We start from the raw sequence: 57,339 nt of genomic DNA, 5'->3' as shown, positions 1-57,339 counted from the left end.
CGCATGGACGACACCGCGGGGGTCTCGCCGGTCCGGCACTGCCGCCAACGCCGTGACCAGGCTCGACCGGCGTTGGACCGGCAACGACTCATCCAGGTGGTCCGCGTGCACGGCCAACACATCAATCAGCGATGATGATCCCAACGGGCGTGGTCCTCTTTGATCTTCCCAGACTCGACACCTGGATGATTATCGAAAGGCCGCGCCCGTCTCTATACCACCATGATCCGGAGCGTCCCCACCCAACCGGCCACAACGGTCATATCGCTACCTTGCCGGAGCCCTGGAGGCAGGCAGTCGCCGAGGAGGACGATCGTGTCCCTAACCGCGAGGCGCAACCCATGACCCACTTACCGGCCTCGACTCCAGGCGAAGAACTGGTGATCGGTCCCGCCGCCTCGGTGCAGTCCGCGCGACAACCGGGCTTCGTGTTCCGGATGATCTCGGTGTGCCCGCAGCCCACCTACCCCGGTTGGGGTGTGGCTCACTGGCTACCAGCTTGACGGCCAGGGCCACGCGGGCGGTTGCCCGGCGGGAGATCTACGTCCGGCTCGCCGGCCTGCGCCATGTTCCTCGCTTTGACGCGCGGCTGAGGTCGCAGTCAGCTTTCGTGTCACGAGCCCGGCACCAGCCGGACGCCGCCACCGCGGCGCCGTTGACCTAAACCCGCAACCCACGGCGGACTCGGCCCCCGGGAGGGCTTACCCGGTCCACGACGGCCACCCCTCCCCCTCCCAGATGCCAGGTCTTGACCCAACCCCAACCGCAGTTCCCGCCCGGCACAGGGAGCCGTCTGCCCACGCACGGCGGACAGCGCCCCCTGCCGAGCTTCTTGCCTCGGGCTCGCTGGCGCGGCATGTCCAGGGCTGTACCTCGACGGTGCCCTCCAGCGTCGTAGTGCCGAGTTCTGGCCAATCGCCGAGTGCGGTCCACGGTGCCGAGTTGTACGTGTGCGTCTGGACGGTCGGCTGCTGTAGGTGTTGTGGTACGCCGCGTGCGCCGGGACGTGACCGGCCTCCAGGCCGCACGCGCGGCCCCGGCGCTGACGTGGCGGCGCTTCTGGGGAGTTGGCCGCGCACTGGCGTCGGACGCTTCGCCACCTGGTTGTTTCAGCCGGCCGTGACTGGCTGGCATCCGACGAAGGGGCACCTGAAGGTTCGGCCCGTTCCGGTGCTCGGGGAGCCGTGGCCAGGCATACCGGTTCGGGGACGCAACGCGGCGGGCCGCGCTGATGCGTGCTGGCTACCGATCGCTCCGGGGCTGACCCCGCACGGGCTACGGCACACGCACAAGACGCTCATGGAGGAGCTGGGCACGCCCGCGAAGTTGGCGGATGAACGGATGGGCCACGCGGACGGCTCCGTTCAGGCCCGCTACACGCATGTCACGGCGGTGATGCGAGCCCGGCTGCTCGACGGCCTGACGCAACTGTGGGAGGCGGCAGTAGCCGAGCGGCGAGCAATGGCACCCCGGTCCCCCGTGGCCGTCCTGAACCGACTGCTGACCGAGGAAACTGAGTCGGCCGTAGAGATCGTCTCCCAGACTTCTCCCAAGCACCGATGAGAGAAACGAAAGAGGCCAGCTCCCCGATTCGGGATCTGGCCTCTAACCTGTAAATATTCAACGTGGGCGATACTGGGATCGAACCAGTGACCTCTTCGGTGTGAACTCTCGGCGAGGCGGTCGCATCGGGTGTCATGCGAGGTCAACCGGCCTGCTGGGGTCGCTCGGGGTCGGGTTCGTTGGGTGGGGTTGCTGTACTTCGCTGCTGTACCGCTCGTCGGTGAGGAACCGCCCGAAGTGGGCGCGCATCCGTAGCCAGTGCTGGCGGTCGTCGCAGGGATGGAGCCGGCCGCAGCGGCACAGGCTCAGGGCCGACTCGGCGTGCTTGATCAGCAGGATGTCCGCGTAGGCCACCTGCGCCTTGGCGTACTCCCGGAAGGCTGTCGAGATGTAGAGGGCTCCCACTGGTCACCGCCCTGTCCTGCGGGCGTGGCGGTGGTGCCAGAGGGCTTCGGCGACGGCGTCCACGGGGTCGATGTCCCCGGCCGCTAGGCGCTCGCGGGTGACGGCGATCCAGGGTGGCGAGGCTGGGGTGGCTTCGCCACAGGCGGTTCGCATCCCCTCCTGGGCGAGTTGGGCCAGCCGACAGGGGTCGTGTTGATTCGTGTGCCAGCCTCCGGCGACCACGCAGAAGCCGGCGCTGTCGGGCCGGTGGGCCTCCCAGAGAGCACGGGCAAGTCGCCACAGCAGGCGGTGCTGGCAGTCGGCGGGCGGTTCCACGGGCGGGTTCTCGACATCGAAGGACATGCGCCGACCATCCCGCCCGGCGGCGGGCCGCTCCATGGCCAGCGGTCATGTCACGGTGACATGGGAGGGCTCGACCAGCACGAATGGTCGCCCTAGGCTGTCGACCTGAACACCTTGAGTAGTCGGAACGCGACGCTGGGAGCTGCCGTGCTGCTCGATCCACTGCGGATTCCGGAGGACACGTGGTCGCACGGCGAGGTGCTGACCGCCCTGGCCGCCCGCGACATCGGCGGGCTGTTCCGCTGGATCACCAGTCTCACCGGGGCGAGTCAGAGCCGGATCGGGGCCGCCGTAGGGCTGGAACAGGGCTACGTCAGCCGGATCATGGCCGGACGCAGGGTCACCTCGATCGACGTCTTGGAGCGGATCGCCGACGGCTGCCGGATGCCCGACCAGGCGCGAATCACGATGGGCCTGGCACCCCGTCAGGCCGTGTCGCCTGCCGACCTCGGCCGGCTCATCCCCGGTCGGGCCAGCGAGCCGCCGGCCATCCGGACCTGGCAGGAGGACGTACGCAGTGCCGCAGAGCTTTGGCGAGGTGACGTGAACCGTCGAGACGTACTCCGGCAGATGGCCTTCAGCTCCGCCGGCTACACCCTGCCGGCGCTGCGCTGGTTCACCGCCCCTGACCCGGTCCCGGTCACCCAACCCGGCCGCAGCGCGGTCGGTCAACCGGAGATTGACACCATCCGCGCGATGACTGCGACCTACCGCCAGTTGGACAACCAGTATGGCGGCGGGCACGCCCGCGACACTGTCGCCCGCTACCTCCACCAGGAGGTGACCCCGCTGCTCACCGACGGCCGTTACGACCACACCACCGGCCAACGGCTACTCAGCGCCGCCGCCGAACTGGCCCAACTTGCCGGATGGCAGGCGTACGACATGGCCGAGCACGGCATCGCCCAACGGTATCTCACCCTCGCCCTGGCCTTCGCCCACGCCGCCGGAGACGACGGCCTCGGCGCGGAGATCCTCGCAGCGATGAGCCACCAGGCCACCTACCTCGGCCACACCGCCACCGGCCTCGACCTGGCCCGTGCCGCCGGTCAGACCGCCCGCCGGGCCGCGATCCCCGTCCTGGCCGCCGAAGCCCACGTCATGGAAGCCCACGCCCTGGCCAAAGCCAACGACGAACGGGCCTGCGCCGCCGCCCTGCACCAGGCAGAACAAGCCCTCGACCGGGCCGACCGCAGCACCGAGCCGCAATGGCTCAGCTACTTCGACGAGGCGTACCTGTCGGCCAAGTTCGGCCACTGCTTCCACGCCCTCGGCCGTAACACCCACGCCGAACGCTTCGCCGCCCGATCCCTGCGCATGGACAACCGCTACGTACGCGGCAGAGCCTTCAACCTCGCCCTGCTCGCCAACGTCCACGCTCAACAGGGCGAACCTGACCGGGCCTGCACCATCGGCGCGGAAGCTCTGACCCTGACCACCCAGCTCCGATCTGCCAGAGCCGTCCGCTACCTCCGCGACCTACAAACCCAACTCGCCCCGCACCGGCGACTTCCCGCCGTGCGGCACTTCACCGGCCGTATCGACGCCACCCTCGGTCCTCGACGCTGACCGTCACAGCTCTCCCCGGGCCTTGCGCGCGACTAGCTCCAGCACCGCGATCACCGTGCCGGCACCGACGATCTCACCCCGGGACACCAGCCCGTACGCCTCGTCGAGCGGAATCCACGCGACCTGCTCCGCCTCGTTCACGTCCACGGGCGCGCCGATGTGCTCAGCCTGCCGGGCCAGGAAGAGAAGGTTCTCGGCGTCAGCAGTGCCGACCCACGGTTGGAAGGAAAGCAACGGCTCGACCCCCTGGGGCTGCCAGCCGGTCTCCTCCTCGACCTCCCGTACCGCGCACTGCGCCGGGTGCTCCTCGTCATCGACGTAGCCACCGGGCAGCTCCCACACCCACCGGTCGAACACGAACCGGTGCCGTCGCATCAACAGCAGGCGCTCCTGATCATCGAGAACGGCGACCATGGCCGACCGGGGAGCCCGGATCACGTACTGCTCAAAGCGAACCCCGTCGGGCAGCTCCACCTCGGCGATGCTCAGCCGCGCTCGCCGAGTGTCGTCCACGACCCGCTCGCCGTGGATCGTCCACCGGGTCAACTCCGTCGCCTGCTTCTCCACCACCCCGCCAGTATCCGCGCCGAACCCTCACCACGCGCCGCAGGCAACGCCACCGGGCGCACTGCTCGGGCCGCCGCCCAGCCGACGAGCACCCCTCACCGACCCCCGTCGGGGGGGAAAGTGACCTGACGTAGCAGCGAGTGTGATCAAGTGCCGTACCGCTGGTCAGACGCATCGGTCGTGCCGTCGTACATGATCGAGTCAGACCACGTGGTAAGGCGTTCGCTGACGATCTGCTGACTCCGGATGAAGCGCTGCGGGCGCACGAGGACGGCCGGAGGCCGCCCGCAGGGCAGTCTGCGAGCGGTGGACAGCTTCCGAACCTGTGCCTTGCAAAGATCAAGACTTGTGTCGGCCAGCGTCGGTGACTGCCGCTGACCTGCTCGTGCTGTCGGCCACCGCTGACCGATGGCTGTGTCAGTCAGCCGGTTTGGCTGTACGGGTGGCTGTACCAGCCGGCTTGGTCAATCGACGCAGGACTTGTTAGTCAGACTGTCCGCATGCAGGCCACTACACCCCTGTGGGTTCCTATCATCGTCGCCGCTCTCGGAGTCGCGGGAGCTGTCACCGCTGCGCTGCTTACTCAAGTTCTCAGCAAGAGACGTGAAGACGAGCGGTGGCAGCGGGATCGCGAGGAAGACAGAGTTCGTTGGCAAAGGGAAAGTGAGCCGACTGAGGGAACTCCGCATCAGGTTATACGTCGATATCTCCGAATACGCCGAGCGAGTTGAGGCATTCTTCGAGGCAGTCACGAGTGATTACGACTTTTATCGCGGCGCACCTTCTTATTCGCCACTCCACCACGAAAAGTTGACCGGTCAGGTCAAACTGCTCGCACCGCAATATCTTCAGGATGCTTGGCGGGAATTCAGGGTTTCGGAGGACATGATTACATTTGAGCTCATGGAAGGGGACCCGAGCCATAACCCCTCTGGTCGAGCGTATCTTGATACGGACGCTCCTTATGTGGTCCTCGCCAGAGCCAAACTTGTCAAGCTGGAAGACGCGCTACGCATTGCTATCAACGACCTCGGAGCAGAAGGCCAATATGTCTAACAGGGCGGGTCTGCGACGATGGGGCAAGCAAACTTGCCCCATCGTCCGTGTCGCTCTCGACTGTTATACCACTGTTCGCAACGGGATCTAAGACAAGCCCGCCGCGAGCATCGGTCGCCAAGAGAACCTACTCGACATCGATGACAACCCCCCGGTGCGGTAGCGGTGTAACGGCTGCTCCTGCTGTCGGTCCCCCGTCGTATAAGCCGCACGGCTCCCCGGTAGTCCTTGTTTGTCCTGCTAGAGGACTCGGATTGCAGCAGCGCAGATGCTACCCAACCCTGTCGGACCCCTGTGGTGAAAGCCGCTCGACCCCTCGTTGGAAGCGCTGCCTGGCCTGCTAAAGGCGTTGTCCACAGCCGCAGCACCCATTCCCTGCATAGATAACTGCGTCATTCGGCAAATCCAATTCACCGATATCGCGTTTTCCACAGGTGCTATAGCTATCTGCGTGCGGAACCCGGAAGTTATCCACAGCCTAAGGGCCTCTGCCCGGACTACCAGTTGTCATCCCGTCTGCCGCCGGCCCGCACACCGTGGGGCGGGCCAGGGCCAGGGCGACAAGGTGGAGCGCCCTACCGGACGTACGACCTTGTCGCCCTGGCCCTGGTCTGCTCGGCTTGCCTGGGTCGGGGGTGGACGGGATGGCATCCCTCAACCACTACCACCCACGGCCGCAAACCGTTCGGCAACTCATCCTGGAGTCGTCTGGCCCCCGCCGGAGGCACAAGCCCTAACCCCAACCCCTGTCCCACCCTCCGCCCTTTCCCACCCTCACCTCTTCCCCACCTCGGACCCGTGAGCGATCGGCGTAATTCCGTTCGGCAACTGGCCCGGCCCGGCCGTCGACCGGTCTGCGGTTCCCGTCGTGAGGCTGGATGCGTGACGTGAGGTAGGACGTTGTCGTCCTGGTCCCGGTCGTCCTCCGGGACTCGTCACCGGTTCCCTTCACGGAACCAGTGGGTGACGCGCGGGGCGGGCGTGGCTTTCGGGCCGGCGACTTACCGCCCCGCCGCCGAAGGCGGGCGGGGCGGCGGCTCCGTCAGGAGCCGGTTACCGCGCCCGGCCCGCGCCGCGCGGAGCGCGCTTGATCCTATTGAGAGTGATTCGGCAGTGGTGACAGGCCGTCCTGCCCGGAAACATGACAGCCCGGACGCCTACCTCGCGTCGCTTGCGCCTCACCGCCGGGCCCGCCGGACATCTCGCTACAAGTTCTGGACGCTCCGTCCGGCAGGGTCCGTCCATGTCCGCGACCTCGGGCAACGGTCCGCGCTCCGCTGTCGGCGGTCGCCCCTGTCCGGGCTGGTTGCTGTCACCGTTGCTGTCGACAGCAACTAGGGACGCCACGAACGAGCCACCCAGCCGCTAGGCGAGCAGTAGACCCAGGGGATGCTTGAGCTTCTCGGGTACGTTTCGCTTGTGCTTGACGCTGCTCTATGGGACCGGCTCCTTCCAGTGATCACGTTACTTATCGGAGCGGGTTTGTCACGTTTCGGCAGGCGCGGCGACTCACGCCGGGCTGCTGCGGAGCAGCTCGCGGAGCTGGATCGGCTCGTGTGGGCCAAGGGCGGTGAGAACGACTGGTTAGACCTACAGGTCTACTTGGGTCGCCTTCAGGTCGCACTCCGTACTGCCGGAGTGCCGTGGCGGCTGGTCAAGCGCCTTCGGAACGCGGCCGTGGGGCACTGGAGAGCCGTCGAGCATTCAGGTGACCCGGAGGTGGGCTGGATCGCGTTGGGCTCAGAGCCGGATAAGTTCGCTGCGGCCAAGGACGCGGTGCTGGACTGGCTGGACCGGCCGTGGCACTTCTGGCGCAAACTGCGGGCGTGGCGGGCATCCAATGAGGCGACGACCACCCGTAAGGTTGCCTCTTTGGGTGGCTGACTGGTTGGCGCGAGCGTGAACCGCTCAAAGTGGAACGGCTACCACGCTTCGTAGCCTCAGACGTTGAAGTGGAACATACAGCCCTTCTCCCCTGACCTGCGGCGCTCAACAGTCGGCATGTACGAGGCCGCCAAGCAACGAGGGGAGCTTTCTCCGCCTGGTCTACGCGGCTCGGGTGTCAACGTTCACAAGCCGTAGGTGCCCGGATGGCCCCAGGCGGGCGGGCCACCCTGCCAGGAATGCAACCAGATCGACCCGCGAGGCTAATCCCGTCAGCGCCCCTAAGCCTCGCTCGCACCTTGAACAACCTCAAGTTGCCTCCGGCGCTCCAGCAACTCGGCCAGTTGCCTCCGCGCTTGTGGGTCACCCGCCGCGACTCCATCGCGCCACACCAGTTCGATCTCCGCCTCCCGATCCAACTTCCGAAGCAAGTGAGCCAAACCTCTTCGGGCTCCGGGCACCCCGTTCGCAATTGCATCCCGCCATACCTGTTCAGCCTCTACATAGCGCTTCTTCCGGTACAGCAGGTTTGCGAGCGGTCCAACTGATCCAGGAAGGTCTGCGTCTACGGCCACCCGCCGCACGTGTTCAATCTCAGCGTCCCGACCTTGGTGACGCAGCAAGGCGATTAGATGCTGAACAGCGCCTACGATTCCGGCGTTCAGCGCATCCCACAATAGCGACTCCGCCTCCGCGTGCCGGGCTTGCTTTTCTAGCAGCTCGGTCAAAGTGTGGAGCGCCCCTTTATCGCCGCACCTGGCAGCCTCACGCCATACCTGTTCCGCCTCCGCATGCCGGCCTTGCCTGTACAACAACCCGGCTAGATGCCGCCGGGCATTCGCATCGCCAGCGTTAGCACCTTGCCGCCACACCTCCTCAATCTCGTCGTCGCGGCCCTGCTTCTTCAGGAGGCTCGCCAAAGTCTTACGAGCACCCGGGTCACCAGCTGCGGCACATTCGCGCCATAAACCCTCGACTTCGTCGCCACGGCCTTGCATTTCGAGGGAGTAGACCAACATGCGGCATGCGCGGTAATCGCCGGCAGCGACCGCAGACCTCAAGACCTCATCCGCTTCCGCATGCCGACCTTCAGAGCGGAGAATAGTGGCGAGCGCCCGGTGGGTCCGGACATCGCCAGCAGTGAGACAGCCCCGTAGAAGTCGCTCAGCTTCTGCATAACGCTCCTGCTGTTGCAATAAATCACCCAATATTCGGCGGATACCCGGTTCTCCGCCTGCCACTTCTCGCAACAATTCCTCCGCTTCGCCGTGTCTGCTCGCTCTTCGAAGCAGCGCGGTCAAGGTTTGGTAGACAGCCGGGCTGTTTTCTGCGATATCCCGCATTAATTGGTCAGATTCCGGATGCCATGCCGGCCGCCTAAGCGCATCGGCCAATGCTCGACACGAACGCACATCGCCGAGGGCAACTCCTTGTCGCCAGACGTCTTCCGTCTCAACTCGTCGACCTTGCCGCGAAAGCAGGTTGGCCAATACTCCGCAGATTCGCGCGTCGCCGCCGGCCAATCCTTCGCGACATACCTGCTCCGCCTCGACGTCCCGGCCCTCCGCCGCAAGCAGAATGCCTAAACGCCGAAGCGAGCTCGCGTCGCCAGCACGGGCCCCTTCGCGCCATAGCTCCTCAATCTCAGCGTCTCGGCCCAAGTCCTTAAGTAGGCGGACGAGGCTAGCCGAGGGCGTTCCGTCGCCCAAACTGGCGGCTCGCCTATACAAGACTTCGGCAATCTCTGGCAGATCGCGATGAAAAGCGGCGTTTCCCACCCAATGCAACTCGTTCCCAGAATCAATGTGCTCGGCAAGGACATGCCAAGCCAGGGCGGGAATTGGGGAAGGATGTAGGCGGCGCTGGCGAAGCATATGCTGAAGTAGATAATCGGCGATCTCGAAACCGACCGTTTTGCGGTTGTCAGGATCTGCGATCGGAAGGAGCGCCGCCGTATCTGCCTCGTACGGATCCCGGGCGGTAGCGTAGGCCAGGGCGGGGGCAAACCACTCATCGGCGCGTTCCGGTGCAGGCAAGTAGGCGCGGGCTAAGTCTCGTAGCAACGACTCGCTCAACGGTCCGCGCACCCCCAGCCAACGCGCATCGATAGCAGCGCTAAGCAGGGCATGTGAATATGGACGGGGCGCATTGTCAAAACGACGGATCAGCCAGTCGCCACCAGCAAGCACCTGGGTGGTTCCATAGTTCGGATCCTTGCTCGCTCGTACGATTCGGGGATCTCGTTCCGCAGCGTTAGCTAGGCTGCGGCGCTCAGAATCGGTAGTGAATGGTCGGTCAGGAAGGCTGCGATGGAAGGTCGCTAGGCCGAGGACCTCGTGAGCCTCTGGGTAGCGCGGCCGGAGCACGTGTGACGACTCTTCTTTCTCTTTGCTGCGTAGCTCCTGAAAGCGCTCATGCCACGTGGTGGAAATTAGAATGATAGGCGTGTCGAGATTGAGCAGCCGCCGAAGAATTTCAGGGTCCAGGGCGTCATCACGCGGATTGAGGTAGGGTCCCTGCACAAAGTTCTGCAGTTCGTCTAACCAGAGAACCAAACCCGGCGTCGGCATTTCCAGCGCCGGATCCCCCAGACGATTCACCGTGGCGGCTCTTCCAATGCGCAGTAGGTGCCAGTCTGGCATCACCGCAGAGATCGCCTCATACACGGAACGCGTCTTTCCTACCGATGATCCACCTGTGACGAGTGCGAATCCGCCGGTAAGTTGCGCCTTGTAGAGCCAACTTCGCAGGTCGGAATCGAGATCCCGCTCGACGTAGACGGGAAGGCGAGGGTCCAGCTGGGCCGACAGGGACGGAGGCAACGAGGCAGGCAGTGGGAGTGCCTCATGCACTCCAAGCGTTAGCGGATCGCACTCGCGAACGCGGCGGAGCTGGTCCCACCAACCACGTCTGCGACCGATCTCCGCAACGGCCACCTCCTCCTGTTCGCGCCGTGCGATTGCTTCAGCCGTTTCCCGCTCCGCCCGCTCACGGCGGCGCTGCTGTAACCGTTCGGCCACTGGAGTCGCGAGGGCGGCCACCCCACTCACTGCGCCGATGATCCAGCCCACGCGCTCGATCCAAGTCCACCATTGGCTGGCTCGTGAGGTGACTGCGTTCGGCAAGCCCCAAGCAACCAAGGCTGCCACAGCAAGTGCTAGCGCACTCAGCCAGAGAAGAGGTATCCACCATGGTTGTCGGGGTCGCACCATCCCTCCATCACAACATTGTGGAGCAATGCCGTCCGCGCGAGGGGCTAGGCGGCGACCATCCCAACAAGCCCGCATACTCCCTGCCATCCCGTCTGCCATCGGCCCGCCCTCTGGGGAGCGGGCCGCCGCCCGGCCCGCCATGTCAGGCGGACCTTGACGCAGGTTCGGACGCTGGCGGGTCGGGCGGCGGTCTGCTCGGCTTGCCCGGGTCGATGGCAGGCGGGATGGCCTACCGCAACCACCCACGGACCGTGACCCGCCGACGCAGCCCCGGCCATCCTGGAGCCGGAGCGCCCCCGCCGGAGGCGCTCTAACCGCAACTCCGCGACCACCGTCAGCTCGCCAGCCCGGCCGGCGTGCCCTCCCCTACGCCGCGCGGGCTCGTGGCCGCGCGGCCCGGCCGGCTGCCGGCCCACCCCTCACCGGTCAAACCGTCTGTCGTTCTGCGGCGGCCCATCGGGCTCCCCGCTCTCCGCGCCAGCCGCCGGGCGTCAGGCGTGACGGCCGCAGAGCGACAGCGGCAGCGGCCGGCGCGCGCCCAGGCGGCGGGCGTCAGGCGTGACGGCCGCAGAGCGACGCCTTCCAGGTCGTCCGCACCGGCCTGACTGGCGGCAAGACCGTCCCCGCCACCGTCGCACGGCATCCGGTCGTGTTCGCCACGTTCACCGCACCTTCCTTCGGCGCAGTCCATCACCGGCACGTTCCCCAGCACACCTGCGCCGCCCGCCAGCGTTGCGACTGCCGGCCCGCGCCCTGCCGCGCCCGCCGTGACGCCGGCACCTGCGAGCACGGGCAGCCCGCGGCCTGCTTCGCCCGCCACGACACCGACGATCCGCAGCTCGGGCTGCCACTCTGTCCGGACTGCTACGACCACGACCACCACGCCGTGTGGAACGGCTTCTCCGGCGAGCTGTGGCGGCGCACCAAGCAGGCCATCGAACGCCAGCTTGCCGCTCTCTGCCGCCGACGAGGCATCGGCCACGTCCAGGTCGTCACCGACTCCGGCCGGGTGCGTCGGGTGCCGCCGGTTCAGGTGTCACATGGCAAGGTCGCCGAGATGCAACACCGGGGAGCCGTGCACTTCCACCTCCTGCTGCGCCTCGACGGCGTCGACCCCGGCGACTCCGGTGCTCTGACGCCGCCGCCGGCCGGGATCACCGCCGACGACCTGGACAACGCCGTGCACGCGGCAGCCCGGCAGATCACCGTCACCACCCCACCACACCCCGACCGCCTCGACGGCTGGCCGGTGGCATGGGGCGAGCAGATCGACATGCGCCGCGTCGGCAGCGGCGATGGTGCCGTGACCGACGCGAAGGTCGCCGCCTACCTCGCCAAGTACGCGACCAAGGCCACCGAAGTCACCGGTCACGCCTCGACCCGGCTCACCTCCGCGACCATCGGCACCTACGCCAACCCCGACGGCGACCATACCGCCCGCCTCATCGACGCCTGCTGGCGACTCGGACGCCCCACCGCCACCCGTACCACCGGCAGCGCCGGACAGGGCTGCGACCGTCAAGGCCGCCTTGACACCACAGCGAACCCCTACGCCGGACTCCGCCGCTGGGCACACATGCTCGGCTTCGGCGGCCACTTCCTCACCAAAGCCCGCCGCTACTCGGTCACCTCCGCCCTGCTCCGCGACACCCGCGCGACCTACCGCCGCACCGAAGACAACGGAACCGAAACCCTCACCGTCGGCACGCTCACCTACCTCAGGGCCGGCTGGCGCACCGACGGTGACGCCCTACTCGCCAACACTGCCGCCCGACAGCGACGCGAGAGCAGACGCATCGGCCGGGAAGAAGTCGCCCATGATGCCTGGCTTACCGGGGCCGCCGCATGAACCACGACCTTCACCCCCGCTGGTACTCACCTGCCGAGGTCGCCGTCCTGCTCGGCTTCGGAATCTCCAAGGTCAAGATGAAGATTGCCACCGGTGAGCTGCGCTCCATCAAGGACGGCAAGTATCGCCGTGTCCTCCCCGAGTGGGTCGATAAGTACATCCGCGAGCAGGTAGAACGGCAGGAGGCCGCCTGATGCCCGGACGTGCCCGTGTCAACGGCGAGGGGTCGATCTTCCCGTACCGCACCGGCTTCGCCGCATACGTTTGGGTCACCAAGCCCGATGGGAAGCGGACACGCAAGTACGTCTACGGCAAGACACGGGACGCCGTGCACGACAAGTGGATCAAACTGCACCAGCAGGCCAAGGCGGGACCGGTGGCGACCAGTGTCCCGACCCGTCGGTTGCTTCCTCGCCTACTGGCTGACCGAGATCATCGAACCGAACCGGGCGCCGCTCACCTTCGCCACCTACGAGACGTTCGTCCGCCGCTACCTCTCCCCTGGCCTCGGGTCCAAGCGCCTCGACCGGCTCCAGGCGCGGGACGTACAGACCTGGCTCAATCAGGTGGCCCGTACCTGCCAGTGCTGCGCCCAGGGCAAGGACGCCGCCCGTCGTCAAGAGAAACGCCGCTGTTGCGCGGTCGGGCGGTCCTGCCAGGCGGTCCCGTCGACGCGCACGGTCAGCGACATCCGGGCCGCGCTGCGGGCCGCCCTCACCCACGCCCAGGCCGAAGACCTCATCAGCAAGAATCCTGCCGTGCCGGTCACTCTGGCCACCGTCCGCCGTCGACGCGGAAGGTCCTGGTCCAGCGACGAGGCGCGAAAGTTCCTAGAATCGGCCCGCACCGACGAGGACCCGCTCTACGCCGCCTATGCCCTGGTCCTCGTCACCGGCCTCCGTAAAGGCGAGGCGTTGGGACTGGCATGGGAGGACCTCGACCTCGATGCCGGCGAGCTGACCATCGGCCGGCAACTGCAACGCGTACGCGGGAAGCTTCTCCACCGCGACACCAAGACCCAGGCGTCCGACGCCGCCCTCCCCCTGCCCGACATCTGCGTGGCCGCACTCAGGTTGCGGAATAGCCAACGCGACGAGGCACGAGCAGCCGCCGGAAAAACGTGGCACGAGAACGACCTCGTATTCACCACCCGCTATGGCACACCCATCGAGCCGCGCAACTTTCAACGCTCCTGGCAGACGAGATGCGACCGAGCAGGAGTCAGGCCGATCACCGTCCACGACGCCCGTCGGACCTGCGCCACCCTCCTGGCCGATCTCGACGTCCATCCGCGAGTCGCCATGCAGATCCTTCGGCACGCCCGCTTCTCCGTGACGATGGAGATCTACACCCAGGTCTCATCAAAGGCGACCAGGGACGCCCTCAAACGTCTCGGCGATTCACTCGGACAATGACGGGCTGCTGTACTTCGCTGCTGTACGGGCAGCAGAAAGGCCACCTCCCACGCGGGGAAGTGGCCTTTGAGCTGGGTGGGCGATACTGGGATCGAACCAGTGACCTCTTCGGTGTGAACGAAGCGCTCTCCCGCTGAGCTAATCGCCCGTTGGCTCGGATGACTCTACCTGATCGCCAATGCCGAACCCAAACCGAGGCTCAGCTCGCCGCCAGGCGGTCCAGTACCCAGGCCACCACGTCGAAGCCGACGCTGTACTTGAGCGACAGCCACACGACGGTCGACACGAAGACGAGACCGACCGCGCCGATAACGAACCGCACTGAGAGTGACTGTCGAGTAACCCAGTTGGTCCAGCCGTAGACGTGCCGGCGGGTAAAGGTGAGCAACCGCCGCGCCCAGTGAAACTCCACCGCCCAGATCCCGAGGCCGGCGATCACCAGCAACCAGCCGGGGCCCGGCAGCGGGATCAGCGCGATTCCGACCGTGACGACGATGGCACCGGTGATCGCGACAAAGACCTTCAGGGCAAGTCGGCCGGTGGGGTTGGCCCGAATCAACGCGAGGGTGGTCGAGATTCGCTGGCGCCACCGCGGCCGTTCTCCCCGGGTGTCGACCAGCGCCGCCCCCGCTGCCGGTGCACCCATGTCCGAGCCGGATCGGCCCGGTCTACTCCGCTGTTCGTTCGACACCCGGAACCCCCGCCGTTCAGCCGTCTGGGTCGCGATGATCGGTCGACCCGACGGCGTGACACGATCCACTGAGGATCACCCTGTCACATTTCCTTCCCCCAGTGTGGCGCGCGCCCGTCACTGCGACCGTGGACTGGACGTTACCGGAGTAAGTCGACGACTGAAGCACCTGATGCCAAGCGGCACCGCGGACGGGTGGAACCGGAAATCCTACAGGAACTTTCACATTCTGGGGGACACTCCGAAGGCCTTCCCACCACTGGGTGAAGTCAGCGTATGGCGGAGCGTAGCTAGGGGCAGCACCTGAGTATGGGAAAAGCGGGACACGCGCGTTCCGCAGCGGTGCCGGGGGGAGAACGTCCATGAGTGTCATCCGACCGACGACCGTAGAGGTCGAGACGTCGCTAAGGCTCGTCGCACCTGACGCCACGGCCTTGCCGGTGCGTGCCAGTCTGCGCTACGACCCTGCTGATCCGTATGCGGTCCACGTCCTGTTCCATGCGGAATCGGCCGGTGGCGAGGCGGTCAGCTGGTCGTTCGCACGGGAACTGCTGGTGACCGGCCTCGATGAGCCGGCTGGCATCGGCGATGTGCGGGTCTGGCCCTGGGCCACCCCGCGCGGGGACTTCGTCGCCCTGGCGTTGTCGTCCCCGGACGGCAACGCCCTGTTTGAGGTGCCGCGGAGCGTCTTGGTGCGCTTCCTGCGGCGGACCTATGTCGTCGTCGCGCGCGGCCGCGAGGCCGAGCACCTGGACGTCGACACGGCGGTGAACCGGCTACTCGCCGGACGCTGAGATCGAGAGGCCGGAATCTGGATCGAAAGGACCGCAATCTGGTGACCGGTCAACCGGGGCCGCGCGGAGCTGCCGAGTCCGCGCGACCCCGGCCACCCCGGTCGGTATGCGAAAGCAACAACCGCCGGCTACGCCGGCTCAGCCGTGGGTGGTGATGCCGCCGTCAACCGGGATGACCGCGCCGGTCAGGTAGGCGCCGGCCCGCGACGACAGGTAGATCGCGGTGCCCGCCATGTCCTCCGGTCGGCCGATACGGCCCAGCGGCACCTGCTTCTCGATGGCAACCCGAGAAGCGGGATCGTCCAGGGCAAACGCCATCATCTTGCTCTCGAAGGGGCCCGGGGCGATCGCGTTGACGGTGACGTGTTCGGCGGCGAGTTGGTGGGCGAGGCTGCGGGTCAGCATGTGCACGGCCGCCTTCGTGGCGGAGTACGCGTACACCTCCATCCACGGGACCCGGATCCCGTCCACCGAGCCGATGTTGATAACCCGGGCGGGATCGTCTGCGGTGCCTGCGGCACGCAGTACGGGCAGCAGCGCGGTGGTGAGCCGGAAGACGGCCTTGACGTTAACCGCCCAGAGCTTGTCGAATGCGCTCTCCGGGTACGCCTCAAGTGGTGCGCCCCAGGTGGCGCCCGCGTTGTTGACCAGTACGTCGAGTCGGTCGTGCCGCTCTCGTACGCTGGCGGCGAGCGCCTCGGCGCCAGCGGCGCTGCTGAGGTCGACCGGGACCGCCGTGCACTCGCCCAGCGTTGACAGTTCGGCGGCGACCGCCGCGCAGACGTCCGCCTTCCGGGCAGCGATGATCACTTTGGCGCCGGCCCGTACGAAACCTTCGGCGATCATCCGGCCGATCCCGCGCGAGCCGCCGGTGACCAGGACGGTCTTGCCGGTAACCGAGAAAAGATCCGTCATGCCCGTCCCTTCGCCATCCACCCCTACCGCTCGGTAACGTAACCGCCTCGCTCAGTCCCCACAACCCTGCCGCCGGCACAACGGATTCGAGGCGGAGTCGGGGCGGAGTCGGGGCGACGGAATCGGAGCAGCCCCTTTTCGGGCCCGTTGGTGCTGGTTCGCCGCGTGCATGGACCGCGCGGCGAGGACGGTGATGCGGGAATCGGCGTACGGGGCTACCGTCGCGGGTGATGTTCTCTGCTGTTCATCGCACCCCGGACGCCGCCGTGAGCGCGGCGCTCGGCTTCGGTGGCGTGGTGACCGATCCGGCGTGGCAGCGTCCGATCCTGCTGACGGAGGACCTGCTCATCCTGGTCATCGCCGGACATGGCGGCGCTGAGGTGGACTTCCACCCCCTCCCCTGCCACCCGGGCACACTGCTGCGGGTCCGGGCGGGCCAGGTGCTTCGGTGCGGGCCACCCCTGGGTGCGATCGTGGTGCGCTGGGCCTCGGCGGCGCTGCACGGCTTCGACATTGACCCCGAGGCGGCCCCGACCCGGCTTGAGCTGACCGGTGCGGATGGAGTGGCCATCAGTACCGGGGTCCGTCAGCTCGCGACGGACTGCGAACAGCATCGCGGAAAGTCCGCCGCTCTGCTCCGCCACCAGCTGGCGGCGCTGCTGCTTCGGCTGGCCCTGCTGTCCGACTCCGATGGGGGGCCGCAGCCCGCGTCGCGGTCGGCGTCGCGCACCGAGACCGGTACCTTCCGACTGCTCTGCCGCGAGTTGGAGCAGGGCTACCAGCGCAGCCGCCGGGTGGAGGACTACGCCGACCGGCTGGGTTGCTCGGTTCGTACCCTGACCCGCGCCTGCCTGGCGGTCACCGGGCGCAGCGCGAAGCAGGTGGTGGACGAGCGGGTGGCGTTGCAGGCCCGCCGCCTACTCGCGGCGACCGACGAACCGGTGGCGCGAATCGGCCAACGGCTCGGCTTCGCCGAGCCGACCAACTTCGGCCGGTTCTTCACCCGAGAGGTCGGGGTCAGCCCGGGGTCGTTCCGCGCCGCCCGGGGCGTTGCGCCCCTGGTACGCCCGCGCCCGCCCGCCGAGGCCGGCGGCGCTCAGCTACGGGTGCCGGGTCACCGCGATGACCACGTCACCGCCGAGTCGACCGTGCTCGGGGTCGCGCACGGCGGCGCCGCACCGCAGCAGCCCGGTGAGCGCCCGCTGCACGTCGACTGACCGATACGCGGTCGCGGTCAGCGCGTGTCGGCGCAGCTCGGTGACGGTACGGGGGCCGGAGCGGGCCAGCTCGGCGAGGAGTTCCTGGCCCAGCAACTCGGGGGCGCGGGCGATGTCGAGCGGTTGCCCACTCGGGTCGGCGGGGTCCCGATAGCGAACCGCGGTGTCGTCCTCCACCGCCCACAGGTGTTCCTTGAACGCCTCCAGGCTCCGGTCGTGGCCGGCGCCGAGGGCGAGCCGCCGCGCGAGTGACCCGTCCACCGCCACCAGGTCGACCTGGGTGGTGAGTGGGAAACCGGCACCGGCGAGACCGGCCCGCACCAAGCCGGCAGGGTCAGCAGATGCAGCCGCGGAGCCGGCAGGGTCAGCAGGGCCAGCAGCCACGGGCTTCGCCTCGGTGACCAGCAGGAGCTCGGCGGGGCGGCCGGCGGCACTGGCGGCCAGCACACCGGGGTCGGTGGCGCCAGCCCCATCCAGGTACGACAGCAGCGGCGCCCCCGTGGCGCCGGCTGCCTTCACCGCCACGGGCAGCCGGGCGGGCCCGCCGGGCACCAGGTGTACGGCTATCTCGGCCGGCAGGCTCGCCTCGATCGCGCCCAGCCGGGCGGGGAGTTCCGCACCTCCGTCGGCGAGCACCAGCACGGTGAGCTGCCGCCCGCGAAGCTGGCCGGCATGCTCGGCGAGCACGCCGAGTACCGCTTCGGCGGAGTCAGTGGCCGCGAGCAGGGCCCCGGGCCCGTACGCGAGCGCCACGACGCTGGGCCTCCCCCGCGCGACTGCTCGGGGCAACCACGCTTCGAGCTGCCGGCCGAGCAGTTCCCGTACCACCCCGTCCATCACGCCATCGGTTCTACCGTACCCGGATGGGCCGGAGGCGGCGGGGCCAGCAAAAGCAGCACGGCGGGAAACCCAACCGGCGCGGGACTTGTACATCCCGTCGCTGGTTAAGCACGATGGGGCGTGCCTTCTGGCTTCGGTGATCTGACTGACCACGTGCTTCATCTGGTGGCTACCGGCGATCTCGCCGGCGCCCAGCGGCTCCTCTCCGACGCGTTGGCCGACGCCGACCCACGGCCAGCCAACGCCAACGCCGAGTTGGCCGAGTTGGCGAGCCTGCAGGCGCGGGTGCTGGTGGGGCTCGGCGAACCGCGGGCCGCGCGGGGTTGGGCCGCCTACGCGTACGCGGCCAGCAACCGCCTGCACGGTCGTTCGGACGAACGGACTGTCGCGGCTGCCGCCACCCTGGCCGCGGTGCTACACCGGGTCGGTAGTTGGTCCCGCGCGGCCCGGACCTACCAAGAGGTGATCATCGAGCTGACGGCCCTGGATGGACCGGAGTCGCTTCGCGTTCTCGCCGCGCACGCCGATCTGGCCACGCTGGAGTACGCTCGCGGCCAGTGCCAGGTGGCTCGCGACCGGCTCGCGGACGCGTGGGAGCTGCACCGCGAGGTGTACGGCGATGGGCATCCCAGCGGCATCAAAATGCTCGCCCGGCTCGGTGCCATGCAGCGCGACTGCGGGTTGGCCGGTTTGGCACAGGAGAGCCTGGTGCTGGCCGAGGAGCTATGCCGCCAGCATCTGGCCGTCGCGGACCCGCTGGCGGTGCAGGTGGCCGCGCTGGGCCGGGCGGACGCCGATCCGGAGCACCGCTGCCCATCCCACGGGCGGGGGGCCCCGATCGTGCCGGCCGCTCGGATGCCCCCGCCGGGAGACGGGCCGCTCGGGCCGCTGCCCGAGGAGCGGCCACTCCCTGGAGACTCTCCGCTACCCGACGACAGAGCGCTACCCGACGACCGGTCCTTCCCCGACGACGGGTCGCTCGCCGAGGACGGGCTGTTCCCCGACTACGGGCTGCTACCCGACGGGCGACCCGATGCGGACCGGCCACAGCATCCAGCGCAGCCCGGATATCGCCCGACCGACCTGTATTTTCCGCCGGAGCCGGAGCCGGAGCCGGAGCCGGAGCCGGAGCCGGACCGGTCAGTGGCCGAGAAGCATCCGGCAGCTGGGTATTCGCCGCCACCCGCGGTCCCGACGCCCCGGCTGCCGCCGGAGGGTACCGCGTTCCCCGAGCGACCCGAGCTCTTCCCACCGGATCTACCGGCGGACGAGCACGAACCGTGGTGGCGCGAGTCGTCAACCGCACAGTGGGGTGGCGCCGTACCCCCTGCGGTGTTGCCCCTCACCCACCTGGAGGAGGCCGACGGGGTCCGCCGAGTCGAGCCCCACGGGGCGTCCGATGGGCCGACAGACCAGCCGTCGCGGCTGTTGCCGGTGCCGGTGCCACGCGCCACAACGCCGCCCCGGCACCGGCTGCCGCTCGTGGTGGGTGCGGTGGTGGTGCTGCTGGGGACGGCCGCGGTGATCGCCGGGGTGTCCCGATTCGACGGGTCGGCACCGCCGCCGCCGACGACGGACCCGGCAACCGAGGCTCCGGCGGCCTCGCCCAGCACTCCGCCCGGTGCGGTGACCCTGACCGACAACCAGGACAACGTCGCCCTGCGCTGGACGTACCCGGAGGGCGGAGCGGGCCCGGTGGTGGTCTCGGGGGGCCAGCCCGGTGAGTCGCAGACCATTTTCGCCAACCTGCCCGCCGGCAGCACCGAATACGTCGTGTACGGGCTCAATGGTGGCGTTAACTACTGCTTCGCGGTGGCGGTGGTGTGGTCAACGGAGACGATCGCCCGGTCCGAGGAGGTCTGCACCAATCGCGGTTGACGCCGCGTCCGCTAGTCGGGGGGCAGCGCGGGCAGCGTCACCCGGACGCGCAGGCCCGGCGGCGGGTCGGCGTCGGTGAGCTCGACCCGACCGCCGGCCCGCCGCACCAGTTCGCGCACGATGGCGAGCCCCAGGCCAGCGCCGCCGGCGTCCCGGTCGCGGGCGGCGTCCAGCCGGGTGAACCGGCCGAAGACCCGTTCCCGGTCCGCCACCGGGATGCCGGGCCCGTCGTCGGTCACCGTCACCCGGTGGTACGCGGGCCCGTCCGGCTCGCCGCCGAGCAGCACCCGGGAGCGGGCGTGCCGTACCGCGTTGTCGACCAGGTTGACCAGCACCCGGCGCAGTTCCTCCGGGTCCCCGACTACCCAGAGCGGCGATGCCGCCGGTGCCCGGTGGACACTCTGGGCCGGGTAGCGAGCGGCCACCTCGGCCAGCAGGGCACCCAGGTCGACCGGCCCGGTGCCACGGGCGGGCGGGGCCTCGTCGAGACGGGCGAGAAGCAACAGGTCATCGACGAGCCGGCCGAGCCGTTCGGTGTCGGCCAGCAGGTCCACCGAAACCGCGGGCCAGTCGGTCCGCTCCCCCAGCCGCTGCGCGACCTCGAGTTCGGTCCGCAGGTTGGTCAGCGGGCTGCGCAGTTCGTGCGCGGCGTCGGCGACGAACGCCCGCTCCCGGTCCCGGCTGGCGCGCAGCCGATCCAGCATGTCGTTGAGGGTCACCGCGAGCCGGTGGATCTCGTCCTGCGACGCCGGTACGGGTAGCCGGCCGCGCCCGTCCCGACCGGTGATCTCCTCGGCGCCCCGACGCAGCGCCTCCACCGGGCGCAGCGTCGCGCCGACGGCCCGCCAGGCCACGAGGGCGAGCAGGCCCACCAGCGGCGGGAAGCTGACCAGCAGGATGGTCTGGACGACGTGGATACTCTGCCGTACGTCCACCAGCGAGCGGGCGACCAGCACGGTGAGCGGGTCGCCGTCGGTGCCGGCCGGGACGGCCACCACCCGCATCGGCCCGGTCAGCCCCATGCGTTGCCCCGGCACGGTGACGCCGGCTCGGGCGGTGCGGTCGACCTGCTCCGGCCGGACCATCGGCACCAGCCGGTCGGCGTCGATGGAGGCGGCGCGGACCCGTCCCTGCGCGTCGACCACCTGTACCCGCACCTGACTGCCGGCGACGGGCAGGGGGTCGGGCAGGGCGTCTTCGGCGGCCAGCAGGGCGATGGCGTCGGCGGTGCGCAGCGCCTCCGTGTCGACGTTGCGGTGCAAAGTCCAGTTGAGCACGGCCAGGAGCACCAGGCCGCCGACGGCGAGCCCCGCCGACACGCCGAGTAGGCCGATCGCCATCAGCCGTCCGCGGAGGCCAAGCGGGGCCCTGGGCCGCCCGCGCGCCCGGCGCCCGGTGGCGGGCGGGGGGTCGCCGGCTGGCGAGGGGTTGGTGCCGGGGCGGGGACGGTCGGCGGGGGCGGCGGGTTCGGTCATGCGGTGACGAGGCGGTAGCCGGCCCCGCGGACGGTCTCCAGGCGGTCTCGGCCGAGCTTGCGGCGCAGGTAGCCCACGTACACCTCCACCGCGTTCGGGGCGGTTTCGACGCTGGCGTCCCAGACGTGGTCCAGGAGTTCGATTTTGGAGACCACCGTGCCGGGGCGGCGCATCAGGTAGTCGAGCAGGGCGTACTCCCGGCCGGTCAGGGCCACCTCGACGCCGTCACGGGTCACCCGCCGCCGGGCCGGGTCCAGCCGGAGGTCCCCCACGGCCAGCACCGCCGGCCGCTCCGGTGCGCCGCGGCGCAGCAGGGCGCGCAGCCGGGCCAGCAGCACCACGTACGAGAAGGGCTTGGTGAGGTAGTCGTCGGCCCCGCAGTCCAGCCCGTCGGCCTGGTCGTACTCGCCGTCCTTGGCGGAGAGCATGAGCACCGGCAGCCAGCGCCGCTCGGCCCGCAGCCGGCGGACCACCTCGTAGCCGGAGAGGCCGGGCAGCATCACGTCGAGGACCATCGCGTCGTACTCGCCGTGCCGGGCCGCCTCCAGTCCGGCTGGCCCGGTCGAGGCAACATCCACCGCGAACCCTTCTGCCTGCAGCCCCCGGTGCAGCGCGGCCGCCAGCCGCGCCTCGTCCTCCACCACCAACAGTCGCACGGGTCAAGGGTGCCACCGGGCCACACCCGTCGGAAGCGCCGTTTTCGGAGGACGGCATCGGATGGTGGGGGCCGGCAGCTCCGGAGGTGGACGTGTGTGCAGGTACGTCACAGGTGGTAGATCGCCATGGGGTGTCCTCCGAACTCGGCAACGGCGATGTCGAGTCCGTACACCTGCCGTAGCACTCCCGTCGTGATGACCTCGGTCGGCTTCCCGGCAACGTGGATGCGCCCGGCGCGCATCGCGACGATGCGGTCGGAGTACGCGGCGGCGAAGTTGATGTCGTGCAGGACCAGCACGATGCGTTTGCCGAGATCGTCGGCGGCCCGTCGGAGCAGTCGCATGGTCTGCACACAGTGCCGGAGGTCGAGGCTGTTGAGTGGCTCGTCGAGCAGGAGGTATTCGGTGTCCTGCGCCAGCGTCATCGCCAGGAAGGCTCGCTGCCGTTGCCCGCCGGAGAGTTCGTCGAGGAACCGGCCACCCACGGGATCAAGATCGAGATAGTCGATGGCACGGTCGATGGCTTCCTGATCGCTCGGGCGGAGCCGGCCCCGACCGTGCGGGAAGCGGCCGAAGGCGACCAGATCCCGTACGGTGAGTCGGGCGGTGAGGTGGTTGTCCTGCCGCAACACCGCCAGCCGGCGGGCCAGCAGCGCGCCTCGGGTGGTGGTCACGTCCAGGCCGTCGACGGTGATCGTGCCGCTGTCGACCTGCAGTAGCCGTCCGATCATCGACAGCAGGGTGGATTTACCCGCACCGTTGGCACCGATCACGGACGTGATCCCCGGATGCCCGAGCTCGATGCTCACGTCGTCGACGACGGCGGTGTCCGCGTACCGCTTGGTGACCGACTGGAGGACTATCACCGCGTGCCCTTCCTGGTGACAAGGATGAGGAAGAAGATTCCGCCGACGAACTCGATCACGACCGCGAGCACGGTGCCGAGGTCGAAGACCCGTTCGAGTAGCAAATGGCCGCCGACCAGGAAGATGACCGCGAGCAGGATGGCTGCGGGGATCGTGTGCCAGTGCCGGTGACTGCCGATGAGGTGATAGGCGAGGTTGGCGACGATGAGCCCGAGGAAGGTGATCGGCCCGACGAGCGCGGTGGAGACCGCCACCAGGACCGACACCAGGGCAAACACGATCGCGACGAGTTGCCGGTGGTGCACGCCGAGCCCGATCGCGTGGGCTCGGCCGAGGACGAGGACGTCAAGCTGCCGGCCGACCAGCACGAGGCCGGCAGCGGCGAGCGTGATCGTCACAGCGGAGAGACCGAGGAGACGTTCCGACACGCTGAAGCTCGCGAAGAAGGCGTCCTGCAACACGGCGAACTCCGCCGGGTCGATCATCCGTTGCAGCAGCTGGGTCACGCTGCGAAAGAGCACGCCGAAGAGGACACCGACCAGAACCAGCAGGTGGATGCTGCGTCCCGCCCCAGTGAAGATCCATTGAAACAGTGCGGTGGCGAACAGGACCAGCACGACGAGCTCGACCGTCCATCGCAGCACCGGATCGGTGCCGGCCAGCGCGCTCGCCCCGAAGAGGTAGACCAGCACTGTCTGAAGCAGCACGTAGAGTGCGTCCAACCCCATGATCGCCGGGGTGAGGATGCGGTTCTCCGTAACGGTCTGGAACAGGACCGTCGCCGTGGCCACGGCCACCGCCACGAGCAGCATCGCCGCGAGTTTTCGGGTACGGAGCTGCACGACGTAGTCCCAGGAACCGGTCACGTCGGTGAACAGGTACACGGTCACGAGGAGAACCGTCACGCCCGTCAGGGCGAGGATCCAGAGGCGGACCCGGTGTCGCCGGACGAGGGGAGCTACCCCGGTGACGGCCTGGCTCAGCGTGTCAGTGGGCACGTTCAGAGCTCCTGAGCAGCAGGTACAGGAACACCGCCGCGCCGACGACGCCGACCACCACACCGAGCGGGATCTCGTAGGGATACCGCAACACCCGGCCGATCAGGTCGCACACCAGCACGAAGGCCGCCCCGACGACGGCCACCCAGGGAATCGTCCGGCGCGCGTTGTCCCCCAGTAGCAGGCTGACGATGTTGGGCACGATGAGCCCGAGGAACGGGATGGCACCGACGGTCACCACGACGACCGATGCCACGGTGGCCACGACCGTGACGCCCAGGGCGAGCAGCCGCCCGTAGCGCATGCCGAGGTTCGTGGTGAATTCGCGGCCCAGGCCGGCGACGGTCAGCCGGTCGGCCGCGACCCAGGCGGCGGCCGTCGCGGCGAACGCCACCCACAGCAACTCGTACCGGCCACGCAGGACGCCGGAGAAGTCTCCGGTCAGCCAGGTGTCCAGGGTCTGGAGCAGATCCAACCGGTAGGCGAAGAACGTTGTCACCGCTCCGATGACCGAACCCAGCATGATGCCGACCAGCGGCGCCAGAACGACCGTGCGCACCGGAAGCCGGCGAAGTAGCAGGAGAAACAGGACGGTGCCGACCAGGGCGAACCCGATGGCCACGGCCATCTTGCCGGTCAACGGCAGCCCGGGTGCGGTCACCGTGACCACCAGCAGGCCGAGGGCGGCGGCTTCGGTGGTTCCCGTGGTGGACGGCTCGACGAACCGATTGCGGACCAGCATCTGCATGATCAACCCAGCGATGGCACTGGCTGCTCCGGCGAGCACCAGCGCGATGGTGCGTGGCAGCCGGCTGGCGGCCAGCAGCAGCGCCGCTTCGCCGTCCGACCCGCCGCGCAGCAGGCTGCCCGGTGTCACGTCGGCGACGCCGACGAAGACGCTGACCAGCGCGAGCGCCGCCGTCAGGGCGACGCCCGCGACCACGGCCGCCGGCGTCGCCCCGATACGTCGAATCACTTGGCGAGGCCGGTGGTGACCTCGTCGATCATCTGGTTCACGGCGTTCAGTCCACTCATCACGACGTACCACGGCACCGGGTCGAGGTAGACGACCTGCTGCGTGGACCAGGCGGTGGTCCTGGCGACGATCTCGTTGTCGAGAACCTCCTGTGCGGTCTTCGTACCCTCACCGGTGGCGGCGTCCCGATCGACGACGAAGAGCCAGTCGGGGTTGGTCTCCAGGATGAACTCGAACGATATGGGGTCACCGTGGGTGGCGGCCTCGACGTCGGCGATGGCGGGCGTCACGCCGAATTCGTCGTGCAGCCAGCCGAAGCGGGAACCTGGTCCGAATGCGGTGACCTCGCCGGCGCTGGTGAGCACGATCAGGCCACTACCCGCGTCGGCGGCGTTCTCCCTGGCTTTGCTGATCTTCGTGCCGATGTCGGTGAGCGCTGCTGTGACCTCATCCTGCTTGTCGAAGATCGTTCCCAGCTTCTCGGTGTTCGTCACGAAGCTCGACTTGAAGCTCGTCCAGTCGAGGGTCAGGTCGACGGTGGGAGCGATCTTGCTCAGCTCGTCGTAGGCCTTCGCCGAACGGTTCGCCACGAGGATCAGATCCGGCTCGGCGGCGTTGACGGCTTCGAAGTCGGGCTCGAACAGGGTGCCCGCGTTGACATACTCGTCGCCGTTGTACTTGTCGAGATAGGACGGCAGATGGCCCTTGGCCACCCCCGTCACCGGGACGCCGAGCACGTCGAGGGTGTCCAGGCTCGCCAGGTCGAACGTGATGACCTTCTCGGGGTTGACCGGCACCGTGGTCGAACCCTGTGCGTGTTCGACGGCCACGGTGCGCCCGTCCGCCGCGGTCGAGTCGGCCGACTCTCCCGCTTCGCCGCCGCAGGCGGTCACTGTCAGAGCGAGAGTGGCGGCGAGACCGAATCTGGAAAGGGGGAATCTCATGTGCTTGCTCCGAGGGGTGATCCGTGACTGACGCCCGCCAGCCGAGTTAGGTGAGGCTAACCTAATCACGATCAACTGCTGGCGCAATCACCTGCTGTCTTGCTCACACCGCATCGATCCGCCCCTACCGATGCCTGATCACGCTGGCGGGGAGTCAACGGATCAGCAGGCCCGGCCTCCGGCGATCCGGGGCACGCCACACTGGTAGGCACCTCGCCAGGTAGGTGTTGATTCGCCCGTTACGCAATGACTGACGTTCTCGATCGCTTCGTCGATCGCCTACTCAGCGTCCGCACAGGTTGTGTCCGGCAGGATGGTCGGCAGGAGGTGCCCGATGTCCGTTCTGACAAGCCGTCCCGCCCTACGGTGGCTGGTCCCGGTGGCCGCCGTCGTGACCGTCATCGGCGGCGGCGCCGCGCTGGGCCGGTTCGCCGCCGAAGCCGAGCCGAGCCTGCCGCCCCGATCCGCCGCCCAGCTTCTGGTCGATCTCCAGACCGCCCGCTTCGAGGGTCTGTCCGGCACCGTCGTGCAGCGGGCCGACCTCGGTCTACCCCCGATCGCCGGGTTGCTCGCCGAGGACGGTCCGGCCAGCCTGCTGACCGGCTCCCACACGTTGCGGGTCTGGCACTCCGGGCCGGACCAGCAGCGGATCGCCTTCGTGGACACGCTCGGGCAGCGAGACCTCATCCGCAACGGACGGGACGTGTGGCTGTGGAACAGCCGCACGAACACGGCTACCCACCGGGTGCTACCCGAGGGCGAGGAGGTGGCGAACCCACCGGAGGTGCCGACGACGCCGCAGGAGGCCGCCGCGCAGGCTCTCGCCGCGGTTGATCCGACGACCGAGGTGAGCGTCGGGCGGTCGGCGACGGTCGCCGGGCGGGACGCCTACGAGCTGGTGCTCGAACCCCGGGACGCCGCCTCCCTGGTGCACCAGGTCCGGATCGCCATCGACGCGACCGAACACCTGCCGCTGCGGTTCGAGGTCTTCGCCGAGGGTGGGGACCCTCCGGCGTTCGAGCTGGCGTTCACCCAGATCGACTATGCCCGGCCGGATGCCGACCAGTTCACCTTCAACCCGCCGCCGGGTGTTCAAATCACCGAGCAGGAGGACGGCTGGGAGCACCCCGAGGCGGCGAAACACCCCGAACAGCCGAAGCAGCCGGGACCAACCGACGGCGGCGGGCAGCCCGGCCTGCGTACCGTCGGCACGGGCTGGGCCACGGTTTTCGTCGCGAAGGTCGACGAGGCGGAGCGGCCCACCGCTGCCGCCGAGGAGGCGCCCGACCTGGACCTGCTCGCCGGTCAGTTGCCGGCGGTCCAGGGTGACTGGGGCAGCGGTCGACTGTTCCGCAGCGAGCTGGTGACGGCGCTGCTCACCGACGACGGCCGGCTGATCGTGGGGGCGGTCACTCCGGAGCGACTGTACGAGGTGGCGCGGGGCTGACGTTTCATCGCCGACAACCCGGGGGCCCCGCACGGCGCGGGCTCCGGGTTGTCGTCGCCCACGCCCTGGGAGTTGTCGTTGCCCACGCCCGGGGGGTTGTTGGTCACGCCCGGTCCTGCCGCCGACTCACCATGGGCACCCCGGCGGTCGCGCCACCCGGTATCCTGACCAGTTCAGAGAACAAAAAAGAACGGCACGGTAGCCGTTCCTACGGGCAAGGGTAGCGAATTGCGAGATGGCTTGTCAAGCAACTCCGGCGTTTCACAGCACTCCGGCGGTCCCGCCGATTCGCCGATGAACGACGACGAGCTCGGTCAGGAGCAGGAGTACGTCTCGATGCTCTACGGCCGGCTGGACGCGCTGCGGGAACAGGCCACCCACCGGCTGGCCGAACAGCTCCGGGCAACCGGTGGCACCCTCCAGGCCCGCTCCCAGCGCGACAGCGCGGTACAGATGTACGGCGAGCAGGTGGAGCAGTACTCGGCGGTCGAACAGGGCCTGTGCTTCGGCCGACTGGACACCGACGACGGCGGCCGGCACTACATCGGCCGGATCGGCATCTTCGACACCGACGGCGACTACGACCCACTGCTGATCGACTGGCGCGCCCCGGCGGCGCGCGCCTTCTACCTCGCCACCGCCGCCAACCCGCAGGGCGTCCACCGACGACGGCACCTGCGGACCCGGCAACGCAAGGTGACCGGCATCAACGACGAGGTGCTCGACCTCGCCGCCGCCTCCCCCACCGCCCACGAGGAGCTGACCGGCGAGGCGGCGCTGCTCGCGGCCCTCACCGCCGGCCGTACCGGCCGGATGCGGGACATCGTCGAGACCATCCAGGCCGAGCAGGACACGGTCATCCGGGCCGAGCTGCCCGGCACGCTGGTGGTGCAGGGCGGACCGGGCACCGGCAAGACCGCGGTGGCGCTGCACCGGGCGGCCTACCTGCTCTACACGCACCGGCGGGAACTCGCCACCCGGGGCGTGCTGCTGGTCGGGCCGAACGCGACCTTCCTGCGCTACATCTCCCAGGTGCTGCCCGCCCTCGCCGAGACCGGGGTGTTGCTGCGTACCCAGGCTGACCTCTTCCCCGGGGTCACCGCACGCCGCACCGAGGCGGCCGAGACCGCCGCGCTGAAGGGCCGCGCGGTGCTGGTGGATGTCCTCGCCGCCGCGGTCCGGGACCGGCAGTGGGTGCCGGACGAACCGCTGGAGGTCGAGCAGCCGCAGCGGGAGATCCTGCTGCTGCACCCGGAGACCGTCCGGGCCGCCCGGGACCGGGCCCGCCGGTCCGGCCGGCCACACAACCTCGCCCGGGCCGTCTTCGAGGTCGAGATCGTGCACGCGCTCGCCGCGCAGGTGGCCGAGCGCATCGGCGCCGACCCGCTGGGTGGGGAGAACCTGCTCGAGGAGGCCGACCGCGCCGAGATCCGTCGGGAGCTGCGGGACGACCCGGAGGTACGGGCGGCGCTGGACCAGCTGTGGCCGCTGCTCACCCCGCAGCAGTTGCTCGCCGACCTGTACGCCGACCCGGTGCGGATAGCTACCGCCGCGCCCATGCTGACGGAGGCCGAGCGGGCCCTGCTGCACCGCCAGCCGGGTGGTTGGACGCCGGCCGACGTGCCGCTGTTGGACGAGGCGGCCGAGCTGCTCGGCGAGGACGACCGCGCCGCCGCGGCCCGCCGGGAGCGACTGCGGACCCTACAGCGGGAGTACGCCGAGGGCGTGTTGGAGATCGCCCGCGGGTCCCGGTCGATCGACGTGGAGGACGAGGCGGACGGGGGCGAGATCCTCGGCGTCACCGACCTGCTCGACGCCGACCGGCTGGTGGAGCGGCAGGAGGAGGCGAACCGGCTGACCACCGCGCAGCGGGCCGCCGCCGACCGGAGCTGGGCGTTCGGCCACATCATCGTGGATGAGGCGCAGGAGCTGTCACCGATGGCGTGGCGGCTGCTGATGCGCCGCTGCCCCAGCCGGTCGATGACCATCGTCGGTGATGTGGCGCAGACCGGCGCGCTGGCTGGCACCGCGTCCTGGGCTGACGCCCTTGAGCCGTACGTGGCGCGGCGGTGGCGGCTGGCGGAGCTGGCGGTCAGCTACCGCACCCCCGCCGAGATCATGGCGGTCGCGGCGGAGGTGCTCGCCCAGATCGACCCGACGCTGCGCCCACCCCGGTCGGTACGGTCCACCGGTGTGCCGCCGACCGAGCGGGCGGTGGCGCCGCAGCGGCTGGCGGCGGAGCTGGTGGACGCGGCGACCGCGATGGCAGCGGCCCGCACCGACGGCCGGCTTGGGGTGATCGTGCCGGGCGCCCGCGTCGCCGACCTGGGTACCGCCCTGGCGGACGCGATCCCGGAGGCCACCATCGGTGAACAGCCCGACCTGTTGGGCCGTACCGTCCTGCTCACCGTCGCCCAGGCCAAGGGGTTGGAGTTCGACGCGGTCCTGGTGGTCGACCCCGACGGGATAGTCGCGGAGTCCCCTCGCGGTCGTAACGACCTGTATGTGGCGCTGACCCGCGCCACCCAGCGGCTGACGATTCTGCGCCCCACCTCCTGACCGCCCCGCGCCCGGCCTTGACCGGGTACGCCGATCGACGGCCTGGCCCGAACCGGGCCAGGCCGTCGGAGCGGGCTGTCAGTCGTCGGTGAGGTTCGCGACGTGCACGCCGGGACCGGCCGCGTCGCTCGTGGAGCCGGCGGTCGGGGTGCTCAGGCCGCCGGTGGTGGCGTCCCCCGTCGTGGTCGGGGCGACCCGGCCCCGGTGCCGTTCCGGTTGCCGGGCCACCCGGCGAGCACTGGCCGGGCCGGCGGTCCCGCCGGTCGTCGTGATCGCGCCCTGGCCCCGGGTCGGGCCACCGTCGCGCAGCACCTGCGGGTCGATCCGGCTGTGCGCCGGGTCGCCCGGGTCCTCGTCCTGGATCACCCGCTGTACGTCGGTCTGCGGCACGGTCACCTCGTCCAGGACGCCCTCGCCGTACCGGTCGCCGGCGATCCGCTCCTCGGCCCGCCGGGCGGCCTCGTTCCGTGTGTCGTCGGTGCGCATGTCGCATCACCTCGCAGACTCGTCGGAAGTCTCCTTGGGTTCCCGCCCCCGGGCCGGCCAAACTCTTCGGCCGAGCCGAGGTGGGGTTACTGCCCCCGGCCGGTCGGGTAGACCCAGGGTGCCCCCGCCACGAACCGTGCCGTGGCCGAGACGCGGTAGCGGGGCGAGGGACGGCAGGTACTCATCAAATCCGAGGAGGACCAGATGAGCACGCAGGCTGCATCCACCAGGCCGCAGAACCGGCCCCAGGCGGAAGCCCAGGACCAAGAGCGCATGCGGGAGGTCCAGGACCGGAACCGCTTGCAGGACGCCCCGACCCGCCCGATCCGGGCGATGGACAACGGGCACCGGGATCAGATGTCCGCTCCGGACACGGAGACGAAGAACTCGTTCCTGACCACGGAGTTCTGGGTCTACGCCGGCGCGGTCGTCCTTGTGTTGATCTCCGCCTTCTGGCGTGGGTCGGGCACCAACGGGTTGAACATCAACGATCCAACGTTGGCGTGGTGGTTCCTCTCCGCCCTGACCGCCGCGTACCTGATCAGTCGGGGGTTGGCGAAGGCCGGCTCGAATCGCCGCCTCACCAATGAGCGGGGCATGGCCCGGCGGTAGCCGATAGCGACGAAAGGGTGCCCGCCGGGAGCTACGTCCCGGCGGGCACCCTTTGCCTGGATGACTGTTCGAAGTCTGGGCTACTCCTCGAAGCCGAAGTCCTCGGCGAAGTCCCCCTCGATTGCGTCCTCGATCATCTCACCGGCGATCATGCCGCCGGCCACCCCGAGCGCGGCACCGGCGATCATGCCGCCCATGCCCATCCCCCGCTGGCCGTGCTGGTGCGGAACGCCGAAGCCCTGCGCCCGCAGGCTGCCGTAGCGGGCGGTGGTCTCGCGCAGCCACCCGTCCACCACCTGCATCCAGTCCACCCGGTCGGCGTCCTGGTGGGCGACCTGGTAGCGACCGAAGACGTCCTGCCCGGAGGTGAAGAAGCCGCCGCGCTTGTCGCACTCCAGGATCACGTCGACACCGTGCGGGTTGGTGACGAACGTGAGCTCCACCTCGGTGATCGTCTGCGCGTACTGCGGCGCGGCGAAGAACTCAATCTCCTGGTAGAACGGCAGCGTCTGCTGCACCCCGTAGAGGGAACCGCGCTCCAGGTCGGCGTTCTTGAACCGGAAACCGAGCCGGGTGAACGCCTCCAGGATGCGCTCGTGCACCGGCAGCGGGTGCACGTTGACCTGGTCCAGGTCACTCTTGTCCACGGCCCGGGCGATCGCCAGCTCGGTCCGCAGCCCCATCGTCATGCCGTGCAGGCGCTGGCCGTACACGTCGGTGATCGGGGTCTCCCACGGCACCGGCAACTGGAACGGGATCGACAGCTGCTGCTTGGGAGCCAGTTGCAGCGGCCCGGAGACCGGCATCCGCTGGAACTCCATGAGCCCCGCGTACTCGGTGTCGTGGCCCTCGATCTCAACCCGGGTGACCAGGCCGACGACAATCTGCTCGATGGCCGCCGGCGAGTCCCCGCCGATCAGGTTGACCTGGCCGTCGAGGGCCAGGCCGGGCCGGGTGTTGGGGTTCGTGAGGACGGTGTCCACGCTGGGTCCGCCTACGCCTAACGCGCTCAACATTTTCTTGAAGACCATCGGAACTCCCGCTGGGTCTGGTGTCGCACTCTCCTGGAGCCGACGGTGACGGTGTGCACCGTACCGGATGCTGTCGAGAGGTCGTCGCAAGTCTCCCACCAGCGCTGGGTCGGCCGCCACCTCCGCCGGACGCTCCCATTGCTGTGGACGCTACCCGGCGCCGGCCACCACACCACCGGTCCGGCTCGCCGACAAGCTAGGCGAAATCGAACTCACCGTCGCGCACGCCCCCGACGAACGCCGCCCACTCCTCAGCCGTATAGATAATGGTGGCCGCCTCGGGGGCCTTGCTGTGCCGCACCGCCACCCGCCCCGACCCGTCCAGCAACGGCCCCGCCTCGACGCAGTTGCCGCCGTGGTCGGGGCTCCTGGTGCTGATATGCCACGCAACGTCGGGCATGGTGTCGCTCATGACAACTCCTCCGCAAGTGCAGAAATCAGCCTCGCCGACTCGCGCACGGTGAGTGCGGCCTCCCGGAGGCGATCGTACGCGCGGACATATCGCAGCGCCTTGTCCGACTCCATGAAGAGCCGTCCACCAAGCGTCTCGGCATGCGCCACATCGGTGTAGGGCGGCGGCATCTTGAAGAGCCAGAACGTGCCGTCCAAGCCCGCATGCAGACCGAGGCCTGTGGACAGGACACGGATCTCGACCGTCGGCTTCCTCAACGCCTGCACCAGGTGGTCGAGCTGGGCCGCCATGACCTGCCGGCTCATCACCGGACGGCGTAGGGCCGACTCCTCGACGATCACCGCGAGTCCCGTAGCGGCGGGTTGGTCCAACAGGCGCTGCCGGTCCATCCGGAGCTGAACCCACTTCCGGATCTGTACCTCGCTAGTGGAGCTGGCCTCCGCGTTCCGAATCACCGCCTCGGCGTAGTCCCGGGTTTGCAGAAGGCCGGGTATGAGCAAGGAGGCGTAGGTGCACACCTGCTCCGCTTTCGACTCCAGCCAGGGAAAATCTATGAATGACGTGTCATAGATCGTCTGGTCGAAGTCGTTGTCCCAGCGGTCAACCCGCCAGGCGTCCTGCGCAAGCTGGATGATCCGGGTTCGTTCCCGCTCGTCGTAGACCCCGTAGAGATCCAAGAGTTCCACGACGAGATCTCGACGGAAAGGCCACTCGGCTCGCTCGTACCGCGCCAGCGACGAGAAATCCCGCTCCAAGAACTGGGCCACGTACTTGAGCGTCAGGCCACGTCGCTCGCGCAGCTCCCGCATCTGTTGGCCGAGCCACTGTGCCCGAAGCGTCCGCACGAAGGCTTCTCTCTTGACGGCCATGCTCACCTCTCCACGCATCCTGCCGAAATGGATCCGTTGGTGTCGTTGCACCAATGCCGAGGCCACTGGAAACGTGGCCTTCGGGTGAGGGTGATCACCGGCCCCCGGGGACTCCCGGTGCAAGCACGGCAACCGCGGCTGTGCCAACAGCCGAGAAGGTGACGAGAGGCGGCCTGGCGTGTGGCAGACGCATACCGGCTCTCGTCGGGTCTCAACATGGAGCCGCGATTAGCGCGCAGTCCGGCTCCGACCGACTTGACGAATACCTATCACGGAAAGGCGGGTCTCCGCGACCCTGCCTCGCTACGAACTGACACCACCCACCGGCAGCCCGGTGGCCGTACCGCCAAGGAGGGCTGCGGTCGTCGGGCGGGGCGGCCCTGCGCCGGAAATCCCCCTCCGTCCGGGGCCGCCCCTTCCAACACCAACGAAAGGAACCGATCGATGCGTCACGGCACCGTCTACGGCGGCACCGAGCAACTCCATCCCCGCCTCGTCCGCGAACGGACCTTCGCCGCGGTGGGCCTCGGCCGGCGCGGTCTGGACCCCCAGGAGGTACGACACTTCCTGCACCGGGTCGCGCACGAACTGGCCACGCTGCGACAGGAGGTAGCTCGGCTCCACGACGAGAACACCCGGATCAAACGGGCGCTACGCGACTGGCAGAGCGCCCAGGCCCGACGACGCACGCCCTGACCGGCCCGGTCGGCCCTCGCCGGCCGGGCCGGTCAGGGATCCGCCCGGGCCGGACGGGGAGGTCACCGTCCGCATCATCACCGCCGCCAGTAACAAGCCGAACAACAGCACCCGAAAACGAAGAACAACCCCAGGCCATGCCGTACAGGTCAAATCAAGTTGCGACGAACAGCTAGAGCCGTCTACACAAGGGCCAGGACGAGGGAAGGAAGCCGATGCCGAATACTGATTCAGCCACCGATCATAACGGCTATTTATTGGTTCGCTCACATGCGGCTACGGTCTTCCAGCTCGACGCCAGGCTCCCCAATCAGGTCTTCAAGCAAGACGCGAGCGATTCCCTGTTCTGCGATCTTGACTCCGGATTTCTGGTCAACCTTCTGCACGATGGCACGTCGGCATGGCGACAAGCGGGTCGAGTTGCTTGTCCTGGAGCCCGACTGCGAAGCATACCATCAGTTAGTATCCGCCGCCCTGGGCTTCGCGTGTCGGAACGGGCTGTACATAAGGGCCACCGAAACCGACTATGGCGCCCGGCCGACAGAGGCGTTCGCGCACTTCAACGTCATGTACTACGAGCCGATCGATTACTGTGCCCGGCAGGGGCTCAGCTGGATCTACTTCGGTGTTCGAGGCGTTGCCGGCCAAGCGGCTCCGTGGTTGCGAGGAACGGCCGCTTCTCCATGCCCTGGTGCGCCGATGAGGCGCCATCCGCAGCGAATAGACTTGTCGCGATGACCATCTTGATGCCTTACCAAGCACTCGCTGTGGACCAGACCGACGTCCGCTACGTTCACGGCCCCGACTCGACCCGACAGCCTGGGGTGCCGGTGGGCAAGACCGTCGAGTTTACCTGGGCCAACAGTGCCGTCTACCCGGGTACGTCACGCAAGGTCTGGATCCATGTGCCCGCCCAGTACGACACGTCCGAACCGGCGTCCTTGGTGGTCTTCCAGGACGGCGCCTGGTACCTCGATCCGGACGGTGAGGTCCGCGGTGCGATCGTCCTGGATAATCTGATTAACCGCGGTGACATTCCAGTTACCATCGGTGTTTTCGTCGATCCGGGCGTCTTTGGCAGCGACAACCTCGGGAACCGCAAGAACCGCAACTTCGAATACGACGCCTTCGACGATCGTTACGTCACCTTCCTACTTGACGAGATTATTCCCAAGGTTGCCGCGCGCTACTCGATTAGCGAAGATCCGGACCGCTGGATTATCTGCGGTGGTAGCAGCGGCGGCAACTGTGCGGTCACCGCTGCGTGGCTACGCCCGGACAAATTTCGCCGCGTCATCTGCTGCCTCGCCAGCTTCGCCCAAATTCCGGGCGGCAACCCCTATCCCGCCCTCCTGCACCGCGAGGACCGTAAGCCGCTCCGTATCTTCATGCAGGTCGGCCACCGTGATCTGGGCTGGAGTGACCCCGAGATGAACTGGCTGGCCGAGAATCTGCGGACGGCTGCCGCGCTGGCCGAAACCGGCTACGACTTCCGCATTGTCCTAGGCGACGGCGGCCACAACGCCAACCACGGCGGGGTCGTGCTCCCCGACGCGCTCCGTTGGCTGTGGCGACCCACCAACGCCTGACGGCTTCTAGGCTACCGACAAGCCAATCGCAACGAACCCAACCAGCACGGCCCGATATCCCCATACAGCACGCCGGTAGGATCCCGCTGCCCGCAAATCTCGCTTGTCAGCCGACGAAATACTTGTCACCAACACCCAGCCCGTCTGCCGACCCCATTCAAACTGAATCTTCCTATCCCTCCCACCCACGAGGGCGACCGGACTCCACAGCGCCCAGGTTAGGCGAGGTGACCAAGCGGGGCGAAGTCCGGTCACCCACGCCGTTGACCCGCGAGGATGTCGTCCTACAAAATCGGGCTGCGAAGCCGAACGGGGGCACCCTCAGTTGGCGGCGTGGTTCGGCGGCGAGCCAGAGGGGACAACGGCATGGCATTCAAGCTGGCCCTGGGTCTAACGTTGATCATTTTCGGGTTGGTGCTCAGACTGTTCTTCCCGGACACCGAGCTACTCTGGTTCCAGGGTGGACCGCTCGGCCTGGTGCTCATCCTGGTGGGTGTGATCGATCTGTTCCAAGCTCTCCGGCCTCGCCGGAGGTCGAAGCCCAAGGGGATTCTTGGTGAGCTCGCCGACGATCTGGGCATCAGCTCCCGGGATCGTCGGCGCGACGACCGACCGCACTGACGGGTCCAGCCTCAGCGCTCAGGAAGCACCGCCGGCGCGACAGACGTTGCCGTTCCACAGCACCTCACGCCGCCATCTTCGGGCCACGGTACGGGCCGCCGTATCACCAGCTGTCGGGGATGGTCCAGCCACACCACCAGATCGGCTTTGCCGGCGAGAACGTCGCCGAGCTTGGCGGTGTACCGCCGCTCGGTCACCCATCACGGCCCAGCGGCAGCCTACGGGCCCGGCCAGCCCGTCCTCCGCCGTTTTGGGCCGGGCCGGAGTTCCGCCCGGTCCGGGAGGGGCACGTCCGCCGGCTCATGGGCGCTGGTGGGGTGGCCGACGTCGGTGGGTGAGGTGGATGAGGGTGACTCCGGTGAGGATGAGCAGGACGGCGGTGCCGATGGCGGTAGACACGTTGGGGCCGGTGATGGGCAGGTCCGGGTCGGTGGGGGTGTCCGGGTCGGTGGGGGTGTCGGGGTCGGTGGGGGTGTCGACGGTGATGGTGGTGGCCTCGGACTGGCTGCTGGAGCAGGTGTTGGTGCTGGCGTAGTAGGCGGTGAGGGTGTGGGTGCCGGGCGGGAACCCGGTGGTGTGGGTGGCGGTGTTGGCGCTGCCCAGCGGCACGGTGGCGAGGTCGGTGGTGTTACTGCGGAAGGTGACGCTGCCGGTGGGGGTGTCGGTGGTGCAGGTGACGGTGGCGGTGAGGGTGACGTCCTGGTCGGCCGTCGGGTTCCGGGGCGAGACTCGCAGGGCTGTGGTGGACGCTGATCGCGCTTCGACCAGGGCCAGGCTGTGGCCGCTGCCGGCGGCGATGGCGGTGATCGTGGTTGCCGTGGGCAGGCTGGCCGCGACGGGCGTCCGGCGAACGGTGGTGGTTCCGTCCCCCAGCTGGCCGTCGATATTGCTGCCCCAGGCGAGGATGGTGCCGACAGAGGTGATCGCCAGGCCGAAGAGATCGCCGGCGGCAATCGCGGTGATCGTGACGCCTGCGGGCAGACTCACGGTGCCGGGCGTGTTCCTGTCTCTGGCGGTCCCATCACCCAACTGACCCCAGTTGTTGCTTCCCCAGGAGAGGACAGTGCCGACCGAGGTCAACGCCAGACTGTGGGTGAGGCCGCCGGCGACGGCGGTGACCGTGGTGCCCGGGGGCAGGCGGACGTGAACGGAAGCGTCGCGGTTGATGTTGCTTCCGTCGCCCAACTGGCCAACGAAGTTGTTGCCCCAGGCACGGGCGGCGCCAGCCGAGGTCACCACCAGGCTGTGCGAGCCACCGCCGGCGATGGCGGTGACCCTCGTGCCCACCGGCAACCCCACGACCACCGGCGTACTGCGGTTCGTCGTGCTCCCGTCACCCAACTGACCGGAAGAGTTGTCGCCCCAGGCGAGGACGGTGCCGGCCGAGGTCAACGCCAGACTGTGCATGCCACCGCCGGCGACCGCGGTGATCACCGTGCCGGGCGGGAAACTCACCGCCACCGGTGTACTGCGGTTCGTCCTGGTCCCGTCACCCAACTGACCGGTCGAATTGTCACCCCAAGCGACGACGGTGCCGGCCGAGGTCAACGCCAGACTGTGGTTGAAGCCGGCGGCGACGGCGGTGACCGTGGTGCCCGGCGGCAGGGAAACGTCAACGGGAGTGCTGCGGTTGATGGTGCTCCCGTCCCCCAACTGACCAACACGGTTTCTGCCCCACGCGAGAACGGTGCCGGCCGACGTCACTGCCAGGCTGTGCGCATCACCGCCGGCGACAGCGGCCAGCTCAGCGCCGGTTGGCATGCCCACGGGGATGGGTGTGGTGCGGTAGTTGTTGGTGGTCCCGTCGCCCAACTGGCCGTAGTAGTTGTCGCCCCAGGCGAGGACGGCATCCGACGCGACAGTGGTCGGTGATGGCGTGTGCTGGGCTACCGAGGTGTGCTGCCCGGCGGCGGTTGACATGCTGACCGCCTGGACGGCCGTCACCGCCACCGTGAGGCAGAACCACCCGGCGATGACCCGCGCCGCCCGGCGCGCTCCGACACCACGGCCCGGCCGCTGACCGACTCCCCGCATCGTCAATACCCTCCTGCAGCGGCCACGGCACCGACTCGTCACCGCAGGTGACGCGAGGTCGGTTGACGTCGGCCGGTGAGGCGAATCAGGGCAGCACCGGCCAGGATGAACAGGGCGGCGGTGCCGACGGTGGTGGGTAGGTTCGGTCCGGTGATCGGCAGACCAGAATCGTCAGGTAAGGGGGCGACGGTGACGCTGACGGGCGCGGATCGGCTGTCCGGACAGGTGTTGGAGCTGACATATACGGCGGTGAGGCTGTGTGCGCCCGGCGCCAGCGTCGTGGTGTGGCTGGCGGTGGCCGCGGTCGTCAGGGACGTAGTGGCCAGCATGGTGGTGTTGTCGCGGAACGTGACCGTTCCGGTGGGCGTGTCGCCGGTGCAGGTGACCGTCGCGGTGAGCGTGACATCCTGACCCGCCTCCGGACTCGACGGCGTGACCCGCAACGTGACGCTGGACGTCGGCGGCGCGACCAAGGCAACGCTGTGAGCGGCGCCGGCGGCGACAGTGGTGACCGTGGCGCCTGCGGGCAGGCTGACGGGCACCGGTGTAGCGCGGTCGGTACTGGTCCCGTCGCCTAATTGACCAAAGGAATTGTCACCCCAGGCAGTTGCGGCGCCGCCGGAGGCAACCGCCAGACCGTGGGCGTCGCCTCCGGCGAGGGCGGTAACCGTGGTACCCGCAGGCAAACTGACAGCCACCGGCGTACTGCGATTGGTCGTCGTCCCATCACCCAATTGACCCGAAGAATTTCTACCCCAGGCAAGGACATCACCCGCGGACGTCAACGCCAGACTGAAGGCGATACCAGCGGCGACCGCCGTAGCCGTGGTACCGACAGCCACCGGCGTACTGCGATTGGAGGTCGTCCCATCACCCAATTGACCCGACGAATTGCTACCCCAGGCAAGGACATCACCCGCGGACGTCAACGCCAGACTGTGGGCGTCGCCTCCGGCGACCGCGGTCACCGTGGCACCCGAAGGCAGGCTGACATTCACCGGCGTACGGCTGGGAGTGGTGGTCCCGTCGCCCAACTGACCGACGGCGTTGGCACCCCAGGCGAGGACGGTGCCCGCGGACGTAACCGCCAAGCTGTGGGTGGCCCCTCCGGCGACTGCGGTAGCCGTGACACCCGTCGGCAGACTGACGACCACCGGCGTAGGGCTGTCGATGGTGGTCCCATCACCCAACTGACCGATTGTATTGTCGCCCCAGGCGAGGATAGTGCCCGCGGACGTCAACGCCAGACTGAAGGCAGCACCAGCGGCGACCGCGGTCACCGTGACACCCGAAGGCAAACTGACAGCCACCGGCGTACTGCGATTGGTCGTCGTCCCATCACCCAACTGGCCCGACGAATTGCCGCCCCAGGCGAGGACAGTGCCAGCAGAGGTCACCGCCAGGTTGTGGGCGGCGCCAGCGGCGACCGCGGTCACCGTGACACCCGAAGGCAAACTGACCGCCACCGGCATGCTGCTGTCAGCAGTAGTCCCATCACCCAACTGACCGGAATCGTTGTCACCCCAGGAAAGGGCGGTGTCCGCCGCGACAGCCGACGGGGACGGCCTGCTCTGTGCGGCCGCGGGCGACACGCCAACCGCCTGGGTGACCGTCACGGCCACCGCGAGGGCGAGGCACCCCCCGGCGGCCATTCTTGCCCAGCCCGCCTGGGCAGCACGGCCTGCCCGCCGACGAAATCCTCGCACCGCTCAACACCTCCGAGCGCACAAAATCCGCAAATAGGACGAAAGCCATGTTTACCGCCCTACTGCTGAAATGGCGAGGAGAAACGCCCTCGAAGGCTCAGACGCGTACCAGGATCCGGCCGTCAACCACGTCGAAGGCGGTGTCGATCCCCGCCTCGGTCGTGATCTCCGCCAGGTAGTCGCAGACCGCGCGCCCCTCCGGCGTGTCCGCCCGGTACGGCACCGGCTCATGCCCCTCGTTGATGAACACGGGTACGAGGCTGACCCGGTCGATTCGGCCGTCGGTGATATGCAGCCGGACGATCATCGAGTTCCGGCCCTCCTCCCGCAGATCCCGGCCGGGGGCGAGTTTCTGGTGGAGCCGGTTCGCCTTCTCGAACCACTCCTTGCTGTACGACTGCCACCAGCGCTCGTTGATCTCAAAGGCGAAGTTGCCCAGGCTGTAGAAGATGACCTTGCCTCGGTAGACCTCGACCGGCTTCAGGATGTGGGGGTGGTGCCCGATCACGGCGTCGGCGCCGGCGTCAATCGCCGCGTGAGCCACCGTCGGCTGGTAGTCCGCGAGCCGTGAGCGCTGGAAGTGCAGGCCCCAGTGGAGTGACACGACCAGCACCTCCACCTGGTCACGCAGCTTTTCGATGTCCGCGACGAATGCCGCCAGGTCGGATTCGTCCGGCTGGGTCTTGATCAGGGGTGGGCCGCCGGGCTGGTCATACTCGAACGGTTCGTAGTGGGTCATCGCCCGCATCGGCGACACGCCGTGCTTGTTCGGCCCGGCGTAGTAGCCCTCCGGTGCGACCGAACAGTAGGCCAGGAACCCGACCCGCGTACCGTCGCGTTCGATGATCCCGGGCCGGCGCGCCTCGTCGATATCCGCCCCCGCGCCCACCACGGTAACGCCGTTGCGGCGACACCGCTCGATGCAGTCGAGCAGCGCGTCAGCTCCCCAGTCGCCGGTGTGGTTGCTCGCCATCGAGATCACGTTGTAGCCCGCGTGCGGTATCGCCGCGAGGTTCTCCACGTCGTGCGGGACGCCGCCGCGTGGGCCGGACGAACCCAGCGACCCCTGGTCGGAGTAGGCGGTCTCCAGTTGGCCGAAGGTGATATCGGCCCCGACCAGATGGTCTCGCACGTGACGGAACATGTCGTGCGGACGGTCCCGGAGGATGAGCAGGTCACCGGTGGCGGCGACGACAATCTCCGGAATCTCCTGGTTCGTGCCCACGTTCGGACGCTAGCACTGTCGGTAACCGTCCGGCCGCTCGATCGCGGTGTCTGGGCGGCGGGAAGCCCCCGCCGGCCTCCGGTTCCACCGCCCCACCCCGGTGCCGGCAATCCCGGTCGCGTGGGCTGCACGATCCCGCCCCGGCGCCGCGCTGCCCGGACTAGCCTCGGGACGGAGGCCGGGGGCGACTCCCGCGGAGGTGATGCCGACATGGCCGCAGCCAACAACGCGCCGGTGCTCGTCGCGGTCGGCTCCGAACGGGACCTGCCGCTGGTCGAGCTCGCCGCGCGGGAAGCGGCCGCGTTCGAGCACCCCCTACAGCTGATCCACACCTTCGACTGGGGGGCCGCCTTCGAGGCGGAGTCGGTCGCCGGCACGCACGACGCGGCCGTGGAACTCCTCGATCATGCGGTCAAGGTCGCCCGGGAGGTCGAGGAGACACTGCCGGTAGGCCACGAGATCGCCGAGGGCTCCCGGGTGCAGCCGCTGATTCGCAGGTCGGAGACGGCCTTCCTGGTCGCCGTCGGCGACAGCGGCATGAGCACCAAACAGCTCGGCTGCCCCATCCCCGCCGACACGCCGGCGGTGCAGGTCGTCACCCAGGCCGGCTGCCCAGTGCTGGTGGCCCGCCGCGAACCGCCGGCGAAGGGGCCGGTCCTGGTCGGAGTGGACGGCTCGGTCGCCTCCCAGCAGGCCCTGAAGTGGGCGTTTGACTGCGCCGTTCGGCGGGCCGGCCGCCTGGTCGCCGTCCGGGTGGTGGAGCGCGGCCAAGACGACGCACCGGAGATCCTCGCCGACACGGTGGCGGCGGTCGGCGGCGCAGAGCCGGGCGTGCCGGTGGAGTGCCACACCATCCGGGGCGCTCCGGGCGATGTCCTGGTAGAGCAGTCCCGATCCGCCCAGCTGGTGGTGATGGCCGCGCGCGGCCAACAGCCCGGCCGAGGAATGATCGGCTCCGCCTGTCAGGCCATGCTCTACCACTCGCCCACGCCCACGGTCGTGGTGCGAGGACTCGCCCCGGCAGAGAGTCCGTGAGACCCGGGACCAACGCCTCTTAACCCGGCGGTAGCCGTCGGCGAGGCTAACCACAACGCCCCGGATGCGCCACACCCGACCGAGAGGCTCAGGTAAGCATGAACATCGCAACCGCCCAGCACAGCCCGCTGACCGAGGACGAACTGCGCCGACTGGACGCGTACTGGCGGGCGGCGAACTACCTCACGGTCGGGCAGATCTACCTCCGGAGCAACCCGCTGCTACGCGAGCCGCTGACCGCGGAACACATCAAGCCCCGGCTCCTCGGCCACTGGGGCACCAGCCCCGGCCTGAACCTGCTCTACGCGCACCTCAACCGGGTCATCGTCGCCCGTGACCTGAACGCCATCTACATCACCGGTCCCGGCCACGGCGGTCCCGCGCTCGTGGCGAACACCTGGCTGGAGGGCACCTGGAGCGAGCTCTACCACGGCACCTGCCAGGACGAGGCCGGCATGGCGCAGCTCTTCTGCCAGTTCTCCTTTCCCGGCGGCATTCCCAGCCACGTGGCCGCGGAGGTGCCGGGATCGATTCACGAGGGGGGTGAGCTCGGGTACGCGCTCAGCCACGCCTACGGTGCCGCGTTCGACAACCCGGACCTGCTGGTCGCGTGCGTGATCGGCGACGGCGAGGCGGAGACCGGGCCGCTGGCGGGTAGCTGGCTGTCGAACGTGTTCCTGAACCCGGCCCGCGACGGCGCGGTGCTGCCCATCCTGCACCTCAACGGCTACAAGATCGCCAACCCGACGGTGTTGGACCGGCTCCCCGAGCCCGACCTGCTGGATCTGATGCGCGGGTACGGTCACGAGCCGTACCTGGTGGCCGGGGACGATCCGGCCACGGTGCACCAGGCGCTCGCCGCGACCATGGACCGGGCGCTGGACGAGATCGCCGCCATCCAACAGCAGGCCCGCTCCGGTGGCCGGGTCGAGCGCCCGCGCTGGCCGATGATCGTGCTCCGTACGCCGAAGGGCTGGACCGGCCCGCGCGAGGTCGACGACAACCGGGTGGAGGGCACCCACCGCGCCCACCAGGTGCCGCTGCCGCAGGTGCGCGAGAACCCGCAGCACCTGGCCGAGTTGGAGCGCTGGCTTCGCAGCTACCGCCCGGAGGAGCTCTTCGACGCGACCGGGGCGCCGGTGGCCGAGCTGTTGGACCTGCCGCCGAAGGGCGACCGCCGGATGAGCGCCAACCCGGTCGCCAACGGCGGGCAGGTCCTGCGTGATCTGGTCCTGCCCGACTTCCGCGACTACGCGGTTGACGTGCCACGCCCCGGTACGGCGGTCACCAGCGCCACCGGCACGCTCGGCAGCTGGATCCGCGATGTCATCGCCGCGAACCCGGAGACGTTCCGGCTCTTCGGCCCGGACGAGGTGGCCTCCAACCGGCTCGGCGCCGCCTTCGAGGTCACCGACCGGGCCTGGGTGGCGGCCACCGTACCCGGGGACGAGAACCTCTCCCCCGACGGCCGGGTGATGGAGGTGCTCTCCGAGCACCTCTGCCAGGGCTGGCTGGAGGGGTACCTGCTGACCGGCCGGCACGGCCTCTTCACCAGCTACGAGGCGTTCATCCACATCGTTGACTCGATGGTCAACCAGCACGCCAAGTGGCTGAAGGTGACCCGGGGCATCCCCTGGCGGCAGCCGGTGGCCTCGCTGAACTACCTGCTCTCCAGCCACGTCTGGCGGCAGGACCACAACGGCTTCTCGCACCAGGACCCGGGCTTCATCGACCATGTCGTGAACAAGAAGGCCGAGGTGGTCCGGGTCTACCTGCCACCGGACGGGAACACCCTGCTCTCCACGATGAGCCACTGCCTGCGCAGCCGGCACTACATCAACGTGGTGGTCGCGGGGAAGCAACCCACACCGAGCTGGCTGTCGATGGATGAGGCGGTCCTGCACTGCCGGCGCGGGATCGGCATCTGGGACTGGGCCAGCAACGACGGCGGTACGGAACCGGACGTGGTACTCGCCTGCGCCGGGGACGTCCCGACGCTGGAGACCCTCGCGGCGGTCGACCTGCTGCACCAGCACCTGCCCGAGTTGAGGGTTCGGGTGGTCAACGTGGTTGACCTGATGCGCCTGCAACCGTCGAGCGAGCACCCGCACGGGCTGCCGGACTCGGAGTTCGACACCATCTTCACCACCGACAAGCCGATCATCTTCGCGTACCACGGCTACCCGTGGCTCATCCACCGCCTGACCTACCGGCGGACCAACCACTCCAACCTGCACGTTCGCGGCTACAAGGAGGAGGGCACCACCACCACTCCGTTCGACATGGTGATGCTCAACGACCTGGACCGGTTCCACCTGGTCATCGACGTGATCGATCGGGTACCCGGGCTCGGCGCGCGGGCGGCGCACCTGCGGCAGGAGATGGTCGACGCCCGCCAGTCGTGCCGGGACTACACCCGCCGGCACGGCGCCGACGACCCGCGGGTGGCGCAGTGGCGGTGGGTCCGCGAGACGAACGCCGACCTGGGCGACCACCAGTGAACGGAACCGAGATCCTGGTCGGCTACGACGGCTCGCCGGACGCAGTCCGGGCCCAGGAGTGGGCCCGGGCCGAGGCCGCCCAAAGGGGACGGTCGGTGCACCTCGCGTACGTCTTCGAGTGGCTCACCATGGCCGGGTGGACCGGCCCTGGTGGGGGGCCCAGCATCTGGCCCGACGACACCGCTCGGCGGCAAGCGGAGGAGTTGGTCCGGCAGGCCGCCGCGGACGCGACCAGCCCGGAGCTGACCGTCACCGGTGCGCTGTACGAGGGGCCGCCCGCGCTGGTGCTCCAGGAGCTCTCGGCGCGGGCTGGCCTGCTGGTAGTCGGTACGCGCGGGCTTGGCGGCTTCGCCGGCCTGCTGGTCGGTTCGACGGCGGGATCCGTGGCCGCACACGCCCACTGCCCGGTGGTGGTGGTCCGCGGGGACGCCGACCGCCGGGGTCGGAACGGGCACGTCGCGGCCGGGGTGGACGGCTCGGAGCAGTCGCTGCTCGCCCTGGGCTTCGCGGTCGAGCAGGCCGCCGCCCGGAAGGTACCGCTACACGTGCTGCGCGCGTGGCATTCGCCGCCGGGTCAGCGCCCGCCGCCCGCACCGGATGCCCGAGCGGGTGCCCAGGCGGCCCGCTCCGAGTTGGAGGAGTCACTGGCCCGCTGGCGACGAGCGTTCCCGGATCTCCAGATCACGGTGGAGGTGGCCGAGGGCAATCCGGCCGAGTTGCTCGTGACGGCCAGCCGCAACGCCCAGCTGGTCGTGGTCGGCAGCCGAGGCCACGGTGGCCTGGCCGGGATGCTGCTCGGCTCGGTCAGCCAACAGCTGCTACACCACGCGCACTCCCCGGTCGCCGTGGTCCGCGAACGCTGAGGTCGGTCACCGTCGGCGGAGGCTAGTCACCGTCGGCGGAGGCTGGTCACCGTCGGCGGAGGCTGGTCAGGGTGCCCGGGCCGAGCAGGGCACGCAACGCGTTGAGGATCACCAGCACGTCGATGCCCTCCTGAAGGAAGGCACCGGCCACCGGCGGCACCCGGCCGATGGCGGCGGCGAACATGGCCAGCACGGCGAGCCCCATGCCCACTGTGGCGCTCTGCACGGCGATGCGGCGCGCGTACCGGGCGATCTCCACCGCGTCGGCCAGCCGCTCCAGCCGGTCAACGGTGAGCACCGCGTCGGCGACGTCCGCCGACGCGGTGGCCCCGGTGGCGCCCATCGCCACGCCGACATCCGCGGTGGCCAGGGCGGGGGCGTCGTTCACCCCGTCGCCCACCATCACTGTGACCGCCCGGTCCACCTCGGCGCGGACCCGGTCCGCCTTCTCGGCCGGTGCGCAGCGGGCGAGAACGTCGTCCACCCCGACCTCTCGGGCTACCCGGCGGGCGGTGGCCGGCTGGTCGCCGGTGACCATGACGATCCGGCGCAACCCCGCCGCCCGCAGCCGGCCGACCGTACGCGACGCGTCGGACCGGACCGGATCCGCCAGCAGGATCACGCCGAGCAGCCCGTCGGCCGCACCGACCCACACCAGCGAGTGCCCGGCCTCCTCGGCGCGGTCCCGGGCCGTGGCCGCCCACGGTGGCGGTGTGCTGTCGAGCTGCCCCACCCACAGGTCACGGCCCTCCACCCGCCCGCGTACGCCCCGGCCCGGCTCCTCGGTGACCCCCGTTGGCTCGGCGAGTCCGAGCTCTCGCTCCCGCGCCCCCTCCACCAGGGCAGTGGCCAGCACATGCGGGGAGAGCTGCTCCACGGAGGCGGCGAGGCGCAGCACCTCGTCGGCCGTGGTCCCCGGGGCCGGCACCGTCTCGGCCACCTTGGGCCGGCCGGCGGTCAGGGTTCCGGTCTTGTCCACCAGCAGGGTGCGGGCCCGGCCGAGCAGTTCGAGCGAGCCGCCATCGCGGACCAGGACCCCGTGCCGGGCGGTACGGGACAGCCCAGAGACGATGGCGATCGGGGTGGCCAGCAGCAGTGGGCAGGGCGTGGCCACCACCAGGACCGCCACCGCCCGGACCAGGTCGCCGGAGACCAGCCAGCCCAGCCCGGCGAGCAGCAGGGTGAACGGAACGAAGGCGACGGCGTATCGGTCGGCCAGCCGGACCGTCGGCGCCTTCTGTGCGGTGGCCTCCCGGGCCAGCCGCACGATCCCGGCGTACGTGCTGGAGGCCGCGTCCGCGGTCGCCCGCAGCCCGAAGGCGGCACCGGCGTTCACCACACCGCTGCCCACCCGATCCCCCGGGGCGCGGTGGACCAGCCGCGACTCTCCCGTCACCACCGACTCGTCGAGCGTGGCCGCCGCCGTGGGCTGCCCGTCGACCGGTACCACGTCGCCGGGGCCGACCAGCAGTTCGTCGCCGGCGACAACCTGGTCTGCCGGGACCACCTCGATCGTCCCGTCCGGGGCGCGTCGGCGCGCGGTACGCGGGGCGTGCGCGAGCAGCGCACGGAGGTCGCGGGTCGCCCGCCCCTGGGCGTACGCCTCCAGCGTCCGGCCGGTGGCCACCATCACCGCGATCACCGCCCCGGCCAGGTACTCCGCCACGACGAGCGCGCCCGCCAGCGCGAGGACGGCGATCACGTCGACGCCGTACCGCCGGTGCCAGAGCTCACGCAGCATCGACCCGGCGGCCGGCACCAGCGCGGCCACGGTGGCGGCGGCCCAGAGTAGGTCAGCGAGGCCGGACCGGTCGGCGAGCCACGCCACCACGCCAGCGAGCACCAGCGCGGTCAGCCCGCCCAGCGGCACCCAGAGCAGCCGGCCGCCCGGCCCGGACCGCGCCGGTTGCTCGGGCCCGCACTCCGGCTCCGCCGCCATCACCGAAATCGTCCCAGCGGATCGGGCGGGTGGGCGGTGCATCACCGAACCCACCGGGCAAAATCGGTCCAGCGGATCACCGAGGTGGGCAGTGCGTCACCCGGGTCGAATGGTCCAGCGGCGACGGGACCTGCGCCCCGTGCGATCGGCGGGCGAATGTCGCAGGATGGATCGGCAACCGCACCCGGGTGCCCTCCGGGTGCGGCACGATGTGTTCGAGGGAAGGGTCGAGAGCATGAGCCAGACGGACCACGCGCTGACCACCGCGCTCGCGCAGGCCGCCGCGACCGCCGGTCGCGCCCCCTCGGTGCACAACACCCAACCGTGGCGGTGGCGGGTCCTGCCCGACGCGCTGGAGCTGCGGGTGGTCCGCGACCGGCAGCTCACCGCCACCGACCCGGAGGGGCGGTTGCTCGTCCTGAGCTGCGGTGCGGCGCTGCACCACGCCCGGGTCGCGTTGGCCGCCGAGGGATGGCAGGCGGCGGTGGAGCGAATCCCCGACCCGGATCAGGTGGAGCGGACCCCCGACCCGGATGATCCGGACCTGCTGGCCCGGCTCACCGGCCTGACCCGGGTGGGGACGGACCCCGAGGCCATGCACCTGGTGCAGTGCATGCGAATCCGGCACACCGATCGCCGACCGGTTGGTGACGAACCGATCACCGACTCGGCCCTGACCGAGATCACCGAGGCGGCCACCGCCGCCGGGGTCCGGCTTCAGCAACTTAACCGGGACCAGGTGTTGCAGCTGGCGACCGCCGCGTCCCAGGCCGACACCGTGGAGTCGGAGGATCCCCGGCTGCGCGCGGAGCTGGCGTACTGGACCAGCCGGGCCGACGATGTCGGTCTGCCGGCGGCGGTGTTGCCGGAGTCGCCTCCGCAGACCACCGTGCCCGGCCGGGACTTCGGCCGGGCCGGCACGCTGCCGGTGGGGCCCGGTCATGACCAGGCCGCCGCGTACGCGCTGCTCTACGGCGACGAGGACGAGCCCAGCACCTGGTTGCGAGCCGGTGAGGCGCTGTCGGCGAGTTGGCTCACGGCGACCCGGCTCGGCGTCTCGGTGGTGCCGTTGAGCGGGGTGATCGAGGTTCCGGGCACCCGCGCGGAGCTGCGCGGGGTACTCGCCGGCATGGGATACCCGTATCTCGTGCTGCGCCTGGGCCGCGCGGATCCGACGCACGCCGGCCCGCCGCACACGCCGCGGCTCGCGGTGGAACAGGTGGTGGACACCACAGCGGTCCGCGGAACCTGACGGGCGTGTCACGTCCCTGGTCGACGACGTTAGCATCGGCCGGTGACACCGAGTCCCGAACACGAACCGCACGCCATCCCTTCGCTCGGGTTGACCCCGTTGTCCCGGGTCGACCTAGACGAGCTGCTGCAGGAGATGCTGGAGCGGGTCAGCCAGGTGGTCACCAGTCGGGAACGGCTGCGGGCCCTGCTCGACGCGGTGGTCGGCATCAGCACCGACCTGGACCTGCGCAGCACGCTGCAACGCATCGTCGAGGCCGCCGCCGAGCTGGCCGGGGCCCGCTACGGCGCGCTCGGCGTCCTCAGCCGGGACCGGACGCTGCACGACTTCGTCATCCACGGTGTCGACGACGAGCAGCGCGCCAAGATCGGTGACCTGCCGCACGGCCGAGGCGTCCTCGGCCTGCTGATCGACGATCCGCGCCCGGTGCGGATGCCCGACATCACCCAGCACCCCGCCTCCTACGGTTTCCCGCCGCACCATCCGCCGATGCACAGCTTCCTCGGGGTGCCGGTGCGGATCCGGGACCAGGTCTTCGGCAACCTCTACCTGGCCGAGAAGCGGGACGCGGCCGAGTTCACCGAGGATGACGAGGAGATCGTGGTGGCGCTGGCCGCGGCGGCCGGGGTGGCGATCGAGAACGCCCGCCTCTACGAGCTGGAACACCGGCGGGAGCGGTGGCTGGCCGCCGCCGCCGAGATCACCACGCTGCTGCTCGGCGAGGTCCGCCGTACCGACGCGCTGTCGCTGGTGGCGCGGCGGGCCCGGGAGGTCGCCGAGGCGGAGCTGGCGCTGGTGTTGCTCTATGACCCCGGCGCAGACGCCTTCACCGTTGACGTGGTCGATGGCGCGGGTGAGCAGGCCGCTGCCCTGGTCGGCACCGTCCTACCCGCCGCCGACACCAGCTTCGGCGCCGCCGTCATCCACGGCCGCCACGACCGGGTGGCGGACCTCGCCTATGCCGCGCCCTGGCCGGCGCTGCTGGACACCGGGCCGGCGGTGCTCTCCCCACTGGCGACGGCGGACACCCTGCACGGCGTGCTGGTGGTGGCGTACAGCGCTGACCACGAGGACACCAGCGAGGACGACGTGGCGCTGCTCGGCAGCTTCGCCGCGCAGGCCGCGCTGGCCATGGAGCGGGCTCGGGGCCAGGAGGAGCGGGAACTGCTGGTGGTCCTGGAGGACCGCGAGCGGATCGCCCGGGACCTGCACGACGTGGTGATTCAGCGGTTGTTCGCCACCGGCCTGCAGTTGCAGAGCGCGGTGCCGATGAGCACCCGCCCCGAACTCGCCAACCGGATCAACGCGGCGGTGGACGACCTGGACGCCACGATCAAGGACATCCGCCGCACCATCTTCGAGCTGCGCACGCCGATGACCGCGCAGCTACGCTCGGAGATCCGGGAGGCGGTCGAGGACGCCGCCGGGTCGCTGGGCTTCCGGCCCGCGCTGGAGTTGGCCGGCCCGATCGACAGCGCCGTCTCGGATGAGCTGCGCCCCGATCTCACGGCCGTGCTGCGGGAGGCGCTGTCGAACACGGTGCGCCATGCCCGGGCCCAGCGGGTCGCGGTCACCGTCCGGGTGGCGGCCGGTCAGGTTTCGGTGACCGTCGCCGACGACGGGATCGGCTGCGATCCGGCCGCCGCCCGGGGCGGGCTGGTCAACCTGCGCGAACGTGCCGAGCGCCACGGCGGGGTCTTCGAGGTGCGACCGGAGCACCCGCACGGCACCCGGCTGCACTGGTCCGTGCCGCTGGACAGCTGAGCCGTCAGCGGCGCCGGATCAACCGCGCCGGGTCAGTGGGTCTTGCCGAGCAGGCGGGTGGCGAGTACGGCTGCCTGCGTCCGCCGCTCCAGGCCGAGCTTCGCCAGCATGCTGGAGACGTAGTTCTTCACCGTCTTCTCGGCGAGGAACATCCTGCCGGCGATCTCCCGGTTGGTGAGCCCCTCGGCCACGTACTCCAGGATCCGCCGTTCCTGCTCGGTCAGGGATTTCAGCTCCCGTGGCTGCTCGACGCCGCTGCGAATCCGCTCCAGTACCCGGGTGGTGATCGCGGGGTCGAGCAGCGACTGCCCGGCGGCCACTCGCCGGACCGCGTCCACCAGGTCGGTGCCGCGGATCTGCTTGAGCACGTAGCCGGCCGCGCCGGCCATGATCGCCGCGAAGAGCGCCTCGTCGTCCTCGTACGAGGTGAGAATCAAGCCCTTGATCGACGAGTCCAGGGCCCGGATGTCCCGGCACACGTCGATGCCGTTGCCGTCGGGTAGCCGCGCGTCGAGAATCGCTACGTCGGGCCGGAGCGCCGGGATGCGGCGGGCCGCCTCCTGGGCCAGGCCGGACTCGCCGACGACCTCGATGTCACCGCTGGCCGTGAGCAGGTCGGCAAGGCCACGACGGACGACTTCATGGTCGTCGAGTAGGTACACGCGGATCATCCCTTGTTTCTACCCTGCTGGCGGCTGTTCTGCAGGGGTCGAAGGTCCCGACCCGCCTCGGCCGGGCACCCGCTCGACGGTTCTCACTCCACCGGAACGGACAAGAGGGACAATACGGACAGCACAGGCTGATAGTACGAACGCCGGGAAGCGGTGAGTCTGGGGCAGGACAGTCGGTCCCGCTGGGAAGGGACATCCGGCCCTGGAATCCCGGGCTCCGCCTGGGAGACGGTGGACGAAGCAGCAGCCGTGGCGCGCCAACGGAGGGGAGCGACACCATGGACGCCTACTACAGCCTAGCGCAGCTACGTACCGCCGCCGCCGACGCCATTCGCGCCCCGTCGCTGCACAACACGCAGCCGTGGCGGTTCCGCCTGCGCGACGGCGGGATCGAGGTGCTGGTTGACCCGTCCCGACGGCTGCCCGCCACCGACCCGAACGGCTGGGGTATCCGCATCGCCGCCGGGGCGGCGCTGTTCAACCTCCGGCTCGCCCTGGCCGTCGCGGAGACACCGGCCGCCGTACGGCTACGCCCGTACCCGGCCGAGCCCGATGTGGTGGCCCGGCTGGTCCCGGACGCGCCGCGCCGCCCCACCCCGATCGAGCAGGACCTCCACGCGGCGATCCCCCGCCGGTTCAGCAACCGCGCCCCATTCCAACCCGACCCGGTGCCCGCCGACACCCGGTGGCGGCTCACCGAAGCAGCCCGGGCCGAGGAGTGCTGGCTGGAGCTGCTGATCGGTACGAGCGCGGTGAACGCGTTCGCTGAGATCGCCCGGGGCGCCCACCGGGTGCTGGAGCGCAATCCCGCATACCGCGCCGAGCAGGAGAAGTGGGTCCACCACGACGAGGCCCCCGACGGGGTACCCGCGAACGCCGGCGGTCCACCGTTCGAGCCGCAGGACCTGCTGCCCGCGCGCGCCTTCGGCGGCCGGGAACGCGCCCCCGGCCGCGACTTCGAACCGGAACCCCTCGTCGCGGTGCTCGGCGGCCCCGGCAACACCGCCGTCGACCAGGTCATCGCCGGCCAGGCCCTACAACGTACGCTGCTCACCGCCACCGACGCCGGGCTCTCCGTGTCGATGCTGTCCCAACCCATCGAGGTACCCACCGCCCGGGAGCAGCTGCGGCTCTCGCTGGGCCGCTACGGCACTCCGCAGATGGTGATGCGGATCGGGTACGGCCAACCCGGCTGGCCCACCCCCCGTCGCGACGTCAACGAGGTGCTCGACCTGACCGTCCCCCAGCTCTGACCATCCGGCCGCCCTGACCGGCTGACCGCACTGACCATCCGGCCGCCGCGCGGCGCGCGGTCAGCGTCCGGCCGACAGCAGCGCCGCCTCCCGGGCCGGGTCCAGGCCCACCGAGGCGCGTTGCGGACGGCCCGCGCGGGGCGGCACCACGCCAACCGCCCGCAGCCAGGACCAGGTGTCGGTCACCGGGCGGCACACCAGTCCGGCGGCGTACGCGGCCCGCACGTCGCGCTCCTGCAACCAGCGGTAGGGATGCCCGGCCGGAATCCAGATCGGCAGGTCGTTCCAGGGCACCACACCCGCTGCCAGAATCCGCTCCGGTTCGATCCAGCGCAGCCGGGCCTCAGCCCCCGTCACCGCCACACAGGCGGCGAGCAACTCCCCCATCGTCGCGTGCCCGGTACGGCTGACCACGTTGAACGTCCCACCGGGCACCTCCGGGTCGAGCAGGAACGCCGCCAGGTCGCGGACGTCAACGTACTGCAGGGCGAGGTCGGCCGGGCCGGGCGCCAGCACCGCACCGCCGCGGGCGGTCCGCTGCAGCCACCACGGCAACCGACCGATGTCCTCACCCGGTCCGAGGATCAGGCCGGCCCGGGCGATCAGCGCCCGCTCGCCGTAGACCTCCCGGACGGCCCGCTCGGCGCCGGCCTTGTTGGCCGCGTAGTCGCCCTCGAAGGCATCGGGCGCGGCGTCGACCACCGGAGCGTCCTCCGCCGACCCCAACGCCACCGGCTCGGCGTAGACCGACCCGCTGGAGACGTAGCCGTAGCGTCCGACCTGCCCGGCCAGCGCCCGCGCCGAATCCCTGACGGCCCGCGGCGCCCCGTCCCAGGTGTCGACGACCAGATCCCACTCCTGACCGGCGAGCGCGGCCAGCCCGCCCGGTGCGGTCCGGTCACCCCGGAGCCGCCGCACACCGGCTGGCGTCGTCCCGTGGCGGCCCCGGTTGAACACCGTCACCTCCCACATTCGGCGCAGCCCCGCGCCGACCACCGCCCCGCCGACGAAACCCGTACCACCCAACACCAGCAGTCTCATGCCTCCACCGTGCCGGCCCCGCGAAGGCTGTGCCTACCGGGTTCTGCCGCCAGCAGTTCCGCTGACGGCAGAAGCGGTCCCGGGCACGGGCCGCGCGTCCGGCGCGGCCGGTGCCCGATGCGGCGGACCGCGACCTCAGCTGGCGTGGACGCCGACCTCCCTCAGCGAGTAGCCCCAGTCGGTACCGCGCTCCTGACCCTGGACGCGGACGTAGCGCACCGGCGTCGGGTCGAAGAAGGCCGTGTCCAGACCACCGTCACCATCCGATATGGAGGCCACGGTCTGCCAGGAGCTGCCGTCGGCGCTCACCTCGATCCGGTACGCCTTGGCGTACTCGCCCGCCCACTCCAGGGTGACCCGCCGGACCTGCTGCGCCGAGCCGAGATCCAACCGCAGCCACTGGTCGTCACTCCACCAGCTCGCCCAGCGCGTCGTCGGGTCGCCGTCCACGGCTCGACGGGGGGCGTAGGTGGTGAACGGATACCACGCGGTCGAGCTGGCCGAGGCGGACGACCCGGCGGCGAGGTTGACACCGGGGACGTGGCCCTCCGTGGCGCCCCACATACCGAGGTACGACTCGGCGCCGCGCAGCAGGTCGTCCACCACCTCCTGACCGCCCAGGATCCGAATCTCCTCCACCCAGTCCGGCACCAGTCCGTAGTGGGCCGCACCGTCAGCGTTGATGTCCCAGGTCCGGTCACCGGTGGTCTGCCGGTCCATGACGGCACCGCCGTGCGCGGACTGGTACGGGTACTGGACCGGGTTCGGGGTGTCCGCGCCCCGGGGGCCGGGCCAGCTACCGAAACCGTTCATGTCGGTGCCGAAGCCGTACCCGACGTCGTAGCTGTCGCGCAGCTCCTTCGTCCGATCCGCGTCCGTGATGAACCGCTCGGCACCGTGCATGTACTGCGTGATGAACCCGCCGAGTCGGTAGACCCGCTCGCTCCAGAGCAGGTCCATCCAGCTGTGTGACGAGACCACACCGGGGTACGACACGGACTCGAAGATGTCCAGGGCCCGGCCGGTGGCCTTGACACTCATGTGGTCGATCTCCACCATCATGTTGCGGTCCATCAGGCCCCGCAGGGCGTACTCGCCGAGGTTGGTCAGCCCGCGGACGTTGCACCGCGCGTCAGACGAGTACGACGGCATCTCGGCGTCGGACGGGAGCAGATCCCCCAGCCCGGGTAGGTCCAGGGAGGCGATGGGGTTGTCCTGCTGCGGCCCCCGGCACTGCTCCGTCGTCCAGAAGGTCCCGGTCGACAGGAACTGCCCGGCGTTGACCGCTATCCCAGTGGTCCCGGAGTCGAATCGGACGCCGCAGAGCGCGTTGTCGAACTTGTGGCACAGGAACACACTGCGTACGCCGAGATCGTGCAGCTCGTCGAGCCCGCGATCGATGTCCTCCTCGTCGCACTGGGCGATGTCCAGGATCTGTTTACAGCCGAACGGCTCGGAGGTCTCGACCCCCAGGACGACGGCGAGCTTGCCCTGCGCGATGACCTCGCGCGCCTGGTCGCTGTCGGTGACGACACGGAACCATCCCTGGCCCGCGCCGCCGTACATCTGGTCGATGTAGTCCTGCATCTCGTAGGTCTTGGCGGCCTGGAGCCGGATCGAGGTCATCTCGTCGCAGCTGCGGTCCTTGAAGAAGTAGACCGAGCAGATCACTCCGTTGGTGACCAGGTGGTTGACCATAACGCGCTGGCCACCACGCCAGGCCCGCTCGATCCAGGCGTAGTAGTTCTGCTGGTGGGTCTGCGAGTCGTGGGCCGGCCAGTCCGCGAACGTCGGCCAGCCGTCGGGGTCGTGCTGGCCGTCACCACCGTTGGTGAGGAAGTCGAACAGGGCCAGGGAGCCGTCGGGGTAGTGCTCCGGGCAGTCCTTGAGCGCGTCGGTGATGCCCGCGTCGGAGAAGGGCTTGCCGCAGAGGAGCCGCCCGCCGAAGGCCTCGTTGGACATGATGTGGTTGTGCGCGTCCACGAAGCCGCGCACCTGCCCCTCGGCGTCGGTGCCGGTGAAGGGCGCTCCGGTGACCCCGATCGCGGAGTCGGGCGCCGGCCGGGAGGTCGGCGTCCACCAGTCGGACTCCTCCGCCGCACTGGGCGCCGCCGTGCTGAGCAGCAGCGCGGTCACGGCGAGCAGGACGGTCGCCACCACCGATCGCCGACGGACCGCCCGGCTCCCCACCGCAGATCGCCGCCGGGTCGCTCGGCTCGCCATCAGAGTACCGCCGTGGAGCTGAGCACCGGACTGGGCGAGGGATAGCACGACGTGGGGACGTCGATGATGAGCAAGAAGACCGGCACTCGCGCGGTGAAGGTGAGGCCAGGATCATCGTAGCTACTGCCCGCGATCATCGTCTCGACGGTCGTGCCGGCGGCACCGGCGGTCATGGTCAGCGTCAGCATGGGTGGGGTGAAGGTGTTCCCGCCGTCGATCGGTCCGGGGATCGTCACGACGACCCTGCCGTTGGCGACGTGCACGGTGGGCGGTGCGCTTCCCAACCCGGAACCGCCGGAGATCTGCTGTCCGGTCAGGGTCGCGTTCGCCGGAACGGGCACCGACAGTTGGAGGTCCTTGATCTGCTGCACCGTGTATTCGCCCACGGAGCTGGGCACGGTGATCGGGGTGGGGGCGAGTTCGACGGTGAAGGAGGCACCGGCGGCGACCGAGGCAGGGGCGACCGCGTCGATGCCGGCCGCCAGGTCGAGGGTCTGTGGCGAACCGACGGGCGGCCGAGCCTGACAGGCGAAGTTGACGTCGGTGTCGGCAGCCGCCACGGGTGACATGTGGAGCACCGCGAGGGTCAGGCCAACGCCGACCGCTACCAGTGGCCGCAGCCGTCGGGACAGGACAGGCATCGTTCCTCCAAAGCAGATGTCGGATCGGTGTGGGCAACACCGGCCAGCCGATGACTTTCCCGAAGGGTGGTCGTTGTCGAGGTGGGGCGGAGCTGTCGATGGCGGTGGGCCGTAGCAGGCAGGCCTCCCGGCGCTGCCCAGCCGGGTGTCCGCGAGATTACGGATATCCGCCGGGCGAGTCGGCGCCGAACGACGGACTGTTTCAACCTTGATAAACATCGATTAATGACCGAGGCGGCCTGACGTGGCAATCAGCACGACAGAAAGGCCGAACGATCCCCGAATCCAGGTAGATCGCCGGGATATGCCCGATACATCCCTTGAGGCAGCTCAGGAAAAATAAACAGCCATCTATGGATGGACAACCTGTTCCAGTGTCACGAGTGGGCGATACTGGGTTTGAACCAGTGACCTCTTCCGTGTCAAGGAAGCGCGCTCCCACTGCGCCAATCGCCCTTGCCACCACAACCCAGGACCAGGTGGGCAGCACGCGAGCGGACGACGGGATTCGAACCCGCGACCCTCACCTTGGCAAGGTGATGCGCTACCAGCTGCGCTACGTCCGCGTGCCGCCGAAACCACGCCGACGACGAGCTAACCCTACCCGAGGGCAAGATCGCTGGAGCCGGGCACCCCGGCCAGGCCGACTCGACCGATCGCCAACAGGAAGGCCGGCGGCCACCACCAGCCGCCCGCACCCCACGACCGACCCTCCGGCGCGCCACTCAGGGTCGAACCACACGACGCGCGCACGTGA

44 protein-coding genes, 3 tRNA genes and 4 pseudogenes are annotated in these 57,339 nt (G+C 69.5%); 23 read left to right on the top strand and 28 right to left on the bottom strand.

The window, feature by feature from the left end; translation table 11 throughout:
- Positions 1-341: 341 nt before the first annotated feature.
- Positions 342-598: pseudogene (locus B118_RS33030) on the top strand (hypothetical protein); the annotation flags it as partial.
- Between the two features lie 448 nt (positions 599-1,046).
- A pseudogene (locus B118_RS28605) lies at positions 1,047-1,563 on the top strand (tyrosine-type recombinase/integrase); the annotation flags it as partial.
- A gap of 132 nt (positions 1,564-1,695) precedes the next feature.
- Here B118_RS28605 and B118_RS0119315 read toward each other — a convergent pair.
- A complete protein-coding gene (locus B118_RS0119315; protein ID WP_027646953.1) occupies positions 1,696-1,968 on the bottom strand; it encodes a hypothetical protein in 273 nt (90 codons plus the stop codon).
- Between the two features lie 3 nt (positions 1,969-1,971).
- Positions 1,972-2,310: a hypothetical protein gene (locus B118_RS0119310; RefSeq protein ID WP_027646954.1), complete on the bottom strand. Its 339-nt coding sequence runs from the start codon at positions 2,308-2,310 to the stop codon at positions 1,972-1,974.
- Between the two features lie 147 nt (positions 2,311-2,457).
- On the opposite strand from B118_RS0119310, the gene B118_RS0119305 reads away from it, so the two are divergent.
- Positions 2,458-3,879 (top strand): helix-turn-helix domain-containing protein, encoded by a 1,422-nt coding sequence (locus tag B118_RS0119305; protein ID WP_028193240.1) that lies wholly within the window; start codon positions 2,458-2,460, stop codon positions 3,877-3,879.
- Positions 3,880-3,882: 3 nt separating this feature from the next.
- On the opposite strand, the gene B118_RS0119300 is transcribed toward B118_RS0119305, so the two are convergent.
- Positions 3,883-4,449 (bottom strand): NUDIX hydrolase, encoded by a 567-nt coding sequence (locus B118_RS0119300; protein WP_027646956.1) that lies wholly within the window; start codon positions 4,447-4,449, stop codon positions 3,883-3,885.
- 600 nt (positions 4,450-5,049) lie between these two features.
- Between B118_RS0119300 and B118_RS31860 the strand changes: the two genes are divergently transcribed.
- Both B118_RS31860 and B118_RS28600 read left to right on the top strand, forming a co-directional pair.
- Positions 5,050-5,502, top strand: a complete 453-nt coding sequence (locus B118_RS31860; protein WP_155256570.1) for a hypothetical protein — start codon at positions 5,050-5,052, stop codon at positions 5,500-5,502.
- 1,482 nt (positions 5,503-6,984) lie between these two features.
- Positions 6,985-7,386 (top strand): hypothetical protein, encoded by a 402-nt coding sequence (locus B118_RS28600; protein ID WP_027646584.1) that lies wholly within the window; start codon positions 6,985-6,987, stop codon positions 7,384-7,386.
- Between the two features lie 281 nt (positions 7,387-7,667).
- On the opposite strand, the gene B118_RS31855 is transcribed toward B118_RS28600, so the two are convergent.
- Positions 7,668-10,052, bottom strand: a complete 2,385-nt coding sequence (locus tag B118_RS31855; protein WP_162173358.1) for a tetratricopeptide repeat protein — start codon at positions 10,050-10,052, stop codon at positions 7,668-7,670.
- A gap of 1,120 nt (positions 10,053-11,172) precedes the next feature.
- Here B118_RS31855 and B118_RS28595 point away from each other — a divergent pair.
- The 3 genes and pseudogenes from B118_RS28595 to B118_RS28590 all read left to right on the top strand — a co-directional run.
- Positions 11,173-12,447, top strand: a pseudogene (locus tag B118_RS28595) (replication initiator); the annotation flags it as partial.
- Entirely contained in the window at positions 12,444-12,641 is a 198-nt protein-coding gene (locus B118_RS0119275; protein ID WP_028193238.1) for an excisionase family DNA-binding protein, read from the top strand. The pseudogene B118_RS28595 and the gene B118_RS0119275, both read left to right, overlap by 4 nt.
- Positions 12,641-13,862 (top strand): annotated as a pseudogene (locus tag B118_RS28590) (tyrosine-type recombinase/integrase). The gene B118_RS0119275 and the pseudogene B118_RS28590 overlap by 1 nt, the downstream one beginning before the upstream one ends.
- A 76-nt stretch (positions 13,863-13,938) precedes the next feature.
- On the opposite strand, the gene B118_RS0119265 reads toward B118_RS28590, so the two are convergent.
- Both B118_RS0119265 and B118_RS0119260 read right to left on the bottom strand, forming a co-directional pair.
- Positions 13,939-14,010: transfer RNA gene (locus tag B118_RS0119265), tRNA-Val, on the bottom strand.
- A 51-nt stretch (positions 14,011-14,061) separates the two neighbouring features.
- Positions 14,062-14,622, bottom strand: a complete 561-nt coding sequence (locus tag B118_RS0119260) for a TIGR02611 family protein (protein WP_028193237.1) — start codon at positions 14,620-14,622, stop codon at positions 14,062-14,064.
- Between the two features lie 293 nt (positions 14,623-14,915).
- Here B118_RS0119260 and B118_RS0119255 point away from each other — a divergent pair, with 293 nt between their 5' ends.
- Positions 14,916-15,347 (top strand): SsgA family sporulation/cell division regulator, encoded by a 432-nt coding sequence (locus B118_RS0119255; protein ID WP_011905498.1) that lies wholly within the window; start codon positions 14,916-14,918, stop codon positions 15,345-15,347.
- A gap of 138 nt (positions 15,348-15,485) precedes the next feature.
- Here the strand turns inward: B118_RS0119255 and B118_RS0119250 are convergent, their stop codons facing one another.
- The gene (locus B118_RS0119250) at positions 15,486-16,262 is read right to left on the bottom strand and encodes a RhlG family 3-oxoacyl-ACP reductase (protein ID WP_018220430.1); all 777 of its coding nucleotides are present in this window, start codon (positions 16,260-16,262) and stop codon (positions 15,486-15,488) included.
- 230 nt (positions 16,263-16,492) lie between these two features.
- Here B118_RS0119250 and B118_RS0119245 point away from each other — a divergent pair, with 230 nt between their 5' ends.
- Complete coding sequence (locus B118_RS0119245) at positions 16,493-17,479, top strand: helix-turn-helix transcriptional regulator (protein ID WP_028193236.1); 987 nt, start codon at positions 16,493-16,495, stop codon at positions 17,477-17,479.
- On the opposite strand, the gene B118_RS31850 is transcribed toward B118_RS0119245, so the two are convergent.
- Positions 17,363-18,316 carry a hypothetical protein gene (locus B118_RS31850; protein WP_028193235.1) on the bottom strand — a complete coding sequence of 318 codons (954 nt, stop codon included), beginning with the start codon at positions 18,314-18,316 and terminating at the stop codon, positions 17,363-17,365. The two genes, B118_RS0119245 and B118_RS31850, sit on opposite strands and share 117 nt — an antisense overlap.
- Before the next feature lie 168 nt (positions 18,317-18,484).
- Between B118_RS31850 and B118_RS0119235 the strand changes: the two genes are divergently transcribed.
- A complete protein-coding gene (locus B118_RS0119235) occupies positions 18,485-20,197 on the top strand; it encodes a hypothetical protein (protein ID WP_043541594.1) in 1,713 nt (570 codons plus the stop codon).
- Positions 20,198-20,208: 11 nt separating this feature from the next.
- Here the strand turns inward: B118_RS0119235 and B118_RS0119230 are convergent, their stop codons facing one another.
- The 6 genes from B118_RS0119230 to B118_RS0119205 all read right to left on the bottom strand — a co-directional run bounded on the left by B118_RS0119230 (position 20,209) and on the right by B118_RS0119205 (position 26,112).
- Complete coding sequence (locus tag B118_RS0119230) at positions 20,209-21,537, bottom strand: sensor histidine kinase (RefSeq protein ID WP_018828731.1); 1,329 nt, start codon at positions 21,535-21,537, stop codon at positions 20,209-20,211.
- 131 nt (positions 21,538-21,668) lie between these two features.
- Positions 21,669-22,328 (bottom strand): response regulator transcription factor, encoded by a 660-nt coding sequence (locus B118_RS0119225; RefSeq protein WP_018812507.1) that lies wholly within the window; start codon positions 22,326-22,328, stop codon positions 21,669-21,671.
- Between the two features lie 107 nt (positions 22,329-22,435).
- Complete coding sequence (locus B118_RS0119220; RefSeq protein ID WP_018220437.1) at positions 22,436-23,194, bottom strand: iron ABC transporter ATP-binding protein; 759 nt, start codon at positions 23,192-23,194, stop codon at positions 22,436-22,438.
- A complete protein-coding gene (locus B118_RS0119215; protein WP_028193233.1) occupies positions 23,191-24,192 on the bottom strand; it encodes an iron chelate uptake ABC transporter family permease subunit in 1,002 nt (333 codons plus the stop codon). Before B118_RS0119215 ends, B118_RS0119220 begins: the two co-directional genes overlap by 4 nt.
- A complete protein-coding gene (locus B118_RS0119210) occupies positions 24,182-25,168 on the bottom strand; it encodes an ABC transporter permease (RefSeq protein WP_018812510.1) in 987 nt (328 codons plus the stop codon). The genes B118_RS0119215 and B118_RS0119210 overlap by 11 nt, the downstream gene beginning before the upstream one ends.
- Positions 25,165-26,112, bottom strand: a complete 948-nt coding sequence (locus B118_RS0119205; protein WP_026270921.1) for a siderophore ABC transporter substrate-binding protein — start codon at positions 26,110-26,112, stop codon at positions 25,165-25,167. Before B118_RS0119205 ends, B118_RS0119210 begins: the two co-directional genes overlap by 4 nt.
- 334 nt (positions 26,113-26,446) lie before the next feature.
- Between B118_RS0119205 and B118_RS0119200 the strand changes: the two genes are divergently transcribed.
- Both B118_RS0119200 and B118_RS0119195 read left to right on the top strand, forming a co-directional pair.
- Positions 26,447-27,559 (top strand): LolA family protein, encoded by a 1,113-nt coding sequence (locus B118_RS0119200; RefSeq protein ID WP_018812512.1) that lies wholly within the window; start codon positions 26,447-26,449, stop codon positions 27,557-27,559.
- A gap of 294 nt (positions 27,560-27,853) precedes the next feature.
- Entirely contained in the window at positions 27,854-30,118 is a 2,265-nt protein-coding gene (locus B118_RS0119195) for a HelD family protein (RefSeq protein WP_018812513.1), read from the top strand.
- Between the two features lie 78 nt (positions 30,119-30,196).
- Here the strand turns inward: B118_RS0119195 and B118_RS0119190 are convergent, their stop codons facing one another.
- The gene (locus B118_RS0119190; RefSeq protein WP_018220443.1) at positions 30,197-30,604 is read right to left on the bottom strand and encodes a hypothetical protein; all 408 of its coding nucleotides are present in this window, start codon (positions 30,602-30,604) and stop codon (positions 30,197-30,199) included.
- Between the two features lie 273 nt (positions 30,605-30,877).
- Here B118_RS0119190 and B118_RS0119185 point away from each other — a divergent pair, with 273 nt between their 5' ends.
- The gene (locus B118_RS0119185; protein WP_018812514.1) at positions 30,878-31,216 is read left to right on the top strand and encodes a hypothetical protein; all 339 of its coding nucleotides are present in this window, start codon (positions 30,878-30,880) and stop codon (positions 31,214-31,216) included.
- Between the two features lie 80 nt (positions 31,217-31,296).
- Here the strand turns inward: B118_RS0119185 and B118_RS0119180 are convergent, their stop codons facing one another.
- The 3 genes from B118_RS0119180 to B118_RS0119170 form a co-directional block, all read right to left on the bottom strand.
- On the bottom strand, positions 31,297-32,247 hold the full coding sequence (locus tag B118_RS0119180; protein WP_050563681.1) for a sporulation protein: 951 nt from the start codon (positions 32,245-32,247) through the stop codon (positions 31,297-31,299).
- Between the two features lie 196 nt (positions 32,248-32,443).
- On the bottom strand, positions 32,444-32,659 hold the full coding sequence (locus tag B118_RS0119175; protein ID WP_018214707.1) for a DUF397 domain-containing protein: 216 nt from the start codon (positions 32,657-32,659) through the stop codon (positions 32,444-32,446).
- Positions 32,656-33,528 carry a helix-turn-helix domain-containing protein gene (locus B118_RS0119170; protein ID WP_026270922.1) on the bottom strand — a complete coding sequence of 291 codons (873 nt, stop codon included), beginning with the start codon at positions 33,526-33,528 and terminating at the stop codon, positions 32,656-32,658. Before B118_RS0119170 ends, B118_RS0119175 begins: the two co-directional genes overlap by 4 nt.
- Before the next feature lie 444 nt (positions 33,529-33,972).
- Between B118_RS0119170 and B118_RS0119165 the strand changes: the two genes are divergently transcribed.
- The 3 genes from B118_RS0119165 (at position 33,973) to B118_RS0119155 (ending at position 36,434) form a co-directional block, all read left to right on the top strand.
- Complete coding sequence (locus B118_RS0119165; protein ID WP_018220448.1) at positions 33,973-34,224, top strand: DivIVA domain-containing protein; 252 nt, start codon at positions 33,973-33,975, stop codon at positions 34,222-34,224.
- Positions 34,225-34,958: 734 nt separating this feature from the next.
- Entirely contained in the window at positions 34,959-35,813 is an 855-nt protein-coding gene (locus B118_RS0119160; RefSeq protein ID WP_028193232.1) for an alpha/beta hydrolase, read from the top strand.
- Between the two features lie 366 nt (positions 35,814-36,179).
- The gene (locus tag B118_RS0119155; protein WP_018812519.1) at positions 36,180-36,434 is read left to right on the top strand and encodes a hypothetical protein; all 255 of its coding nucleotides are present in this window, start codon (positions 36,180-36,182) and stop codon (positions 36,432-36,434) included.
- Between the two features lie 300 nt (positions 36,435-36,734).
- On the opposite strand, the gene B118_RS0119150 is transcribed toward B118_RS0119155, so the two are convergent.
- From B118_RS0119150 to B118_RS0119140, 3 genes are all read right to left on the bottom strand, one after another.
- Entirely contained in the window at positions 36,735-38,468 is a 1,734-nt protein-coding gene (locus tag B118_RS0119150; protein ID WP_028193231.1) for an RCC1 domain-containing protein, read from the bottom strand.
- A gap of 38 nt (positions 38,469-38,506) precedes the next feature.
- Positions 38,507-40,174, bottom strand: coding sequence for an RCC1 domain-containing protein (locus B118_RS0119145; protein ID WP_028193230.1), 1,668 nt, complete (start codon positions 40,172-40,174; stop codon positions 38,507-38,509).
- A gap of 97 nt (positions 40,175-40,271) precedes the next feature.
- Positions 40,272-41,399 (bottom strand): CapA family protein, encoded by a 1,128-nt coding sequence (locus B118_RS0119140; RefSeq protein ID WP_018220452.1) that lies wholly within the window; start codon positions 41,397-41,399, stop codon positions 40,272-40,274.
- Between the two features lie 210 nt (positions 41,400-41,609).
- On the opposite strand from B118_RS0119140, the gene B118_RS0119135 reads away from it, so the two are divergent.
- The 3 genes from B118_RS0119135 to B118_RS0119125 all read left to right on the top strand — a co-directional run bounded on the left by B118_RS0119135 (position 41,610) and on the right by B118_RS0119125 (position 45,798).
- Positions 41,610-42,434, top strand: a complete 825-nt coding sequence (locus tag B118_RS0119135; RefSeq protein WP_028185404.1) for a universal stress protein — start codon at positions 41,610-41,612, stop codon at positions 42,432-42,434.
- A 98-nt stretch (positions 42,435-42,532) separates the two neighbouring features.
- Positions 42,533-44,935, top strand: coding sequence for a phosphoketolase family protein (locus tag B118_RS0119130; RefSeq protein ID WP_028193229.1), 2,403 nt, complete (start codon positions 42,533-42,535; stop codon positions 44,933-44,935).
- Positions 44,932-45,798 carry a universal stress protein gene (locus tag B118_RS0119125; RefSeq protein WP_018812524.1) on the top strand — a complete coding sequence of 289 codons (867 nt, stop codon included), beginning with the start codon at positions 44,932-44,934 and terminating at the stop codon, positions 45,796-45,798. The genes B118_RS0119130 and B118_RS0119125 overlap by 4 nt, the downstream gene beginning before the upstream one ends.
- A gap of 46 nt (positions 45,799-45,844) precedes the next feature.
- Here B118_RS0119125 and B118_RS0119120 read toward each other — a convergent pair whose 3' ends face one another.
- The gene (locus B118_RS0119120; RefSeq protein WP_028188968.1) at positions 45,845-47,737 is read right to left on the bottom strand and encodes a heavy metal translocating P-type ATPase; all 1,893 of its coding nucleotides are present in this window, start codon (positions 47,735-47,737) and stop codon (positions 45,845-45,847) included.
- Positions 47,738-47,972: 235 nt separating this feature from the next.
- On the opposite strand from B118_RS0119120, the gene B118_RS0119115 reads away from it, so the two are divergent.
- Positions 47,973-48,989 (top strand): Acg family FMN-binding oxidoreductase, encoded by a 1,017-nt coding sequence (locus B118_RS0119115; RefSeq protein WP_420329459.1) that lies wholly within the window; start codon positions 47,973-47,975, stop codon positions 48,987-48,989.
- Between the two features lie 42 nt (positions 48,990-49,031).
- The gene (locus B118_RS0119110; protein ID WP_028188967.1) at positions 49,032-50,753 is read left to right on the top strand and encodes a sensor histidine kinase; all 1,722 of its coding nucleotides are present in this window, start codon (positions 49,032-49,034) and stop codon (positions 50,751-50,753) included.
- A 32-nt stretch (positions 50,754-50,785) separates the two neighbouring features.
- On the opposite strand, the gene B118_RS0119105 is transcribed toward B118_RS0119110, so the two are convergent.
- Entirely contained in the window at positions 50,786-51,424 is a 639-nt protein-coding gene (locus tag B118_RS0119105; RefSeq protein WP_018214694.1) for a response regulator, read from the bottom strand.
- 278 nt (positions 51,425-51,702) lie between these two features.
- On the opposite strand from B118_RS0119105, the gene B118_RS0119100 reads away from it, so the two are divergent.
- Positions 51,703-52,677 carry an Acg family FMN-binding oxidoreductase gene (locus B118_RS0119100; RefSeq protein WP_018220459.1) on the top strand — a complete coding sequence of 325 codons (975 nt, stop codon included), beginning with the start codon at positions 51,703-51,705 and terminating at the stop codon, positions 52,675-52,677.
- A gap of 60 nt (positions 52,678-52,737) precedes the next feature.
- Here the strand turns inward: B118_RS0119100 and B118_RS0119095 are convergent, their stop codons facing one another.
- From B118_RS0119095 to B118_RS0119075, 5 genes are all read right to left on the bottom strand, one after another.
- Entirely contained in the window at positions 52,738-53,718 is a 981-nt protein-coding gene (locus B118_RS0119095) for an NAD-dependent epimerase/dehydratase family protein (RefSeq protein ID WP_028193228.1), read from the bottom strand.
- Positions 53,719-53,853: 135 nt separating this feature from the next.
- Complete coding sequence (locus tag B118_RS0119090; RefSeq protein ID WP_238324016.1) at positions 53,854-55,878, bottom strand: discoidin domain-containing protein; 2,025 nt, start codon at positions 55,876-55,878, stop codon at positions 53,854-53,856.
- Positions 55,879-55,940: 62 nt separating this feature from the next.
- A complete protein-coding gene (locus B118_RS0119085) occupies positions 55,941-56,582 on the bottom strand; it encodes a hypothetical protein (protein ID WP_027648579.1) in 642 nt (213 codons plus the stop codon).
- A 384-nt stretch (positions 56,583-56,966) separates the two neighbouring features.
- Positions 56,967-57,038: transfer RNA gene (locus tag B118_RS0119080), tRNA-Val, on the bottom strand.
- A 37-nt stretch (positions 57,039-57,075) separates the two neighbouring features.
- A tRNA-Gly gene (locus tag B118_RS0119075) sits at positions 57,076-57,148 on the bottom strand.
- Between the last annotated feature and the right edge of the window lie 191 nt (positions 57,149-57,339).

The sequence above is a fragment of the Salinispora pacifica CNR114 genome, from assembly GCF_000514775.1.
In the GTDB taxonomy this organism is placed as follows: domain Bacteria; phylum Actinomycetota; class Actinomycetes; order Mycobacteriales; family Micromonosporaceae; genus Micromonospora; species Micromonospora pacifica.
This window is presented reverse-complemented; position numbering and strand designations above follow the sequence as displayed.

Bases quoted from the DNA above. Each gene is read 5' to 3' on its own strand.
- B118_RS0119310 (WP_027646954.1), bottom strand. From the start codon at position 2,310: ATGTCCTTCGATGTCGAGAACCCGCCCGTGGAACCGCCCGCCGACTGC.
- B118_RS0119275 (WP_028193238.1), top strand. From the start codon at position 12,444: ATGAACCACGACCTTCACCCCCGCTGGTACTCACCTGCCGAGGTCGCC.
- B118_RS0119255 (WP_011905498.1), top strand. From the start codon at position 14,916: ATGAGTGTCATCCGACCGACGACCGTAGAGGTCGAGACGTCGCTAAGG.
- B118_RS0119250 (WP_018220430.1), bottom strand. From the start codon at position 16,262: ATGACGGATCTTTTCTCGGTTACCGGCAAGACCGTCCTGGTCACCGGC.
- B118_RS0119245 (WP_028193236.1), top strand. From the start codon at position 16,493: ATGTTCTCTGCTGTTCATCGCACCCCGGACGCCGCCGTGAGCGCGGCG.
- B118_RS31850 (WP_028193235.1), bottom strand. From the start codon at position 18,316: ATGGACGGGGTGGTACGGGAACTGCTCGGCCGGCAGCTCGAAGCGTGG.
- B118_RS0119230 (WP_018828731.1), bottom strand. From the start codon at position 21,537: ATGGCGATCGGCCTACTCGGCGTGTCGGCGGGGCTCGCCGTCGGCGGC.
- B118_RS0119205 (WP_026270921.1), bottom strand. From the start codon at position 26,112: ATGAGATTCCCCCTTTCCAGATTCGGTCTCGCCGCCACTCTCGCTCTG.
- B118_RS0119200 (WP_018812512.1), top strand. From the start codon at position 26,447: ATGTCCGTTCTGACAAGCCGTCCCGCCCTACGGTGGCTGGTCCCGGTG.
- B118_RS0119195 (WP_018812513.1), top strand. From the start codon at position 27,854: ATGAACGACGACGAGCTCGGTCAGGAGCAGGAGTACGTCTCGATGCTC.
- B118_RS0119190 (WP_018220443.1), bottom strand. From the start codon at position 30,604: ATGCGCACCGACGACACACGGAACGAGGCCGCCCGGCGGGCCGAGGAG.
- B118_RS0119185 (WP_018812514.1), top strand. From the start codon at position 30,878: ATGCGGGAGGTCCAGGACCGGAACCGCTTGCAGGACGCCCCGACCCGC.
- B118_RS0119180 (WP_050563681.1), bottom strand. From the start codon at position 32,247: ATGGTCTTCAAGAAAATGTTGAGCGCGTTAGGCGTAGGCGGACCCAGC.
- B118_RS0119175 (WP_018214707.1), bottom strand. From the start codon at position 32,659: ATGAGCGACACCATGCCCGACGTTGCGTGGCATATCAGCACCAGGAGC.
- B118_RS0119170 (WP_026270922.1), bottom strand. From the start codon at position 33,528: ATGGCCGTCAAGAGAGAAGCCTTCGTGCGGACGCTTCGGGCACAGTGG.
- B118_RS0119165 (WP_018220448.1), top strand. From the start codon at position 33,973: ATGCGTCACGGCACCGTCTACGGCGGCACCGAGCAACTCCATCCCCGC.
- B118_RS0119160 (WP_028193232.1), top strand. From the start codon at position 34,959: ATGACCATCTTGATGCCTTACCAAGCACTCGCTGTGGACCAGACCGAC.
- B118_RS0119155 (WP_018812519.1), top strand. From the start codon at position 36,180: ATGGCATTCAAGCTGGCCCTGGGTCTAACGTTGATCATTTTCGGGTTG.
- B118_RS0119150 (WP_028193231.1), bottom strand. From the start codon at position 38,468: ATGCGGGGAGTCGGTCAGCGGCCGGGCCGTGGTGTCGGAGCGCGCCGG.
- B118_RS0119135 (WP_028185404.1), top strand. From the start codon at position 41,610: ATGGCCGCAGCCAACAACGCGCCGGTGCTCGTCGCGGTCGGCTCCGAA.
- B118_RS0119130 (WP_028193229.1), top strand. From the start codon at position 42,533: ATGAACATCGCAACCGCCCAGCACAGCCCGCTGACCGAGGACGAACTG.
- B118_RS0119120 (WP_028188968.1), bottom strand. From the start codon at position 47,737: ATGGCGGCGGAGCCGGAGTGCGGGCCCGAGCAACCGGCGCGGTCCGGG.
- B118_RS0119115 (WP_420329459.1), top strand. From the start codon at position 47,973: ATGAGCCAGACGGACCACGCGCTGACCACCGCGCTCGCGCAGGCCGCC.
- B118_RS0119105 (WP_018214694.1), bottom strand. From the start codon at position 51,424: ATGATCCGCGTGTACCTACTCGACGACCATGAAGTCGTCCGTCGTGGC.
- B118_RS0119100 (WP_018220459.1), top strand. From the start codon at position 51,703: ATGGACGCCTACTACAGCCTAGCGCAGCTACGTACCGCCGCCGCCGAC.
- B118_RS0119095 (WP_028193228.1), bottom strand. From the start codon at position 53,718: ATGAGACTGCTGGTGTTGGGTGGTACGGGTTTCGTCGGCGGGGCGGTG.
- B118_RS0119085 (WP_027648579.1), bottom strand. From the start codon at position 56,582: ATGCCTGTCCTGTCCCGACGGCTGCGGCCACTGGTAGCGGTCGGCGTT.